The following is a 57,671-nucleotide window of genomic DNA, read 5'->3' on the forward strand; positions in this document are numbered from 1 at the left end:
GAGGCGTTCGCCCGCGAATACGAGGAGCGCCTGATCGTGACCGGGCGCATCCGCCGCCGCTAGCCGGTCCCGCCTGCCGCGGCATCTCGAGCTATTGTATGTTGAATCCGAGACGTAAGCTGTTGACCGGCAAGAATACGTAAACATCCGCCTTACCCCAAGTGCCCGGCGGAGATACCGGTCAGCAGCCCGCCGTGATTCGTAGCCGAGCGCCGAGCGGAGCCGGCGGGTGTTGTGGAAGCCCTCGATGAAGTTGAAGACTTCGCGGCTCGCCTCGGCTACCGTCGGAAATTGCCTCCGGTCGAGAAGCTCGCACTCGAGCTTCGCGGCGCACCGTCACCTGCGCGGGCGTCTTCCATCAGTCGGATCCCTTCCTCGGCACCTTGGTGTCGTGCATGGCCGCATTGTAGGCGAAGGCGGCCACGATGACCGCGTTCGTGACGAGTTCGTCAACAGGTAGGGTGTCGTAGAAATCGAGATTGGTGTGCCCGCCCGTGCCGCCCGCGCGCGCCTGCAGGAACTGGAAGGCGGGAAGACCGGCCCGGTCGAAGGGCACGTGGTCGGTACTGCCGACGCTCCGCGGCGAGATGGTGGTCATCCCGAGATCGTGAAACGGCTCCATCCAGTCGGTGAAGAGATCGCGGACGTTCTCGTTGCCCTGCAGCCAGATCCCGCGATAGAGGCCAGGTCCGTAGTCCTGGTTGAAGTAGACGGAGAAGTCGTCGTAGGCGGGCTTGGTGCCGTCCGGGCCGTCGGGGGTGCCGAAGTGGTCTTCGACGTAGGCGGACGATCCGAAGAGGCCCTGCTCCTCCCCGGACCAGAGCGCGATGCGGATCGTGCGACGCGGCCGGGCGCCGACCGCCTTGAGGATGCGCATCGCTTCGAGCATGACCGCCGATCCCGAAGTGTTGTCGCTGGCGTTGGGGCTGGCGTGCCAGGTGTCGAAGTGAGCGCCGATCATGACGACCTCGTTCGCCAGATCGCTTCCGGGGATCTCGCCGATCACGTTGCGGGCCTCGGTCGCTCCGGCGCCGTGGACATTGCGAACTTCCGCCTCGATGGTGACGGGCGTGCCGCGTTCCAGAATCCGGTACATGCGGTTGTAGTGCTCTGGCGTCACCGCGACGATCGGCACCGATGCGAGGGTGGCGTCCCGGTCCCACATGTCCACCTTCGCGCCCGGTCGCGCGAAACCGCGTACCGCCCCCGGCCAGCCGCTGTTCGATTCCAGGACGACTTCGACCCCCTCCTCGACGTAGAAGGCGAGGCGCTCGGCGGCGGCGAAGCCTTGCACAGGTCGAGTCGCGGCATCGGACGCGGACTGAGGTGGCTCGCGCGGTCGCGGCGGCGGCTCCGGCTCTTCCAGGGCGCGCATCTCTTGGTCGGTGCGGCGTGGAGTGCCCGCAGCGAACCGCCGGAGGTCGACGACGGGGGGCGGAGTGGACAGAACCGCCTTGCCACGAAGCTGTCCGCGCAGGGCTTCGAGGTCGCCGCCCGTTCGAATGTCCGCGATCACGACGTCGAGGGTGCGCTTGCCGTCGGTTCCCGGCGTGTGCGCAATCGGGTACGCGACCAGCGGCTGGTAGTCGGGTTCCAGCATGTGCACCGAGACGTACTCGTTGTCCCAGCTTGCTCCGTAATTCATAAAGGGCTCGCGGCGCGGGTTTTCGAGCCCGATCCGACGCATCTCCCCGAGAGCCCATTCCTGCGCGCGATCCATCGCGACCGAATTGGTCAGCCGCGCCCCGATGATGTCGGTCATGTACGACAGCGTGTTGGGGAGCTGGGAGCGGTTCAGCCCTTCGTCGCGGATGCGGGCGATCATGTCGTCACCCAGCGGGACTCCGTCGAACTCCCAGGCCGGGTCGATCTCGAATCCGAGGTGATCGAGGGCCGCGGCCGCGACATCGACGATGTTGGCGGGCCCTGGAGCCGGCCAGTCCGCGGTCGCCGGGCCGCTTCCCAGAATGAAGATGGTCATCTCCTCGGGCGAGTCGCCTCCGTGGCCGCCGTCGGCGCGCCGGCCGTGGTCGGTGCTCACGAGAACCAGCCAGTCTTCGTGCTCGTATCCGGGACGCTCGCGAATCGCATCGACCATCATGCCCACATGCCGGTCCGCCAGCGCGATCGCCTCCCGATATTCGCTGCCGATCGAACCGGTCCGGTGACTGGTCTCGTCGGGGTTGCCGAGATATACGAACATCGCGTCGGGGTCCGCCTCGCCGAGGTGTCGCGCCGCGCGGGCCGCGACCTCGCCGTCGGCCACGTCCCACCCCAGGTCGTAGCCGTCGAACACCTCGCGCACGTCGATCCCGACCGGAAGGGCCGGACCGGGGTCGCCCGGAAGCTCCGCCAGCGGCATCCAGTCGAGAGCGGTGAAGGTGGCCGTCTCGGGCCGGATCCCTTCGGCCCTGGCGAGGAACGAGGGAAAGGCCGCGTAGTCCCGTCCATCGAAGCTGTTGTCCGTGACGCCATGCTTGTCCGGCCATACGCCGGTCAGCATCGAGGACCACGACGGACCGCTGACGGAAGGGGTGGTGGTGAGCGCCCGGTCGGTGAACCATCCGGCTTCGGCGAGCGCGTCGAGGTTGGGGGTGGGGACCTCGGCAAGCACGTCCGGGCGGACCCCGTCGATGCCGATGAGCAGGACTTTCGGCGTGCCGCGCGATCCATCCGAGTACTGACACGTCCCCGTCGTGAGAGCCACCGCACCTACAAGAGCGATCCGGGTCAGTCCGACCCATATCGAGTCCATCGGGGCCGAAGCGATCATCGACGCTCTCTCCGCTTGCGCGGTGACCGCAGAAGGGACGGGTGTTTCGGCTGCCATGGGGAACGGGTCGCGGGGGTCCGACGGTTGCTCTCCCCAATCTGCCCACACTCAAGGACCGCCACAAGCCGCAGCAGCTCTCCCGTTCCGGCATCCCGCCCCGTCGGCACCGTCCCGAATCGATCGGCGGGCCTTCTCGGCGATCCGCTCGTCATCGGGAAAGGGCCGCCGCCACTCGAGTGCCCCGCCAGGGAATCGAACCCCGAACCTACTGATTAAGAGTCAGTTGCTCTGCCAATTGAGCTAGCGAGGCGGACAGGCGCCCAAGATAATGCCTGAACCCCCTGATCGGTCAAGGGGGTACGTCGCACCGGTCGTTGTCCGCCCGTTCGGGGCGCTCGTCCGGTCACCCCATCCAAACCATCGAACCTGTCAAATGCACGTCGCCAGACTCTTCTTCCGGCGGGCTCCGCTCCCATTTGGACGGGCGAGGCCGCACTCGCCTCGACCGGGAAGCCCGCCCGCTCGAGGCTCGTCCCGGCTCGGTCCGCGTACCGCTGTCCGAGGTTGCTCCTTCGCGGCGGTGACCGCTTTGGCCTGCACTCCGCCCGGTCCGCCCGAAGCCCTGGCGGCGCCGGACTTCGCACTGATCGGATCCGCCGTCCTCGAGCGTCTCCATCTGCAAGCCGGCGAGCGCATCCTTCTGGTCGGCGCCCCGGGACGCTGGGATCCGCTCCACGACGTCCTGACCGACGGAGCTCGGGCCGCCGGGGCCGAGGCTCTCGGTTCCTGGTCGGTGGCGGGAGCAGGGCCGCCCGAATGGTCGACCGAGTTCACGACACGGCTGACGGAGACGGAGGCCGACGGGCTCGTCGATGCGCTCTCCGTCGTCGACGTGGGCGTGATGCTGCCGGGCGCGACCCCGGCACATCCGGTCTACGCCGCCTATCAGGAGGTGCTGCGCGGCGGAATCGGCAGGGCGGTGCATTTCCACTGGCTCGGGGCGTACGACGGAAGCGGAGCGGAGCTGGAGGTGGACTCGGAAATCGACGCCCACTATCAGCGGGCTCTGCTGGAGACCGATTACGGATCCCTGGCCGAGCTACAGATGGCCTTCGAGGAGGCCGCGCGCGGAATGGCGGAGACCGACATCCGGGTGACGACGCCGATGGGCACGGACATCTCGTTCCGGATCGGCGATCGTCCCGTGACCCGCCAGGACGGCGACGCCTCCGCGGCGAGGGCTCTGCTCGCCAGAAACCTGATCGACCGCGAGATCGAGCTCCCCGCAGGCGCGATCCGGGTGGCTCCGGTCGAGGAGAGCGTGAACGGCCGCATCGCCTTTCCGGACGCGGTCTGGAGCGGTGAGTTCGTGCAGGGCCTGGTTCTCACCTTCGAGGGGGGAACGGTCGTTTCGGCAACCGCCGCCACCAATGTCGAGGCGGTCGAAGCTGAAATGGCCTCCGCGGCGCCGGCGAGCCGTTCGTTCCGAGAGCTCGCGTTGGGCTTCAACCCTCTGCTGGCTGTCACGGAAAACACGGCGGGCGCTCCATGGATACCCTACTACGGATACGGCGCGGGCGTGGTTCGTCTCTCCCTGGGAGACAACTCGGAGCTGGGGGGAGCGGTGACCGGCGGATACGTGCGCTGGAATTTCCTTACCGACGCGACGGTGACGGTCGGCGACGAAATCTGGGTCGACAACGGGAGGCTGGTACGCTGATGGCGCGTTTTCGGGGAATCGACTTCTACGACATCGGCTCCCTCCTCGGCGAGGAGGAGCGGATGGTCAGAGACACGATCCGTGACTGGGTGGAAGACCGGCTGATGCCCATCATCGGCCACGCCTACACCGAGCGGACGTTTCCGACCGAGATCATCCCCGAGCTCGGCGAACTGGGAGTGTTGGGCGCGAACCTTCCCGAAGAATACGGGTGTGCCGGTCTCGGCAACGTCGCTTACGGCCTCATCATGCAGGAGCTCGAGCGCGGGGACTCGGGGATACGCTCCTTCGCCTCGGTCCAGGGGGCGTTGGTCATGTATCCGATCCACGCCTTCGGCAGCGAAGAGCAGAAGCGCGAGTGGCTTCCTGGCATGGCGAGCGCCGAGAAGATCGGCTGCTTCGGCCTGACCGAACCCGACTACGGCTCGAACCCCGCCGGCATGGTGACCACCGCGAAGCGGACGGATTCGGGCTGGGTCCTGAACGGATCCAAGATGTGGATCACCAACGGTTCGATGGCCGACGTGGCGGTGGTGTGGGCGCAGACCGGCGAGATCGGAGACGTGCGCGGCATCCGGGGTTTCCTCGTACCCGCCGACGCTCCCGGCTTTACCGCTCGCGACCAGAAGGGCAAGCTGTCGCTGCTCGCCTCCGACACGAGCGAGCTGGCGCTCTCCGACGTGGAGCTCCCCGTCGACGCCATGCTGCCCGGAACCTCCGGAGGTCTCAAGCATCCCCTCATGTGCCTGACCCAGGCCCGTTACGGCATCGCCTGGGGAGCCGTGGGGGCCGCCATGGCCTGCTTCGACGAGGCGGTCTCCTACGCGAAGGAACGGGTCATGTTCGACACCCCCATTGCCGGAAAGCAGATACAGCAGGTGCGCATCGCCGACATGCTGACCGGAATCACGCAGGGTCAGCTGCTCGCCTACCGTCTCGGCCGGCTCAAGGACCAGGGACGCATGACGCCGCAGCAGGTCTCGCTCGCCAAGCGGGCCAACTGCTCCATGGCCACCGACGTGGCTCGGGAGGCGCGCAGGCTGCTGGGCGCGAACGGCATCCTCGTCGAGTACCACTCCATGCGTCACATGGCGAATCTGGAGTCGGTCTACACCTACGAAGGCACGCACGACGTGCACTCCCTGATCCTCGGCCAGACCGTGACCGGGCTGAGCGCGTTCTGACCGCTCCTGGACTAAACCTCCCGCAGGGCGGCGCCGCGCCGCCCTCGGTGCTCGTCGCGAGCTTCGTCCACGGTCTCCCGGGGCTGCTCGATGCCGGCGGTCGGCGGGCCCGAGCCTGCCTTGGACAACTCGCCCTCGACGGTGTATCTTTCCATTGCGAGCGTGCGCGGGGGGTCGCCGGCGGTGGCCGTATTGCACCGTCGGAGGAAAGTCCGAGCTGCGCAGGGCAGGGTGCCGGGTAACGCCCGGGCGCCGTGAGGCGACGGAAAGTGCAACAGAGAAGAGACCGCCGATGGCCGGAGGCGTAGCCTGCGGCACAGGCAAGGGTGAAACGGTGCGGTAAGAGCGCACCGGGCTGCCGGCAACGGTGAGCCGCTGGCAAACCCCACCTGCAGCAAGGCCAAGCAGGAGCGAGGGACGGCCCGTCCCGTTCGAGCTCCGGGTGGGCCGCACGAGGCCGTCGGCGACGGCGGTCCCAGATGAATGACTCTCGCCTCGCCCGCAGGCGAGGTACAGAACTCGGCTTACAGCGCGCGCTCGCCGCAGCTTCGACGCCGGGTACCGAACTTGAGCATCCGCAGGCTCCTTAGTGACCTGCGGCACAACCTAGTAAGTTACAGCTCGGCTACACCGCAGCCTGAAGCGTCACATAGCGCCCGTAGCTCAGTCGGATAGAGCGCATGCCTCCGGAGCATGAGGTCGCAGGTTCGAATCCTGCCGGGCGCATTTCTCCAAATGGAACGCAAGCCATGAGCAAGCTGCCCGCACTTCTGCTACCGGTTTTTCTTGTCGTCCCGGTTTCGGCCGCGGCGGTCCTCCAGGACTCGGAGGAAGACGAAGCCGGGCGGAGCCGGGTCGAAGACGTTCTGGGCGCCCTCGCTCTGAGGGAGATCGGACCCGCGGTCGCGGGGGGACGGATCGCCGACATCGCGGTGCATCCCGAAGATCGTTCGGTCTGGTATGTGGCCGTGGGGTCCGGCGGCGTGTGGAAGACGATTAACGCCGGTACGACCTGGACTCCGATATTCGACGACCAACCCAGCTACTCGATCGGCACGATCGCCATCGATCCCATCAACCCCGAGGTGGTCTGGGTCGGAACCGGCGAGAACGTGAGCGGACGTCACGTGGGCTGGGGTTCGGGCGTCTATCGGAGCCTGGACGGCGGAGCGAGCTGGCGCAACATGGGGCTCGAACGCAGCGAGCACATCGGCAGGATCCTGATTCATCCCGAGGACGGTCGGACCATTCTGGTGGCTGCGGAGGGACCGCTCTGGTCGGCGGGGGGCGACCGGGGAGTCTTCAAGTCCGTCGACGGCGGCGAGAGCTGGCGAAGGGTGCTTCGCGTCGACACCCACACGGGCGTCACGGATCTGGAGTTCGCACCCGACGACCCGGGCACGGTCTACGCCGCCACCTACCAGCGGCGCAGGCACGTGTGGGGCTTCCTGGGCGGCGGACCGGGCTCCGGCATCCACAAGTCCGTCGACGGCGGCGACAACTGGCGGGAAGTCACCACTGGCCTGCCCTCGGGCGACATGGGCAAGATCGGGCTCGCCACCACGCCGGCCGATCCCGCGCTCGTCTATGCGACCATCGAGGCCGATCCGAGCGAGCGCGGCTTCTACCGCTCGACCGACCGCGGCGAGAGCTGGGAACGACGCAACTCCTACATATCCGGCGGCACGGGTCCCCACTACTATCAGGAAATCGAGGCCTCGCCGCACGATCCCGATCTCGTGATCCAGATGGACGTCTTCTTCCAGATCACGCGGGACGGCGGGGCTAGTTTCGACCCCTTGGGCACCGGTCGCGAGAAGCACTCCGACAACCACGCGCTCTGGATCGATCCCGACGACCCCGAGCACATGCTGGCAGGTACCGACGCCGGGCTCTACGAGACCTTCGACCACGGGGACTCGTGGCGGCACTTCCCCAACATGCCCATTTCTCAGTTCTACAAGCTCGCGCTCTCCTCGCACGAGCCCTTCTACGCGATTCTGGGCGGCGCTCAGGACTTGGGAACGCTCTGGGGTCCCTCGCGCACGCTCAACGTCGAAGGCGTGCGCAACTCGGACTGGTACTTCCCGATGGGCGCGGACGGCTACGGCGTCCAGTTCGATCCGCTCGATCCCGACCTCTTCTACCTCATGACCCAGCAAGGCAACCTCTACCGGGTTCACCGCCGGGACGAGGAGGCGATCTCCATTCGGCCCCAGCCGGCGCCCGACGATCCGCCCGAACGCTGGAACTGGGACTCCCCGATTCTGGTGAGCCCGCACTCGCCGTCCAGAATCTACTTCGCCTCGCAGCGGCTTTGGCGAAGCGAAGACCGCGGGGACTCCTGGCGCGCCGTCAGCGGCGACCTCACCACCGGGACCAACCGCTACGAGCTGCCCTTCATGGGCCGGGTGTGGGAGCTGGACGCGCTCCACGACAACGGAGCCATGTCGAAGTACGCGACCGTCACAGCGATCTCGGAGAGCCCCCTCGCGGAAGGGGTCGTCTACGCGGGCACCGACGACGGTCTGATCCGGATGACCCCGGACGGCGGCACGAGCTGGCGGACGGCGTCTCCGCTTCCCGGAGTGCCCGAGCGTTCCTTCGTGAACGATGTCGAGGCCGCGCAGTCGGACACCGCGGTCGTCTTCGCCGTCGCCGACGCCCACAAGGTGGGGGACTACTCGCCTTACGTCTTCCGGAGCGACGACCGGGGCGAAAGCTGGGAGTCGATCGCCGGCGACCTGCCGCCGGACATGGTCGCCTGGGCCATCGAACAGGATCACGAAACGCCCGAACTTCTCTTCCTGGCCGCCGAGTGGGGGCTCTTCTTCTCGCCGAACGCCGGCGAGAACTGGCACCGGCTCAGGGGCGCACCCACCATCGCCTTCCGCGACCTCGAACTTCAGCGGCGCGACGGCGACCTCGTGGGCGCGACCTTCGGACGGGGCTTCTACGCGCTCGACGACTACTCGCCCCTCCGTGAGATCGCGCGGGGCGCGCTGGAAAACGAGGAAGGCGGCGTGTGGCCGGTGCGCGACGCGTGGTGGTACGTGCCCAACGTGCCGAACCAGGCGCAGGGACGCCCCACCCTGGGGAGCGCCGCCTACGTCGCGCCCAACCCGGAATTCGGCGCCACCTTCACTTACCACATGCCCGAACGGCCCGCTTCGGCGGCGGACGAACGCCGCGCACGAGAACGCGCCCTGCGTGACGACGGGCGCGACATCCCGTTCCCGGGCTACGACGCCCTGACCCTTGAAAGGATGGAAGGTGAGACGCTCGCCCTTCTCCGGGTCTCCGACGCCCGCGGCGTGCCGGTGAGGCTGATCGAAGGCTCCGTCCGGGCCGGACTGCACCGAGCGAGCTGGGACCTGCGCCATCCCGCTCCCAATCCGGTGAGCTTCGACACCCCCGACTTCACCCCGCCCTGGGTCACCGAGCCGGTAGGTCCGCTGGTGGCGCCGGGCGATTACTCGGTCCAGCTCCTTCGGGTGAGCGACGCCGGAGTGGAAGAGCTGGGCTCGCCGCGGAGCTTCACGCTCAAGCCGACTCCGGGGGCTCCGGGAACCGACTTCGTGGCCGTCGCCGAGTTTCAGCGCGAGACCGCCGGGCTCCAACGCCAGGTACAGGCGGCCGGGGCCGAGCTCGATCGGCAACGCGACCGTCTCAGATACATGCGGGCGGCGTTGCAGCGGACCCCGGGCGCCGACCTGACCCTCTACCAGCGCATCGACGCTCTGGATTCCGGTTTCGAAATACTCTCCAGACGACTGCGCGGCGATCCTGTTCGGGGCTCGCTCGACGAGTCGCGCGTGCCCGGCATTTCGGGTCGGGTGGGCAGCGTGGCCGGCGGTCACTGGAACACCCGGCAGCGCCCGACCGCGACCATGCGTTCCAACCTGGAGATCGCTCGCGGCGACTTTCAGGAGTTCGCCGTCGAACTGGCGGATTTGATTTCCGGCCCGCTCGCCGAGCTGGAAGAGGCTCTGGCCGCGGCCGGAGCCCCGTGGACTCCCGGCGGACCGATAGGCGGGATAGGCGATTGACTCGTCTACCGCCGTTTCGCCCCGCCGACGCACTATCTCCCCAACGCCCAACCGCATGACTCGCATCAAGCTCTCTCTCGTTCCCGTCGCGGCCGGTCTTCTGCTTGTGCCGGCCGCGCTTCCCGCAAACGCGCAGGAGCCCGCCGACCCCCGGGATCTCGGCGGCGGACGTTGCGCCGCCAACGTCTACAACTGCGCCGATACGCCCAATCCGCTCCCCGAGGCCACCACGGTGTGGATCGAGGAGATGACCTGGATGGATGTGCGCGACGCTCTGGCTGCAGGGAAACGGACCGCCCTCGTACCGACGGGAGGCGTCGAACCCAACGGTCCGTGGCTCGCGACCGGCAAGCACAACTACGTGCTGCGGGCCAACTGCGACGCCATCGCTCGCGAACTCGGCGACGCTCTGTGCGCACCGGTCCTGCCTTTCGTGCCCGAGGGCGGGATCGAACCGAGGAGCGGCCACATGACCAGCCCCGGCACGATCAGCGCCACGCAGGCGACCTACGAGGCCGTTCTCACCGACATCGCCCGTTCGCTCAGGGCTCACGGCTTCGAGAACATCATCTACTTCGGCGACTCGGGCGGCAACCAGACCGGGCAGCGGAACGTCGCCGAGAGGTTGACGGAGGAGTGGGGAGGCTCGCCGGTGGTGGCTCACGTCGGGGCTTACTACGACTACGCGAGCGTCCGCCGCCACCTGGAGGAAGAGCACGGCTTCCGGGCCGGCGAGGGAGACGGACTCCACGATGATCCCATCATCGCGCTCAACATGTTCGCGGACGACCCGAACTCGGTGCGCTGGGCGGAGCGGGTCGAGGCGGGTCTGGCCTCGATCGACGGCTTCTCGCTCGCCGACCGGGTGAGAAGCCTCGAGCACGCCCGCAGGATCGTGGCCTTCAGGGCGACGACCACGGCATCGGCCATCCGTGAAGCCGTCGCGCACGGCGGTACCGTTCCGCCGCCGGCTCCGGCAGCGAGCGACCCCGGCGCGGGAGGTGGCCGGACCCGTACGGGGCCACCGCCGCAGCGGCCCGACCCCGACCCGCGCGACATGGGAGGCGGGCGCTGCGCCGCGAACATCTACAACTGTTCGGACACGCCCAATCCCCTGCCGCCCGTCTCCACGCCGTGGATCGCCGAGATGACCTGGATGGACGTGCGCGACGCTCTGGCGGAAGGCAGAACCACGGCGATCATCCCGACCGGAGGCGTCGAGCCGAACGGCCCCTGGCTGGTGACGGGAAAGCACAACTACGTGCTCAGGACCAACTGCGCCAAGATCGCAGCCGCGCTGGGGAACGCCCTCTGCGCCCCCATCGTGAAATGGGTCCCGGAGGGCGGCCACGATCCGCAGACCGGACACATGCGCAGCCCCGGCACCATCTCGCTCACTCAGGATACCTACGACGCGCTGCTCACCGACATAGCGCGCTCGTTGAAGGCACACGGCTTCACCGACATCGTCCTCATCGGCGATTCGGGCGGCAATCAGGCCGGCCAGGAGCGAGTCGCGACCGCCCTCAGCTCCGAGTGGGGCGGATCGGCCCGGGCTTACCACATTCCGGAGTACTACCGCGCCCCCGACGCCCGGAACTTGCTCGTCGAACGAGGAATGGCGCCTTCGCCCGACGACAGCGACGGGCTCCACGACAATCCCACGATCACCCTCAACATGATGGTCGCGTCTCTGGCTTCCGTGCGCTGGCACGAACGCATGGCGGTGAGGCAGGCGAGCATCGACGGATTTTCGCTCGAGGATCTCAGGCAGTCGCTGACGCTTGGAAACGAGATAGCGCAGCTCCGAGCCCTACGAGCGGCGAGGGTGATCAGAGAACGCATCGAGGCCGACGACCGTCAGGCCGGCAAGACAGGTGGAAGACGATGAGCCCGAGAAGACCCGCCGCCCCGCGCACGCTCGGCGGAAGACCCGACATTGAAGCTGTCGCGAATGAGTGCGGCGAGCGGCTCCCGTCGAGCGAGGAGCCGATCCTGCGCAGCGTGATTCGCTACTTCGAACGCACCGGCACCGACATCGACGTGGCCCGTTCGGCCCGCGGGCACACCGTGGACCTGCTGCTCAGGCGTATCCGCGCCGAGTCCTTGAGGGCGTTTGCGAAACCGGGCGAGGGTCCCAGACCCAGCGAAGGGCAGAAGCGGAGCTACCAGCGTCGCCTGACCTATCTGTCCACGAAGGTCAAGAAGGTCTTCCTTTCGGAACAGGTCGAGACCAACGAGGTCCTTCTCGCCGCCGGTCTCGAACGGAACCGGCTGGGCAAGCTCGCCGAGATGCGTCCGACTCCCGGACTCTTCAGCCGGCTCCACAAGGACGCTCGCGCGGGGGCCGGGGACGGTCGTCGCAAGCGCGGCACGACAGCCAAGAAGGTCTCGCTCGACACCACCTTCGACGATCTCGCCACCTTGGTGAGCGTCGACGCCGACGGGCTCTGGGATCGGCTCGTTCCCTGGCTGCAGGAGCACAATTTCGAGGTGATCGATCTGGAGGCGGACGCCGACGCTGAGAGGGATAGCCGGGAAATCTGAAGCGGACGCGGTCGGGCTCCCGACCGCTCAGCTCACCGGTCGTTCCCGCAGGCGAGGCCTGAGCACGGTCCCGAGGGCGTAGCGGGCGAGGGTTTCGTTCAGCTCGTCGAGCCGCTCGCCCAGCAGCTCTTCCACGCGTGCCCGGTGCGCACCCCAGCGGACCCGCAGGTCGGTGAGCACGTCCCGCGAACCCCGGCTCACCCCGGCGTCGGCCGATTCGGCGTTGCCGTGCAACCACACATATTGGAATTTCAGGCGGGAAGGGAAGTTGATGACGGTCTGGCCGTCCACCACCCGGGCCTGATAGAGCGAGTCGGCCGCAGCTCCGAGATCCGCGGCGAGCGAATCCGCCAGCGGTTCGGCCTGGTCCGCGCCGGGCCTCCCGTCGATGAGTTCGACGACCTTCTCTATCTGGGCGCGCACGTCGTTCACGTCGGTGGCCGCGAAGTGCACCTGGGTCAGCTCGGCCGCCACCTCGGCCACGAATGCGTCCTGTTCGCGGTACTCGGCAATGGTCGCGTCGGAACGGGGATCGGCGAGTACCTCCAAGCGCTGCTCGTCGCTCCAATCGCCCAAACGGGCCCGTGCCAGATAGGTTCCCGGAACCACGCGCCTGCCGGCGAGCGAGCCGAAGACGTAGGCCTCCGGAATGTTGGGGATGCGCTCGTGGCGAAGGTCCCAGCTGTAGCGGTTGTGGCCGGATTTGAAGGGCAGGGGAGAGGCCTCCGGCGAGAGCTCGGGATCGGGGTGCGACGACAGGGTCCGCACCAGCTCGCCCGACTCGGTGAGGAATTCGAGAGTGAGGGTGTCGGTCTCCGCCACCCCGTCGGGGAGCACCACGTCGATGATCGCTCCCGTCGGCGGATTGCGGCCTACGTTTCCGCTGCCGCCGAAGCCGCCTCCTCCGCCCGCGATGCGGTAGGCGTGCCGGGGAGCGAGCAAGGCGATTTCGTCGAAGTCCTCCCCTCGGATTTCGTGGTCGGGGAGCTGCTGTACGGGTGACAGGTCGTCGAGTATCCAGAAGCCGCGTCCGCTCGTGGATGCGACGAGGTCGTTCTCTCGTATCTGGATCGCGAGATCGGTTATCGGCGTCACCGGCATGTCGAGCTGGAAGGGCTGCCAGCGCCGCCCTGCGTCCCAGGAGACGTAGAGGCCGAGTTCGGTGCCCAGGTAGAGAAGACCGGGTCGGATCGGGTCCTCCCTGACGACCCGAACCCAAGCTTCCTCGGCGACGCCTTCGGTCCGCTCGTTCCAGCTCTCACCGTAGTCGTCGGTGACGAAGACGCGCGGCGCGAAGTCGTTGAACTTGTATCGGGTGAAGGCGACGTAGGCGACGGCAGGATCGTGCGGTGACGGCTCGATGGCGTTCACCAGCCCCTCCTCCATCCCGTCCGGCGTCACGTTCGTCCAGCTCGCACCGTTGTCGCGGGTGATGTGGACCAGACCGTCGTCGCTGCCGGTCCAGATGAGACCGGCCTCGAGCGCGGACTCGGCGACGTAGCTGATGGTGCCGTAGATCTCGCCGCCGGCCCCTTCGTTGGTGATGGGCGCGCCGCCGTAGCCCTGCCTGGCGTCGTCGTCGCGGGTCAGGTCCGGGCTGACCTCCTCCCAGGTCATGCCTCGATCCCGGGTCCGCACGAGGTGATTGGCCGCGTGATAAATGGTGGAGGGGTCGTGGGGCGAAGCCGCGATAGGGGCGTTCCAGTTGTAGCGGTAGCGCATTTCCCGCCCTTGAAGGGCCGCCGGCAGCACGGGGTAGACGCCGATGTCGCGGGAACCGCCGGTTCGATGGTCGTATTCGCTGATGATGCCCATGTAGCAGCCGGCGTAGACCAGACGAGGATCGACGGGGTCGAACGCTGTGAAGGCGCTCTCGCAACCTCCCACGGCATACCAGTCCTTCCAGGTGATGCCGCCTCGGCCCCGGCTTGCGATGGCGACGGTGGAGTTGTCCTGTTGCCCTCCGTAGACGTGGTAGGGGAAGCGGTGGTCGACGGCCACCCGGTAGAACTGCGCGGTCGGCTGGTTCCGCTGGGTGGACCACGAGGCGCCGGTGTTGAAGGTGACGTTGGCGCCGCCGTCGTTGGCGTTGATCATGTTCGCGTTGTCGACGGGATTGATCCAGAGATCGTGCTGATCCCCGTGCGGAACCGAAACGTTGGCGAAGCTGCGTCCGCCGTCGATCGAACGCATGAAGGGCGCGTTCATGACGTAGACCGTCTCGCGGTCCACCGGATCGGCATAGACCTCGATGTAGTACCAGGCCCGGGCGCGAGCCGACCAGTTGTCGCTCACGCGGCTCCAGGTCTCGCCGGCGTCGTCGGAGCGGTAGAGGCCGCCGTCGGGATCGGCCTCGACGAGAGCGAAGACGCGGTCGGGATCGGCTCGCGACACGTCGATGGCGGTCTTGCCCAACGGTCTGGGCAGAGCCTCGTCGATCCGGTTCCAGGTGTCGCCGGCGTCGGTCGACTTCCAGAGACCGCTCCCCGGCCCCCCGCTTCGCACCTGCCAGGGGTAGCGCCGGTGATCCCAGAACGCCGCGTAGAGGATCCTGGGGTTGGTCATGTCCATGCTGAGGTCGGAGGCGCCGGCCTCGTCGCTCACGAAGAGGACGAGTTCCCAGGTGCCGCCGCCGTCGGTCGAGCGATAGACGCCGCGCTCGGGGTTGGCGCCGTAGGCCGCTCCCTGCGCCGCGACGTAGACGAGATCCGGGTCGTGGGGGTGGACGCGGATGCGCGAGATGTGCCGGGTGGCCTCGAGGCCGAGATGGGTCCACGTGCGTCCGGCGTCGGTCGAGCGGTAGAGGCCGTCGCCGTGAGAGGTCATGACGCCGCGGACGGCGTGCTCGCCCATACCTGCGTAGACGACGTTCGGATCGGACTCGGCAACCGCGAGCGCCCCGACCGAGGACGTGCCCAACTGACCGTCGGTGACGTTCGTCCAAGTGATGCCGGCGTCGCCGGTCTTCCAGATTCCTCCGCCGACCGTGCCCATGTAGTAGGTGGTCGGGTCGGACGGCACTCCGGTCACCGCCACCGAACGCCCGCCGCGGAAGGGTCCGATCTCTCGCCAGCTCATCGACTGGTAGAGCGCGGGGCTTACAGCGTGTTCGACCTCCTGGGCGGCGAGTGCGGCTTGCGGGGGTAGGGCTAGCGGGTTCGAAGGCGCGAGCGGTTCGCTTGCGGCCAGGGCCGGCACGGCGAGGGCGATGAGGAGGGTTCCGGTGCGCATGGCTGATGGTGTCGAGTGTGACTGTGGGTGGGACGGACGGGCCTGAAGCCCGGATCGGTGGCCGGCAGCCCGCTGACGACCTTCTGCAAGCGCCGAGCGCGATGTGGGGGCTGGGCGCGGCGCTGGCGGAACGGTCACGCGGGGCGTTCGAGCCGCCCCAGCACGCCCTCGGCGGCGACTGCGGCGGCCAAGAGCTCCACGTCGCGTTTCCGACGTCCGACGAGCTGAAGTCCGACCGGCATGCCGGCGTCGTCGAGCCCGCAGGGCAGGGTGATGGCGGGCAGGCCGAGCATGCTCGCCGGGCAGGTGGGCCGGAGAGCTGTCGAATTGACCGCCACATAGCGACCGAGGTCGGCCTCCACCTCGGCCAAGGTGGGCGGAGTCAGCATGGCGGTCGGCAACGCGATCAGGTCGACCTCCGTGAAGAGGGTGTCGGCCCGGCTTTGGAGTCGTCCGAGGCGGTGCAAGGTGGCGGTGTGGCGCTCCGAACCGAGAACGGGTGTGTCGCCGAATCGGGAGGCGACAAGCGGGTTCAGGCGGTCGCGTCGACCTGGTAGTCGCGTGTCGAGGAAGTGAACGAGCTCGGCGCCGGGGATCCCGCCGGTAAGGTAGAGGTCGGCGGCGTCGTCGAGGAGACCGCCGTCGGTCGCCCGCACGCCCCAGCCGGAGTGCGCGAGGCGGTCGACGGCACGGCGCAGCCCGCGGGCGATGTCGCCCTGGGTCTCCCGCCAGATACCGCACTCTGGCACCCCGACCCGTCGCCTTCTCGGGGCGTGGGCCAGACAGCGCATGAGGAAGCCGGAGCCGTCCCCCCATTCGGGATCGACGGAACCGAAGAAGTAGGCCTGATCGAGAACCGAACGCGTTAGACCGCCCGCGACGTCCAAGGTGGGCGAGAGGGGCACGATGCCTTCGGTGCTCCACCTTCCGGTCGAGGTGCGCATCCCGACCGCGCCGGTCATGCCGGCCGGGATCCTGATCGAGCCACCGGTATCCGATCCGAGAGCGACGAGCGCCGAGCCCTCGGCGAGGCTGACTCCCGCCCCCGACGAAGAGCCTCCGGGAACGCGCCGGCACGCGCGATCCCAAGGGTTGACCGGCGTATCGGTCTCGGGATTCACGCCGACCGCTCCGTAGGCGAACTCGACCGTGTGCGTCTTGCCCACAAACACGGCCCCCTGGTTGCGCAGACGAGCGACGAGCCAGGCGTCCCTGCTCCACGGTCCGTCCGGGAGGGGTTCGGAGCTTCCGGCCGCGATCGGCCAGCCCTCCACACCGTAGAGGTCCTTGACCGATACCGGGATGCCGCACATGGAGCCTGGATCGGCGCTCCCCGAGCGTCCGGCTGCCAGCAGTCGATCAGCGGCGGCGGCCGCCGCCAAGGCTGCGGCGGCGTCGAAATAGGCGTAGGCGCGGCGCTCGGGGCCGGTGAGTTCGTGCCTGCGCACGGCCTCGGTAGCGAGATCGAGCGCGCAACATGCTCCCGAGCGCAGCCCGGAGGCTATCTGCAACAGCGGCCACTCGAGGGGGTGCCCGTCTTCGGTCACGGCCGCCTCCTGTTGGGAATGAAGCGACCCTGCAAACCCAGGACTCTTGCTCCGTTGGACATCCCTCCTCCTCCGGTGGTTCCGGAACCGCGAAATGCGAAGGTCCCGTTCTTGGGACCGTGTTATCTTACCGTTCGATAACCTACCGCCTGCGTCCAGACCATGGCAGTATCGGCAAAAGACAAAATGGGGCTCCTCCTGCTCACGGCCACGACTGTCACCGTGGCTGTGCACGCAAAGCCCTGGCAGAGCGCCGCCGCTCCGGACGGCCTCGCCGTTCTGGCCAATACGGTCGTCGAGCGGACCGGAGTCTCGACCGTCGTCTTCAGGGACTTCAACGTGCTGCCCATGGACCGGGAGACCGTCCTGTACCGGCACGTCGTCGTGGTCGAAGACGGAGAGATCGTCGAGGTAGGCAGGCTAGGGGGCGTGCGCGTGCCGCCCGACGCGCAGGTCGTCGAAGGCCACGGCAGACGTTTCCTCATGCCCGGCCTGACCGACGCCCACGTCCATATCGACGACCGCGCGCACGAGTGGCTTCCGCAACTGTTGGCCCACGGAATCACCACCGTCTTCTCGGTCACCGATGCGCTGCCGAGCCGCGACGACGGGCGGGGGTTGCCCTCGCCCAACGTCTACCGTACCGGCCACGTCACCTTCGCCGGCAAGGAAGAGGAGGGCTCCGAGTCCTCCGGGTTGGCGGGGCTCTGCACCCACGGTCTGACTCCAGCCATGCTCGGGATTCACCTTCCGGAGGATCTCAGGTCGGTCGCCGTCGACTGGTCCCGTTCCGGCATCTGGCTCACTTCTCGCCTGGTCGCGTTCGACGCCGTGGCCCGGCAATGGGGCTCGCCCGAAGAGTTCGCCGCCGAGCTGCGTCGCCGGCCGTCGCGAGATCTCACGAGCGAGATGCGACGAGCCTGGACCGTCGACAATCCCTACACCGCCCTCGACCCGGCCCTGCGTTCCCGCGCGGCGGAGCTCAGCGACTTCAAGCACAGGCTGATCCGGGAGCTGAAGACGGCGGCCTCGCCGGTGCTCGCGGGCACCGACACGCCCATGCCGCTCGTCGCGCCCGGCGCATCCCTCCTCGATGAGTTGAGAGCCTTGGAGGACGCCGGGTTCTCGCGTTACGAGGCGCTGGCTGCGGCCACGACGGCTCCGGCCCGGTTCATCCGCACCTTCATCGATCCGTCCGCGAGCTTCGGCGTGATCCGGCCTGGAGGCCGCGCCGATCTCGTCATGCTCGAAGGTGACCCCTTGGAGGAGCTCGCCGTGCTCTCGCGCCCGCTCGGTCTTCTGGTGCGCGGGGAGTGGATACCCGGCGAATCGTTGGAGGCGTGGAGCGCGGCTCCCCGCAGGAACGCTCTCGACAGGAATCCGGTGGGGGGCTGAACGCGCCGGATCGTCGGAGCTTCTTTAGGGTAGCAGCGACATTCACTCGGACGATGAGCGAGGAACACCGATGAACACGGCAACCGAACAGACAGCGCCGGCGACGATTGAAGTGAAGATGAAGACGCTGGAGCTTGCCGGAGCGCTAAGCATCTGGATGCTTCTTGCCTCGATAGCTCTCCAGGCGGTATGGGTGCATAGTGTAGTGGGCCTTACGCAGTTGGCAATTGCGACTGGCGCTCTAGCCGTATTTCCCGCAGGAGCGGGTGTTCTCATGTGGTGCCATCTCAGGCGACGGAAGGCGAAGCGCACCATCGTGACCTCTGAAAAAACAATCCCCGAAACGTTTGAAGTGAAGACGTTGGCGGTGAAGTTCTTCGCCGTGTACGTAATCAGTTTGGGTTTTGCCTTGGTAACCTATGTGGCCGGATTGGTCTACTATGGTGTAGATTCCGTGTGGTTGGCAATAGCGGCAGGTGTTTGCGTTCTAGCCGTACTCGCCACAGGGGGTGTTCTCTTTCGGAAGCATGTTGGGTAGCGGACGGCAAAACGCACTGGAGTTGCCCCGCTAAGACGGACATGTTTCCTTTGGGTGCAACCAAGGAAGTGAGACATGGCGGGAAGAAGGCGAGGGCGGTATCCGCCCGAGTAAAGGGAGCGTATCGTCGAGCTGGTGAGGGCCGGGCGTAGTCGGGGGCTCTGGCCCGGGAGTTCGAGGGGCGTCCGCACTCGGATCCCCGCGGCCCTCCTGGCCGACGGAGAGCGTGCGTGCCGCAAGCGGGTGGCTCGGCTGATGAGGGAGCTGGGCATCGTGGGCCTGACGCGCCGGCGCTTCAAGACGGGTACGACGAAGAGGGACGCCAAAAACCAACCGTCCGTGAAAGCGGGGCAGGTCCACTCGTAAGAACCGGGTGCCGGAAGATCGAGTCGAGAGCCCGAATCGCATACCGTGAGTTGGTGACCTTCAGGACAAGGTCCTTCATCTCTTCGTAAGGAAGAACTCGCACCAGCCGCTCCAGTCGTCGTCGCGCGATACGGATCGCAGCTGCCGGTCACGCAGAGTGGCGCGGTCCTCTTCTTCCAGCTCGTCAACAGGCGCTACGGCCACGCCTCGACCGTGCCGACCTCGAACAAGGGCTTCGAGGAATGGGGCAGGATCCTCGGCGACGAGGTCATGGCCGCCGCCCTGTTGGACCGGCTGCTCCATCGGTGCCACATCGTCAACATCCGGGGCAACAGCTACCGGATGCGCCGTCACGCGGAGCTCTCGGCGAGATGCGCTTGGTCTCTTTCCACGATTCGGCTTCCGCTTCGGTAGCGGACGGGCGACGCCGTACAGGGCTCGCTAGCCCGGCCGCATCTCCCGAGCAAGGACGGACCGATCGACCTTGCCGCCCGCATTGAGCGGCAGACTGGCGCGGAGGTGCCAGAGTCGTGGACGGTGCGACGGCGCTAGGCGGGTCCGCGTCCACTCGTCGAGCTCCGCCAAGTCGAATTCGCCCTCGACCGGCACGACGCACGCGCACACCTTGTCGCCCCAAAGCTCGTCGGGCAGACCGATCACGCACGCCTCCGCGACCGCCGGATGCTCGGCCAGAACGTTTTCCACGTCGCCGGCCTCGATGGTGGCTCCTCCGGAAATGATGCGGTCGCTTCGTCTGCCGGTGATCCAGAGGTCGCCGTCTTCATCCAACCGACCTAGGTCGCCGGTCCGAAACCAGCCACCGGCGTCGGTCCGAGCGGCGAGGACGTCACCCTTCACCAGTATCTCGCCACCGGGGGAGATGGCGATCTCGACGCCGGCGATCGGCCTGCCCACGGCGCCCGGCTTCCTCCGTACCTCCTCCGGGGTCGCGGTCGCCGCCTGGGAGGTGGTCTCGGTCATTCCGTAGGTGAGGGCGATCGGCCATCCCCGTTCGATGCACCGATCGACGAGAGCCCCAGGGGTGCGCGCGCCGCCCACGAGCACTAGACGGAGCGCGGACGGCGGGTCGCCGCCGGACAGATCGAGCAGGCGAGAGAGCTGGGTCGGCACCAGCGAGAGATGCGTGACCGGCCCCGGATCTCCGTCGAGCGCCCGCCCTATCTCCGACACGGAAGGCGCCGCGCTCGAACCGGTCACCGCCAGCCGACAGCCCAGCAACCAGGCTCTGGCGACCACCATCAGCCCACCCACGTGCGCGGGGGAGAGGGAGGCGAGCCAAGTGTCCGAGGAGGTGAGGCCGAGTCTCTCGGAGCCGGCCTTCACGCTCGCCGTCACGTTTCTCCGGCTCAGGGACAGATAGCGGGGGATGCCCGAGGTGCCGGAGGTTCGGACCATCGCGACCGGAGGGCCGCCCGGCCACCGAGACGGTCCGGGGTCCTGCCCGGAATTTTCGGGCACGGCACCGAGGTGCGTTCGCGCCGCTTCCATCTCCCGGGCCGGAAGCAGCGGGTTGATCGGGGCGGGAACGGCTTCAAGCCGCCAGCAAGCGAGCAGATCCAGCACGCCTTCGACGTTCGCGGTGGAGAGCAAAGGGCAGAGGGAGCCGCGGCGCAGCCCGTTTCGGCGCAGCTCCTCCATTCGGGAGCCGACGCGGCCCTCGAGCTCCCTGCCGCCGAGCTCGCCCTCGCGGGTAACCAGCGTGAACGAACTTCCACCCCTGAGCAAGCGCCCTCCGATGCTAGCCTGCCGCCAAACCGAACGCCAGCAGCGCTCCGTAGACCGCGAGCGCGCCTGCGGTGGCGCCGAGTGCGGGTACGAGTGCGACGGGCTGTCGGGCCCGAAGAACGAGCTTGAGCGGGCGAACGGCGAACGCCATCGCAAAGAGCGCGCCGAGGCTCGCCGCCGGCCATCCGAAGCAGCTCCAGCCGACCACCGGAACCGCGACCGCCACGGACAGGCAGGCGACGTATTCCGCCCGAGCGGCGGCCGCTCCCCAGATAACGGCGAGCGTGCGCTTGCCCACTGCCCGGTCGGTGTGGCGATCGCGCAGGTTGTTGGTCACCAGAATGGCGGTCGAGAGCGCACCGACGCCGGCTCCCGCCAGAAACGCGTCGGTCCCAGGCCAACCCGACGGGTCCTGGAGATAGACTGTCCCGCCCACCGCGACCAGTCCGAAGAAGAGGAAGGCGAAGATGTCTCCCAGACCGTTGTAGCCCAAGGGGTAGGGCCCTCCGGTGTAGGCCACCGCGCAGACGAGCGACAGCGCCAGCACGACCGCCATCGGCCAGCCGCCGATGCTTGTCAGCCAGACACCGACGCAGGCGGCGCAGGCGAGTGCCACCAGCATGCCGTTCCGAACCGCTGCGGGCGTCAGGATGCCGGCCTGCGTCACCCGGGTCGGACCGACTCGGTCTTCGGTATCGGCTCCCTTGACGAAGTCATAGTAGTCATTCGCCAGGTTGGTCGCGATCTGGATCGTTCCGGTGAGCGCGAGCGCACCGAGCGTGGGAGCTGGAGCGAAGAACCCGTGGTGCTCCGCAAGTCCGCCGCCTACGGCGACCGGCGCGACCGCGGCCCAGAGCGTCCTGGGGCGGGCCGCCATCGTCCAGGCGCGGAGCCGCGAGATTCCGCTCACCAGGGCAACCAAGGGTAGTCCCGGAACTGGGGCTTGCGCTTCTCGACGTAGGCGCGCTTGCCTTCCTGGCCTTGCTCGGTCATGTAGAAGAGGAGGGTCGCGTTGCCCGCGAGCTCCTGAAGTCCGGCCTGTCCGTCCAGGTCGGCGTTGAAGGCGCTCTTTAGAAGCCGGATCGCCAGCGGACTCTTGTCGAGTATCTCCTGGGCCCAGCGCCAGCCTTCGTCGTCCAGCTCGTCCAGGGGGACGACCGTGTTGACGAGCCCCATCTCCAAAGCCTCTTCCGCCGAGTACTGCCGGCAGAGATACCAGATTTCGCGGGCCTTCTTCTGGCCGACGCTCCGTGCCAGGAAGGACGAGCCGAAGCCTCCGTCGAACGAGCCCACGATGGGGCCGGTCTGGCCGAAGACGGCGTTGTCCGCCGCGATGGTGAGGTCGCACACCACGTGAAGGACGTGGCCGCCGCCGATGGCGTAGCCCGCCACCAGCGCGATCACCGGCTTGGGCATCGAGCGCATGTAGCGCTGGAGTTCGAGGACGTTGAGACGCGGCACGCCGTCGGAGCCGACGTAGCCGGCCTCGCCGCGCACCTTCTGATCGCCCCCTGCCGAGAAGGCCCACTTGCCGTCCTTGGCCGGCCCGTTGCCGGTGAAGAGCACGACGCCGATCCCGATATCCTCGCCGGCATCCACGAAGGCCGCCTGCAGCTCCGCCAGCGTCCGGGGTCGGAAGGCGTTGCGCACCTCCGGACGGTTGAAGGCGATGCGGGCGACGCCGTCCGCCTTGTGGTAGGTGATGTCCTGGTACTCGGCGACCTGTCGCCAGACCGGCTTCTCCATGTCGTCCCGCTCCTCTTCTTAGAAGGCTAAGTTGTCTTCGGCGGCCGGAGACGGCAGGCCGCCAGCGCGGCGGTGACTCTTTGCGAGACCGCTTTCGCAGAATCTCCTCGCAACCGGTGATCCCGGCTCCTATCGAGCTTCACCCTGACGATGGTCGTCTTCCCCGCCTCGAGTGCTTCGGCTGCGGCCCGGCCGACCTCGGCGATTTCGACGGTTGTGGTCGCGGCCCCGTGCGTCGCCCCCGCATCGGAAAGATCGCTCCCGTGAGGAGTGGCGAAGAAACGCGTGAACTCGGGCTCGCGGTCGGCTATGGGCAGCGCGTGAAATATCCCGCATCCGTCGTTGTCGGCAAGTACGAAGATCACCGGGATACCGTCTCCGCTCCACAGTAGACCGTTCCGGTCGTGCAGGAACGCCACGTCTCCGATCAGGCAGAGGGTCGGTCCGACCGTCGCGGCGCTCACCCCGAAGGCGGTCGAGACCACTCCATCGATACCGCTGGCGCCCCGATTTCCGTAGACCGCAAGCGGCTCCGAACGCGCACCGCCGAACGCGTCGAGATCGCGCACCGGCATGGAACTCGACACGACCAGGCTCGATCCCGTGGGCATTGCATCGACGAGCTGGGCTGCGATGTAGCCCTCGTGAGGCTCGGACCGGTTCTCTGCGAGCGCCGAACGCGCGGCGGTCTCCGCAGTGAACCAGGCTTCCCGCCAGGAGGGGTCCGTCCTCGCGCGGTTCTTCGGTTCGCCACCGCTTACGGCCAGTTCGGCGAGCACGCCCGCCGGGTCCGCCACGAGGTAGTGGCTCGCGCTGGCGAGGTGGTCCTTCCAGCTCGCTCCCCCGTCGATCACGACCTGATGGACGTCCCGGTGGCGATCGATCCAGTCCAGAAGCGCCGAGGATGTGGGGGAGGGCCCGACACGGATGACGATCTCCGGCTCGAGCGACGCCGCAACTTGGGGATCGCGGAGGAAGAGATCGTAGGCGGCGACGGCTTGGGCGGCATCTCCGCCGTAACGTCCGCCGGAGAGAGGATCCGCCAGAAGCGGGTAGCCGCTCGACCGGGCGAAGGCGCGCAGACGAGGTCCCAGGCGTTTGGGATCGGAAGCGGGACCGGCGATGATCACGCCTCGGGCTCGAGCCTCGACCATTTCCCGAAGCTCGGTCAGCGTTTCGGACGAGAGGGCGCGGCGCCCGCGCTCGACCCGCAGCGGCGGCGGACCGGACAATACGGTCTCCACACCCCGCCTCGGGTCGGCTTCCTCCGCAGGTTCGAGCGGCTTGTCGAAGGGGAAGTTCACGTGCACCGGTCCTGCGGGCGCACCCTTCGCCTCCGCGACCGCCCGATGCGCCAGCGCCCGGAGGTGACGGAGCGCAGCCGGATCGGACCCGGGAGGAGCCGCCTCCCAGGAAGCGAGCGGATAGCGGCCGAAAGGACGGATCTGGTCGATCGCCTGGTTCGCGTCGGAGTCCCGCAGGTGGTGCGGCCGGTCCGCCGTCAGCGCGATGAGGGGAACCTCCGCTTTCGCGGCCTCGACGATGGCCGGATAGAGGTTGGCGACCGCCGTGCCCGATGTGGTCAGAACCGCAGCCGGGGTCCGACTCGCCTTCCCCACTCCGAGGGCGAAGAAGCCGCACGAGCGCTCGTCCAGATGGACCCGGCAACGGATGCGTTCCTCCCGGGCGAAGGCCATTACCAGCGGGGTCGAGCGGGAGCCCGGAGCCAGCGCCAGTTCCCGGAGTCCGGCATCCGCGAGCGCGGTCACGAAGCTTCTTGCCCACAGGGTTGTCGCGGCCCGCCCGCCGTCGGCGCTCAAAATCCGGCCTCCGACGCCGTCGAAGGCAGATCGAGTCCGCCTGCGGCAAGTGCCCGGAGCATGGGAGTGAACTTCAGGCTCGTCTCCCGCCACTCGGAGTCGGCGTCGGAACCCGCGACTATCCCGGCCCCCGCGAAGAGCCGCCACCCGCCGGAGTTAGTCACTCCGGTGCGCAACGCGGGCACGAAGGAGCCGTTCCCGGCCGTGTCGAACCAGCCCACCGGACCCGCATACCATCCGCGATAAAAAGGCTCTTCAGCCTCCAGCGCGGCTTCCGCCGCCTGTCGGGGGACCCCGCAGACGGCCGGCGTGGGGTGGAGAGAGCCCAGGAGGTCGAGCACGCCTGTGCCCCTGGGCACCCGCGCCCGTATGCGCGTTTCGAGGTGTTGCAGGTTGGCGAGACGAAGCACGTGCGGCTCCGGGTCGAAGTCCACCTCGCGGCAGAGGCTCCGCAGCCGGGCGACCATGTCTCGCACGACCATTCGCTGCTCACCCCTGTCCTTGGCGCTGGCGAGAAGCGTCCGGCCCAGCGACGCGTCCTCGTCAGCCGTCCTCCCGCGCCCGACGGAGCCGGCGACCGCAGTCGCATGGAATGATTCGCGGCGGACCGCGGCGACCGTTTCCGGCGCCGCTCCCACCAGCGCGACACCCGCTTTCGGTTCGATGAGGAAGATGTGGCTCTCGTCTCCCACGTGCCAGAGCCGGTCGACGACATCGACCGGATCCACGACCCGCTCGCCTCGGACATCGAGGGTGCGGGCCAGCACCACCTTGCGCACCTGGCCGGAGCGCACCCGCCGGAGAACGCTCTCGACTCCGCTCCTCCATGCGGGAAACCGGGTCCCGCAGAGCCGGGCGGGCGCCGGGTCCGCCCCGGAGCCCGCGCGTTCCAGACCGAACGGCCCGACCAGGCGGTCCGAGTAAGCCTTCGCCGCCTCGAACATGCGATCCGTGACAGCCCGGGTCACCTTTCCCTCGGTCAGCTCGTTGACCTTCAGGAGAGCTCCCGCGCCATCCCCCTCCAGCTCGTAGCGCGGCAGGTGGAAGAGGGCGTCGGGGAAGCCGTCCCAACATTCCCTTCCGTCGCCGGAGCCCGCGACCTCGCCCGCCGCTCTGAAGGTGAAGCCGCCGTAGAAGCGAGCGGGCACGGGTTTGGGGCCGTTCGACCCCGAGCCGGCCAGATGGAGTTCGCGAACGGGAACCAGACGCTCGGCCATCGCCTTCGCCTTCCGGAAACGGTCGTCTTCGCCGCCTTCGATCTTCAGGACCGCGGCGATACCTGCACACGCCACCCACTCGTTTCCCCGGGCCGCGAATCCGCGAGCTTCTCCCGCCGCCGCGCGCATGAATGGACCCGGACGCGCTCCGGATACAGGTGCCGCGACCGTGACCAGCCGACGCTCGTCCATCCGCTATCGGGGTCGAATCATCGCGGCCAGGGCGCAGCCGGCCCGCACGGGAAGACCCCGAATCCAGTTGGCCGGAGCGCTCAGACGGGTGCGCCGCACCGCCGGTCGATACGCGTTGGAAGCCTCCAGGTCGGGTTCGAGCACCAGACGGCGGAAGGCGTCGACCACTTCGGGATGACGAATTACGGAGATCTGCTCCGCCAGAAATCCGTGGTAGCTCATCAGATCGAAGTTCGACGAACCGCCGACCAGGACCCGCCCGTCGATCAGCATGAATTTCAGGTGCAGCATGCCCGGCTCGTAGAGTCGCACGTCGAGCCCCAGACCGGCCGCCTCGGCCAGAAGATAGTCCTGCAGGTACCCCTTGTTGTTGTGGCCGGGAGTAACCACCCGCACGTGCACGCCCCGCCTCGCGGCCGCGGAGAGATGGTCTGTGAAGGGCGGGCTCACGTAAGGCGAGATGACGTCGATGCTCTTTTCGGCCTCCTCCATGAGACGGATAATGGGGATCATCGCCTCGCGGTTGCCCGGGCCGGCCAGCAAATGGATCTCGGTGTCGATGTGAGGGAAGTCGCGGACGGCGGGGACGGAATCGCCTCGCCACGAACTCTCGAAGTCGTCGCGCAGGAAGGCGGCGAGCTCCTCGTCCTCGTAGCGAATCATTACTTCGTGCCACCTGAAGTTGTGTTCGGTGAAGTTGAGCCCTCCCAGGTAGACGACGTGATCGTCGAAGAGCACGAGCTTCTTGTGGTCGCGATCAAAGAAGCGGCGGCCGAGAAATCCGAACGGACGACCGAGCCGAACTCCGACGCCCTCAGCGGCGAGCTCGCGCATGAGCCGGCGCCGGTTCCGCGCCTCCGCCCTAGCGCGGGTGTCGAAGAGGGACCCGGGGGTGACCAGCCAGCGATCGCTCTGGTTGACCCTCGAGTATGAATCGACCAGAAGGCGCCTGTCCCGAGCGGTCGAGCTGGCAAGGACCGATGCGAGACTTTCGCCCACGCCGTCTCCGTCGAAGGCGTAGGTCTGCACCAGCGCCCTTCGCCGGGCTCGACTCAGGTCGCGCTTGACCGCGCTCCATATGACGTCCGAGTCGACGAGAACCTGCGGATTCGACCGTGCCGCCCCGAGTTCGCCGGGACCGACCGGCGAGCCGCCACCGGTCAAGGCGAACGGATCCGTCCCGGAAGCGGGCCTCCCGATCTCAGCCGCGAAGCTCTCGGGTCCCAACCTGAGACGACCCGATCACCGGTGCCCGAACGAAGCGAGCGATTGGCCCATCTTAGGGGCGAGAAGAACGACGCTCGTCGCAACCAGGAGGATGATCACGAGCGCCGTCTTCCAGTTGCGTCCGGCACTCCGTCGGATGTTGTCCGCGACCGCTCTATCTGATTTCGTCATGATCCCAAAAATAACGCCGCCGGTAGAAAAGGTTACGTTATCCGACAAGTCGAAGACGAACCGATCCCCGCAGACCGAGCACGATGACGACGAGAACGATTTCGAGAACGGCCGCGCCTCTTCTGGCCTTCGCCGCAACCCTTCACGGCGCCGAAGTCGCCCCGCAGGCGCCTGAGAGCGATGTCTGGCTCGTGCCCTATGCCACGGGTCCCGACGGCTCTTTGGAATTCGGAGATCCGGTCAACGTCACTCAGCGTCCCGGCTACGACAATCAGCCGCACTTCACCCGGGACGGTCGGTCGTTCTGGTACACCATCTACGATGGACACACCATGCAGTCCGACATCTGGCGCTACGACATCGGCCCGGAAACCGTCGCGCAGATCGTGGCCAGCAACCCGGAGAGCGAGTACTCGGCGACTCCGCTTCCAGACGGTTCCGGCATCTCGGTGGTGAGAGTGGAGGCCGACTCCACGCAACGTCTCTGGCGCTTCGACATGCGCGGCTACGGCGGAGAGGTTCTGCTGCCGGGGGTCGCCCCGGTGGGTTACCACGTCTGGGTCGACGAGAGCACCGTGGCGCTCTTCGTACTCGGCAGCCCGCCCACCTTGCAAATGGCGGACCTCGCCGAAGGCACGTCCCGCGTGGTAGCGTCGAACATCGGTCGGTCCCTCCAGCGGATACCCGGGTCCGGCCTGGTCAGCTTCGTGCAAGTGGCCGACGACGGGAGCCGGGCCGTCTCGACTCTCGATCCGGTCGACGGCGCGGTCAAGCACCTGGCGCCGACGCTGGAGGGCGGGGGCGACGACCACGCATGGACCCCGGACGGCCGCCTGCTGCAAGGGCGGGGAGGCGAGCTCCATGTCTGGGACGAAGGCGTTCGCAGTTGGACCCAGGTGGCCGACTTCGGGACCGGCGGACCTCGCAACATCACCAGGATCGCGGTGAGCCCGATGGGAGACGCGATCACCGTGGTCGACGTCCTGACCATGCCTGGATCGGGGCTGGCGGACGAGTCGGACGAAGGGGCGGAAGATCCGGACGAGGGCGTGCCGACGCTGAGGGCCGAGCCCCCGGCCGTCGAACTTCGTGCGGGCGAGTCCGCCCCCATCTCGGTGCGCGCCGTCGATGCCCGAGGCAACGAGGTGGAGGGGATGGCGGTGCGGATCGTCGCGCCGCGAGCAGCCGGGACCGTCGAGGACGGTATGATTCGCGCGACCGCGCCGGGAAACTGGGTTATTGTCGCAAGCGCCGTTCCACCAGCCCCGGGCGTCAACCCCGAGGCGACCCCCATGCCCGAGCCCGTGCGCATCCCGCTGACCGTCCTGCGTTCTCGGGCACGGTCGATCACGCTTTCGACTCCCTTCGCTCCTTACGTCGGTACGGAAGTGAGGCTGGGGGCGACGGTCGAGCTCGAGGACGGAAGCATGCATCCCGAAGCGGAGCTGGCGTGGCGGAGCTCGAACGAAGCGGTCGCCGAGGTCGACGCCTTCGGCACGGTGACGGCGGTCACGCCCGGCACTGCGGAGATCGGCGCCGAGCTCGACGGCGTGCAAGGCGCCCTGTCGGTGGAGGTGCAGGCGTTTCCGGGAGTCGAACTGACGCTCGAAGGCGCTCCCGAAGAGGTGATCCGCACCGGTGACGTCGTCCATTTCGCCGCTACGGTGAGGGACGCCCAGGGCGACGAGGTCGAAGACGCGCGAGTGGCGCTCACCCATTCGTACCGCGCACCGGAGCAACTGCCGGGAGCTTCGGCCGCCGCCCAGATGCGCGGCTCCAGCTTCGTGGCCGACCTGCCGGGCATCCACACGGTGCGGGCTCAAGCGGGTCCGCTCACGGCCAGCGCTTCGTTCCGGGTCGCCGAACGCGATGTGGTGGAGGAGCTTGCCGTCGTCGGGCGGGTCGGGGAGAGCCGCTACCGGACCACGGACATCTGGGTTTTCGAAGGGGTGGACGGACGCGACTACGCCATCACCGGCTCCAAGCTCTCCGGCGGCTACGCCTTCTTCCACGACGTCACCGACCCGGCCGGGATGGTCAAGTACGACTCGATCCTCGTGGACGCCCGCACGGTGAACGACGTCAAGGCGTCGCCCGACGGACGTTACGCCGTCCTCTCGCGGGAAGGGGCGACCAATCGCCGCGACGGCCTGGTCATCATCGACATGGCCCAGCCGCAGGAGCCCCGCATCGCCGCGTTCTACGACGAGGGCATCACCGGAGGCGTGCACAACATCTTCGCAACCGACCGCTACCTCTACGCGCTCGCGGGAGGAGACAAGTACGTCATCATCGACATGGCCGACATCTACGAGCCCCGGTACGTGAGCGAATACAACCACCCCGACTCGCGGCTCCACGACGTCTGGGTTCATGACGGTCTCGCCTACTCCTCGGAATGGCAGACCGGAGTGGTGGTCGTCGATGTCGGGAACGGACGCTGGGGCGGTTCTCCCGAGAACCCGGTTCCGGTCACCACCTTCCCGACTCCGTCCGGAGCGACTCACGCCGCCTTCCCCTATTTTCAGGAGTCCACCGGCAAGACCTACCTCTTTCTCGGTGACGAGATCATGAGCCGTCAGGGTCTGGCATGGGCCGGCTATCCCCGTTCCATGGGCTCCTACTCGCAACGCTACGACCCCGAGAGCGGTAGCGGCGGCATTCCGCTGGCGACCCGCGGCTACATCCAGATAGTCGATTTCACCGACCCCGAAAATCCGGAGATGGTCGCTCGCTACGAGGTCCCCGAGTTCGGGACCCACAACATGTGGGTGGAGGACGACCGGCTCTACCAGGCCTACTACGAAGGCGGGGTGAGAGTTGTGGACGTCAGCGGCGAGCTCATGGGCAACCTTTACACGCAGGGCCGCGAGATTGCCGTGTTCAAATCGGCCTCGCCCGCCGGCTACACGGCCAACTCCACCATGGTGTGGGGCACCATGCCGCACAAGGGCCATCTCTTCTTCTCGGACACCAACTCGGGACTCTGGTCGGTCCGGTTGGTGCCGAAGAGGCGACCGGTGAGCTAGCCGCGCTTCACTTTCGGAGCCCGGGTCCGACAACCGTGTCCCGGTCGGCTCACAGCCGCTCCGCCACCTCGCGCAGCCTTCCACCTATCTGACGCACCATCACCGCAGGCACGTCGGCGGCTCGAGCCTCCCGCTCCCACCCCGCCACCGCCTCCGTCACCTCTTCAACAATCAGCCGACCACCCTGCGGAACGTCGAAGATATCGCCCACTTCGAGCAGATCACGGAGGGTGATCTCGCGGAATTTACGGTTCACCGAAAGCTGATGCCAGCGGGTCCACCCTTCGTTCTCGGCGTAGGTCACGTCGTACGCCGGCGCCAGACGCCACCTGCCCGACGGGTTCATCAGGAAGCCGAAGTTCTTGACGTGGTCGTCGCAATTGACGGTGGCTACGGTGAAGACCATGCGCCGAAACGCCTCGTTCACAGAGTTCTGGCCGAGCCCAATAGCGCGAATGGTGTCGAACCATCCTTCGTAGCTGAAGACGTACTGGTCGTTGAAGTCGACATGCTGGAGCCCACCCAGGCTGTGGAAATGGAGCCGCCGAAGGTTTCCGGAGGCCGAGTCCGATGTGCGATCGAAACGCCGGACCATGAAATGTGCGAGGTTTCCGTCACGGAGAAGGTAGGTCTCGGGCATGTCGATTCCCGCGTTCCTCGCCATGATGGAGTATGCGTATTCGATTCGTCCCCAAGGCCCTGGGCGACCGCCGGCGCGCATGTCCTTTGCTCCCGGGTCGTGCGTCACCCCGTCGAACTTGATCAGCCACGACTCCTCGCGGAGCTGGGCGCTCGCAAATCCCGATCGTACCCGGTTGGCCCCGCGATCCCACAGGATGAGCGCCTTCGGCCGGGCTCCGCCCGCACTGCCGCCTACCTGCATGATTTCCGGTACGGCAACGGACACGTCTCCCTCGATCACGCGACGGGCCTGGTCGACCAGTTCCCTAACCTCCAATGCCTCATCGGTGTCTGGGCCGCGATCCAGGGGAGGACGGAACTCGAGAGCGCCCATAGCGCGGTCGCCGACGTACAGGAGCCGTTGCAGGGGAGACATGGCGTCGCTCGCCCGTCCTTGCTGCTCGAAATAGCGACGGATGACGGCGTTGCCGAATTGGTCCGGCAGGGCGTCGGCGAAGACCCCCGGAAGCCCGCGAAAGGCCGGCTTGCGTGCCAGCTCCGGGAACGAGGCGGGTCCACCGCGAGCCGTGGGCAGGTGTATGGGTGAGATTTCGATGCCGGACGCCACGAAGGCGCGGTCGTATTCGAAAGTGATCCGCCCTTCCGCTCCCTCCCGGAGCATCCCGACGTCGCGCCCCCAGATGCCCACTCGGACTCTCACCTCACCATTCATCTCGGCTCCGTGACGCACGGCGCCTCACCTTTCCCCTCAGTCTCTCGACGTCGTACGGCGACACCTCGGGTACGGGGACGAACACCTCGAAGGCCTGCAACCGCCCCAACGCGCGCATGACCCGTACCAGGTTGTCCGTCCCGACGCTGCTTCCCGCCTCGAGCCGATTGATCGTGCGCTGACTCACCCCGGAGGCGGCCGCGAGGTCGCTCACCCGTCGGTTCTGCTGGAGGCGAAGCGCTTTCAGCCGCGCACCCAATTCCCTAAGCACGTCCGGGGTCCGGCTGGTGGCGACGATGGCTCTCATCGATCGGTACGCTCCTTGCGGCATCTGGGTAACCTGGAGGTCAATCGTGCTATACCGCCATATCTGGCAGTTTGTTCCGCCATAGAGGTTTGGTACGGCAGATGTGACGTGTTGCAACGTGCAGGCCGGTCGGTCCCGGTCGCCCGATATGGATCGGCCGAAGCTGTTCGACGAGCTGATCCGGCTGCTTCGACACGCGCCCCGACGAGAACGTCTTCCGGGTCGGCAGCATGGCGCGGGACGGGACCGGAGGCTGGACGGTGCACACCGTCCGTCTTATCTTCCCCATAACTTGCATAACTTGCGGTATCATAGAGCGATTGCCGCTGGACCTACCGCCACTCAACGAGAACGGGAGATAGGAAGCTGAGCAAGAAGCCCTACCATTTCAGGCTCTCCGGTCTCGACGAGTCCGAGGGACGCATCGCGGCCAACACTCTGATCCGCGCCCTTGGTGCTCTCGTGAAGACCGCCGAGAGCGCCACGCGGCTGGCTGCTACCGGTCAGAGTGGTACGGTCGGTGCCAAGCCGCGCTGGCTCAAGGAGGCCCTGGACGTTACCGTCACGAAGTTGCTGCCGGGATCGACTATTCTTGAAATGGAGGTTCCCCGTTTGGGCGACGTACCGGCTCTCGACTTGTCTCAGCAAGACTTGTGGCTCCAGCAGCCGCGAGCCCAGGACACTGCACTTGATCTGGCCGCTCTGGCGACGGCCGAGGTGCAAGATTCGGACGCATCCGGGGATTACTACGACGACAACGTCCTCAAGGCGATTCTCAAATTCGGTCGCGCATCGAGATCCAAGAGTGCGCGGTTCGAATTGGCTCCGGCGAATGGGTCTCGGCCCGGGTTCAGCCTCGCGGCGGCGTCCTGCAAGGAAATCGCGGAACGCCTCCCTCTCATTCCTGCTCCGCAGGCATGCGTCGTCAGTGGTCGCCTCGACGAAATCGGGCACGGGTTACGACGGTTTCGGCTCCAGATTGGCGATAAGGTCCTGCAGGGCCGGTTGGACGAAGGGATTGTCGACGTGGAACTCCTGCGGCCGCTCTGGGGCAGGCAGGTCACGGTACAAGGAATGGTTCGCTTCAAGTCCAATGGCTGGCCGAGAGTAATTCAGGCTCGTCGGATCGATGAACGGGCTGATGGAGATCGCTTTTTCGAGAAGATGCCTCAAGCCGAGTTGCCGGGTCGCGGGCCCATTGACCAGTTCAAGGCGCGGGATGGGCCCGCAGGACGTGCTGGACCGACGGGTCGATTGTGGGGTCAGGTCGATCCGATGATCCTTTGGGGTGCGTGGCCCGGCGACGAGCCGATCGAAGAGCTGTTGGCGGCGCTGGATTGACGAAGCGGTTGGTGCGACGTTTCCTGCTTGACACGAACATTATCCTTGGCATCACGAGGGGAGCCTCGTGGGCCCGGAGGGCGAGCAACCAATTCGGATTTGGCAGGCGGGAAGTAGTGTGTGCCACTTCGGTCGTGTGCGTGGGCGAGATCCGGGCGCTTGCTGAGAAGTCGGGGTGGGGCAGTAAACGGAGAATCCGGCTGGAGAGTCTTCTCGAGAAATTCCTTGTGCTGCCAATTAAGAATCACGAGATTCTGACTGCATACGCTCTGATTGACGCCTGGACATCCGGGAAGCCGGTTGAAGCTCCTTTGGGGACACCTCCTCTCAGACCAGCTAGGAAAATGGGGAAGAACGACTTGTGGATCGCGGCGACGGCGCACGTGACGAGGGCCGCTCTGTTGTCGACCGACCGCGACTTCGAGCACCTGGGTGACGTATGGTTCGTGTATCATTTCGTAGATCAGGCGGAAGAGCCGACTTGATGGGCAGGCACAGCCGCAAGATGTGACGCGGGTGAGGCGCTGGCGGCCGCAGGCTCGGTGGAGACCGGCGCCTCCCTCTCTCCCTTCAGCCGTCCCCGCGTTAGATTGCCCCCCATGACATCAACCGACCCGGCGGACCTCCAGGGCAGGGTCGCCATCATCACCGGCGCGACCGCCGGCATAGGCGCGGCGGTCTCCGAGGGAGCCGCCGTGGTCCTCGCCGCCAGACGCGAAGACCGCCTCGAGGCCGAGACCCGCAGGCTGACCGATCAAGGCTGTCGCGCGCTTGCGGTCAGGGCCGACGTCACCGACATGGCCGACATGCGGGCTCTGGCCGACACGACCCTTGCCGAGTTCGACCGCATCGACATTCTCGTAAACAACGCGGGCGTCCTTCTGGCGTCTCCCTTCACCGACGCCAACGTGGAGGAGTGGACGCGCATGGTCCAGGTCAACGTCAACGGCGTCCTTCACGGCGTCGGCGCGGTACTTCCCGCCATGCTCGAACAGGGCGGCGGCCACATCGTCAACCTCGGTTCGGTGGCCGGACGCAGACCCTTCACCGGGGCGTCCGTCTACGCTGCGACCAAGTTCGCGGTGCGGGCCCTCTCCTGGGGCATGCACCTCGATCTCGGCCAGGCTCATGGCATCCGCGTCACCGACATCCAGCCCGGCTTCGTCTCCACCGAGATTCTAGGCTCGCTTCCCGGCGAGGCCCGGACGGAGTGGGAGCGAAGCTGGGAGGGGCTGCGCCCGCTGAAGGTCGAGGACATCGCAAGGGCCGTGGTGTTCGCGGTCACGGCCCCCGAGCACGTTTCGGTCAGCGAAGTCCTCATCCGCCCTCTCGATCAGCCGGCCTGAATCCGGGCAAGGAGGCCGCTCCGCACATGAGACACCACTTCCTTCCGCGCACCCGGAACGGACGTATCGCCTTCGTCGCCTTCGTTCTGCTCTTCGGGCTCGTGATACCGCCGTTCACCCACACCGTCCTCAACCGCGTCGATCTGAGTTTCGCCGGGATTCCCTTCCTCTACATCGCCCTCTTCGCCGTCTACTCCGCTCTGATCGCGGTGCTGATCTGGGCGTACCGCAAGGGGGTATAGCAGCATGGCGACCTGGGTAGTGGCCACAAGCCTGATCGTGATCTACCTGCTGGTGACGCTGGGCTTGGCCGTGGTGGCGAACCGTCGCCTCACCGTCGACATGGAGGACTTCCTCCTCTGCGGCAGAAAGACGGGCTTCATCGTCCTCTACCTTACGGTGTGCGCCACATTTCACTCGGCCTTCGCCTTCCTGGGCTCGGGCGGATTCTTCTACACCCACGGCGTCGGCTTCTGGGCGGCGGGCGCGTGGACGGTCCTCGTCGGCGCCTGCACCTACGTGATCGGGACGCGCATCTGGGCTCTGGGCAAGACCTTCGGCTACATAACGCCGGCGGACATGCTGGCCGACTTCTATCAGTCGGAGAGCGTGCGGATCGTGGTGGCGCTGGTCTCGGTGCTATTCACCATCCTCTACATCCAGGTCCAGGCGGTGGCTCTGGGCTACATCGTCGAGGTCGCCACCGACGGGAATGTGAGCCGCAGGGTCGGGATCCTGGTCATGCTCACCGTAGCGGCAATTCACCTGATGATCGGAGGGCTGCGCGCCGTCTACTGGACCGACGTCTTCCAGGGCATCTGGATGTACGTGGCGATCTGGGTGGGCGCTCTCGTGCTCTCCTTCGAGCTCTTCGGGGGTCCGCTCGAACTCTGGCGCCAGGTCGCGGCCTCACGCCCGGACATGCTCTCGCTGCCGGGTCCGCAAGGTTTTTTCACCCCGGGGATGTGGGTCGGGATGGTGATCACGCTCTCGTTCGGGATCATCCTCCAGCCCCACATGATGATCCGCTACTACACCGCCGTCGACGGTAAGACCCTGAAGCTGTTGGGAGCGACCACGCCCATCTACCTGATGACCCTTTTCATTCCCGCGGCTTTGGTGGGGATGGGGGGCGCGGTGGCGATGCCCGGTATCGAGAATCCGGATCGAATCTTCCCCCAGCTCCTCTTCGCGCATGCCCCGGCGTGGCTGACCGGCCTCATCCTGGCGGGCGCGGCGGCGGCGGCGATGTCCACGCTCGACTCGATCCTGCACGCCAACATGACCGTCCTCACACGCGACGTCTACCAGCGCTACCTCGGCAAGGAGAAGAGCCAGAGCCACTACGTGCTCGTGGGGCGCATGATCGTGGTGCTGCTGCTGGTGGTGGGCTACTTGATTTCCGTCCAGGAAGAAAATGATCTCCTGGTCGCCATAGTTTCGCTTTCCGGCGCCGGGGCGCTCCAGTTCCTTCCGGCCGTGATCGGCGTGTGCTTTCCGGGCGGCCGCTCGCTCAGCCGTGCCGGGGTCGTGGCGGGCATCCTCGCCGGAGTCGCTACGCTCGTTCTGACTCTGGGAATTTCAGGTTCGTTCGGCGTCGAGCTCCCTTGGGGAACACACCCGCTCGGCGTTCACGGCGGAGTATGGGGCTTGGTCGCCAACTTCGCGGTCGCGATCCTGGTTTCCTCGCTGACCGAACCGCCTCCTGCGAAAACGGTCGCGCGGGTCCATGGAGCGGTCGAGGAGTTCGTCTACGGAGAAAGGAAAACCGACTGATTCGGGAGAAGACCATGAAGAGAGGATCAAGGAGATCGGTGATCGCGGGCGCTGTTCTGCTCGCGGCCGCGCTTGGGCCCGGCGCCGTCGCGGGCCAGGAAGGCGGCCCGCAGGTGGGCCCGGAGAGGGGAGCGCTGGTGATCGTGGGCGGAGCGATGCGGTCTCCCGAGATCTACCGGCGTTTCATCGAGCTTGCCGGAGGTCCCGACGCTCCGCTCGTGATGATTCCGACGGCGGGCGGTGGCGAGGAGTACGACGATTTCTACCAGGGGCTGAACAGCTGGCGAGCCAACGGTGCGCACAACCTCACCGTCCTTCATACCAACGATCCGGCGGAGGCCGATACCGAGGAGTTCGTCCAGCCTCTCCTCGATGCCGCCGGCGTCTACTTCTTCGGGGGACGCCAATGGCGGTTGGTGGACGCCTACGGAGGAACACGAACCGAGCGCGAGATCAGGGCCGTGCTCGACCGGGGCGGCGTGATCGGAGGGTCTTCCGCAGGAGCGACCATCCAGGGCTCGTACCTGGTCCGGGGCGACACGCGCACCAACACCGTCATGATGGGCGACCACACCGAAGGCTTCGGGTACCTGAGAAACGTCGCCATCGACCAGCACGTCCTACGCCGCAACCGTCACTTCGACCTCATCGAGGTGATCGAGACCCACCCGCATCTGCTCGGCATCGGAGTCGACGAAAACACCGCTCTCGTGGTGCGGGGCGACGCCGCCGAAGTGATCGGCGAATCCTACGTTCTGGTCTACGACAATCGAACGACCACGGGACCGTCCGGAGAATTCTATTTCCTCGCACCTGGCGACCGCTTCAACCTCGCCACCAGGGAGGCCACCCGTCCCGCGAGGACGGAACGTCCGCTCGACAACCTCAGCAGACGCCCGTGGGGCCGGTCCCGGTGAGTTCCGGCTACTGGCGGAAGAACCTCCGCCTGCTCGGCGTCCTGCTCTCGATCTGGTTCGTCGTCTCGTTCGGGCTCGGCATCCTGCTCGCCGAACCTCTCAATGCGGTCCACCTTCCCGGAACCGGCTTCCCGTTGGGCTTCTGGTTCGCGCAGCAAGGAGCGATCTACGTCTTCGTCGTCATCATCTTCGTCTACGTGCGACTGATGAACCGGCTCGAGGCTTCGTCCGGGTCCGGGAACGGCTCGGGGGAATGAACGTCCAGGAGTGGACTCTGGCGCTGGTGATCGCCACGTTCGCGCTCTACGTGGGGATCGCGATCTGGTCGAGGGTCGCTTCAACAAAGGACTTCTACGTGGCCGGAACCGGCGTCTCGCCGCTGACGAACGGCATGGCCACCGCCGCCGACTGGATGAGCGCGGCTTCGTTCATCTCCATGGCGGGGCTCATCTCGTCCATGGGGTACGACGGCTCGGTGTATCTGATGGGGTGGACCGGCGGATACGTGCTCCTGGCCCTTCTGCTCGCGCCCTACCTGCGCAAGTTCGGCGCCTTCACGGTCCCGGACTTCGTCGGCGACCGCTACTATTCGCAGACGGCTCGGATAGTCGCCCTCGTCTGCGCCATCTTCGTCTCGTTCACCTACGTCGCAGGCCAGATGCGGGGCGTGGGCATAGTCTTTTCGCGCTTCCTCGAAGTGGAAGTGAACGTCGGGGTGTTGATCGGAATGGCCGTGGTCTTCTTCTACGCCGTGATGGGTGGTATGAAGGGGATAACCTACACGCAGGTCGCGCAGTACTGCGTCCTCATCTTCGCATACATGGTGCCGGCCATCTTCCTCTCACTGATGGTGACGGGAAATCCGATCCCGCAATTGGGCTTCGGGGGAGAGTACGGCGACTCGGGCACGACCCTGCTCGAGCGCCTTAACGGACTGCACGAGGAGCTGGGCTTCGCGGAATACACCTCCGGCACGAAATCCCTGCGCGACGTCTTCTTCATCACCGCCGCGCTCATGGCGGGGACGGCCGGGCTTCCCCACGTCATCATCCGCTTCTACACGGTCTCCAAAGTGCGGCACGCGCGCAGCTCGGTCGGCTGGGCTCTTCTCTTCATCGCCCTGCTGTACACCACTGCTCCAGCGGTCGCGGTCTTCGCCCGCACCAATCTGATCGAGAGCGTCTCGGGGCGGCCATACGCCGAGGTTCCGGAGTGGTTCACCAACTGGGAAGCGACCGGCCTGCTCGAATTCGACGATCTCAACGGCGACGAGCTGATCCAGTTCACCGGACCCGACTCGGAGATCCCCAACGAGCTCACCGTGAACCCCGACATCATGGTGCTCGCGAATCCGGAGATCGCCGCCCTGCCCGACTGGGTGGTCGGACTAGTGGCCGCAGGGGGGCTGGCCGCAGCGCTCTCGACCGCCGCCGGACTCCTGCTCGTGGTCTCGTCCGCAGTGAGCCACGACCTGCTCAAACGCTCTCTGCACCCCAACATCAGCGAACGCGGAGAGCTGATCGCGGCGCGCGTCGCCGTGGGCGGCGCGGTCCTCGTCGCCGGCTACCTGGGAATCAACCCGCCGGGATTCGTGGGCGAGGTGGTCGCGTTCGCCTTCGGGCTCGCCGCGTCATCCTTCTTCCCCGCGCTCTTCCTAGGGATATTCTGGAAGCGGGCGACTCGAGAAGGCGCGATCGCCGGGATGGTCTCGGGGATAACGCTGACCGCGGGCTACATCGCCTGGTTCACACTTCTCAGGCCGGAGCTCGACAGCGCCGAGCACTGGTTGCTGGGCATCAGCCCGGAAGGAATCGGCACCGTGGGTATGGCGATCAACTTCGCGGTAACGGTGATCGTGTCGCGCCTGACTCCGCCGCCGCCCGCCGAGGTGGAAGCGCTGGTCGACAGGGTCAGGGCGCCGGAGAGGTAGAGGGCCGCCGGCCTTCCGCAGGTGTGCGCCACATGGTTTCCGACAGCGCCGCGCTCGAAGCGGCGAGGCCGTTGCGGTGAGGTAGCACGCCATGGTTCGTCGGAGTAGTTTGTGGTTGCCGGACCGTGCAACCGCCCGATCAAGCGGCCGCGTCGAACGAATCGGATCCAACCCGCCCGCCGAGTTCGGTCACATGAAGCCACGAGACCCCATGAAGCCACGAGACCTGCCGATCCCACGACCCGAAAAGCGGGGCGACCTCCGGAAGTTCTCCGTACTCGCGACCGTCCTCGTTCTGGGCGCCTTCGCTTGCGGCGAGGACGAGGGTCCGGCCGGCGCATGGACTCCGGGCGGGGATCCGATTCCGCTGGGCGAACCGGAGGCCGTCTTCCCGGAGGATTTCGGTTTCTTCAGCAGCGTCCGGGAGCTGGCAGACGGAAGCGTCCTGCTCGCGGACCCGCTCGGAAGCGCTCTCTTCCGGGTGGACATGGAAGCCGGTGCGCGGGAGCGGATAGGGACGCGGGGAGAGGGACCGGGAGAGTATCTCCAGCCGGACGCCACCTGGCCGCTTCCCGGCGATTCAACTCTTGTCGTCGATCTGGGCAACACCCGCATGGTACGGATCGGCCCGGACCTGGCCTTCGGCGAGACCCACTCCCTCATGCTCGGTACCGGAGGAGCCATGGTCATGGCCCTCCCGTCGGCCATTGACGGAACGGGACGGATCTACACGGCGGGAATGTCGTTCGGCTTACCTGAGGAGGACTCCGCCGCCATCGTCCGCATCGACCTCACCGAGTCCACAGCCGATACCGCGGGTACCTACGTACCGGAGAAGTTCAACGTCACCCGGGAGGCCGTTCAAGGCGGCGAGAGCGTGAACGTCTCGCGAATTCCTTACGCACCTGCGGACGGCTGGGGCGTGGCGCCCGACGGCAGCCTGGTCATCGCGCGCTGGGCGGACTACGCGGTCGAATGGAGAAGCCCGACCGGAGAGACCGTGTTCGGCGAACCTGTACAGCACGCTCCCGTAGCGATCGGCGACGCGGAGAAGGAGGAATACTTCGAGGCCAATCGGCGCGGCGGCGGACTCCAGGTCGCCAGGACCGACAACAACGGCGTCGTGACGACCACAATGCGTCGCGGCGGCTTCGTCAGCCGAGGTGGCGATAACGAACCGGACTACGGCCAGTACGAATGGCCGTCGCACAAGCCGCCGTTCTACCGGGGCACGATTCCGGTGGACTCGCGAGACCGCGCCTGGGTCCGTCGTCACGTTTCTCCCGGTAAGGGGACGCGCTACGACGTCTTCGACCGGCAGGCCCGCCAAATCGGCTCCTATTCCCTGGAGGGCGTCCGGGAGATCGTGGGCTTCGGTTCCGAGTCGGTGTACGTGGTGGCTTTCGACGAGTTCGATCTGGCGTATCTTGAGAAATACGCTCTGCCAGGGACCTAACAGCCCGTTCATGATCCGTTTCGGCCTGCTCTTGCCGCTAGCGCTCGTCGCGGCTTCGTCTCCCGGTTCGCAGGTTCGGCAGGAGGTCACCGTGAACGAGGGCACCAACATGGCGGCGGCGCTCTCGCCCGACGGCTCCACCATCGCTCTCGATCTGCTGGGCCGGATATGGGTGGTGCCGGCCGAAGGCGGCGTCGCGGAGCCGCTGACCGACGAACTCGGCGATGCCCGGCAACCCTCCTGGTCGCCCGACGGCGAACGGATCGTTTTCCAGGCGTACTGGGCCGGAGACTACGACATCTGGACGGTGGGCGCCGACGGAAGCGGACTCAGTCAACTGACCGCAGGTCCCTTCGACGACCGCGAGCCGGCATGGCACCCTTCCGGCGACCGTGTGGCCTTTTCCTCCGATCGGGGCGGGAGCTACGACATCTGGGAGCTCGACCTGGCGAATGGAGGGCTCACTCGGATCACCGAGGGCGCGGACAACGAGTACGGACCGGCGTGGCGCCCGGAGTCCGGCGCCGACTCCCTCTCCGGCGCCCTGGTCTACTCGACGGATGGGGAGACGGCCGGGATCTGGATGTTCGGAGACGGAGCTTCCGTAAGGCTCGCCCACGATCCCGAAGGGGCGGACCGCGGCTTCTTCGCCCCAGCCTGGATTCCGGGTCCGACGGGTTACGACGTCGCCTACACGCTCCAAACCCACGGATCCAGCGAGCTCTATCTGGCAGAGGTTGGCGGGTCGGGCGGGTCGGACGGCCGAGGCCGCCTGTTGAGCGACGAAGACGAGGATGTGTTTCCGTTCCGCGCCTCTTGGTGGGGCGGTTCGTTCGTCTACACGGCGGATGGGCGGCTGCGCTCGCGCGAGGTGGGAGGTGGACCGACGGCCGACATCCCGTTCACCGCCACGGTCACTTTGGAACGTGCTCCCTACCGCAGGGCCCGACGCGACTTCGACGACACCGATCCCAGATCGGTCAAGGGTATCGTCTCGCCGTCTCTCTCGCCCGATGGCGAACGGGTGGCCTTTTCCGCGCTCGGCGATCTCTGGGTCATGCCTGTCGGCGGGACGCCCGAGAGGCTGACCGACGACCACTGGATCGAGGCCGATCCCTCCTGGTCGCCCGACGGCCGAAGCCTCGCCTTCGGCTCCGACCGGTCCGGTCAGCTCCAGGTCTGGGTGCGCGATCTCGTGACCGGCACCGATCGACAAGTCACGAGCCAGGGCGGCTCTCTCCCGGTCTGGTCGCCCGACGGAGAACGACTGGCCTTCAAGCTGCCGGGACGGGGGCTCCAAGGCGGTATCGGCGTGATCGAGCTGTCCGGCGACCGGGCCGGCGAGGTGCGAACCCTCCGGCAAGGGCTGAATTCACCGGGTCGGGTTACCTGGAGTCCGGACGGCGCCTCGGTCGCCGTTTCCGCTCACAGGCCCTACTCGACACGCTTCCGCGAGGGAGTGAACGGCATCATGGTCGTACCGGTCGGTCCGGGGCCGGCGGCCGAAGAGCCGATGTGTCTCGTACCCGCCGCCTCGGCGGCTCAGGAGCCGACGGACCGCTGGCTCGACATGCCTCCCCACCACTCGGCAGGGACGCGGGCGACCGACGGCCCGGTGTGGTCGCCGGACGGTCGGCGCATGGTCTACGTCGCCGAAGGCGTGCTCTGGAGCTTGCCGATCTCCAGCGGAGAGGTGGCCGGACCTCCGGTGCGCCTCACCAACGAGATCAGCGACGATCCCACTTGGAGCGGGGATTCGAGGTCTATCCTCTTCCTCGGGTCCGGCGGGCTGCGCCTGTTGGACGTGGATGACGGCGGCGTGACTTCCTTACCCGTTCCGTTGGAGTGGCGGCGGTCCCTTCCGACAGGCCGCACCGTGGTCTACGCCGGCACCCTTTTCGACGGCGTCGACCCTGCGCCTCGAGGCGACATGGAGATCGTGATCAGGAGCAACCGCATCGAGGCGGTCGCACCCCGCGGCACGACCACCCCCGAACCCTCGGACCGGATAGTTGACGCCTCCGACGCCTTCGTCGGCCCCGGGCTCATCGAGATGCACACGCACGGCGGTCTCGCTGGCGGCGAGTGGCTGGGACGAGCCTGGCTCTCATATGGGATCACCAGCGTGCGCATACCTGCCGGCGACGGCTACGACCTTGCGGAGGCCAGGGAGTCCGTGGCGTCGAGTCGCCGGCCCGGACCTCGTACCTTCGGCACCGGTGGCACCGTCGACGGCTCCCGCGTATACTATTCGGGTGCACCGGCGCTCTCGTCCAGATCACAGATCGCTCTCGAACTGACGCGAGCTCGGGCCCTCCCGTACGATCTCGTGAAGACATACGTCAGACTTCCCGACGTAGTCCAGCGGCGCGTGATCCATGAAGCTCACGCCATAGGTCTTCCCGTAACCTCGCACGAACTCTACCCGGCGGTCGCCTTCGGAGCCGACGGGGTGGAACACGTTCGGGGCACCTCGCGCCGCGGCTATTCGACCAAGGTGACCGAGCTCAACCGGAGCTACGGCGACGTGGTCTCGCTGCTCACCGCCTCGGGGATGGCGTTGACCCCCACAGTAGGCATCTACGGCGCATACGGTCTGCTCGCTCGCGACGACCCCGCGTTGCTGGACGACCCCAGGGTGCGGACTTTCTTTCCGTGGGCGCCGCTCGCCGTTCCGCAGCCCGGCGATCCCGCGACCGGCATGAATGCCGCGGACGAGGCCGCGTCTCGGCGACTCGTGAGCGACATGAGCTCGCTCGCACGTCGGGTGGCGGAAGGCGGCGGCGTTGTGGTGATGGGCACCGACTCGCCCATAATCCCGCAAGGACTCTCCTACGTCGCGGAGATGGAAGCGCTGGTTCGCTACGGCGGTCTCGCCCCGGTCGACGCCCTGCGGGCCTCGACCTCGACCGCCGCCGCCGTTCTCGGCTACGAGGGCGAGCTGGGCGTCATCGCGCCGGGAGCCCTCGCCGACCTGGCGATCTTCGAGGCCAGCCCCCTCGACGAGATCTCGAACGTCAGGCAGCTCCGCATCACGATAGCCGATGGTCGGGTCTATTCGGTGAACGAGCTTCTGGAGCCGCCGCCGGAAGGTTAGGTGCAGCTTGTTCAGCATGTCGACGACCCTTTGGCTGAACGCTTCAGACAGCTAGGTGCGCTCGGTCATCCGGGCCGCTTGGATCGCAGGATCGATCGATCAGGTGGACTAAGAGCGGGCCTGCGCCGCCCTCCCCGCCGTCGAGGGTTCCACGGTAGGGGCCGAAGAGCTCACGATCACCAGACAAGCAAGCTGTTCGGCGTCGCGGGGCTTACGGCCCTCACGTTACGGCCCTCACGTTACGGCCCTCACGTGGGGCCTGCGGCTCGTCACGGGCTAGTCATAAACGAGCGATCCTCCACCTGGTAATTCGCAGGTAAGTGGACTAGCCAGTTCTCGCCTCAACCCTCCGGCGCTGCCTACTACCTCGGTCGCCAGCGTCCCGCTCAAAGACTCGCAGTAGGCAATAAACTTTTGATAGTCATTCCAGAATCCCAAGCAGTGCTCGTCGTCGAAAAGGCAGCCCACAACGATACCGGTGACAAACCCGACCAACCAACGACCGGCCTGCGCCGTAGCAGTCACGGTATCCGGGGGAGCAACGGTTTGGGCTTGGAGCTCCTGCTAGTCCGAAGAATGGGAGGGGGGGGCAGAAAACGGGATCAGGCAGGTATCTCGCAATGCACGTGGGCGGCCATTGCCACGCGGGTTTTGCCAGCCCCTTCGTATTCGTAATCCGTATCGCACAATTTCCTGGTGTAGTGCGTATCCCAGCAATCGTCGAATTGAGCTTCCTCTTCTAGATATTCCTCGGTGAAATTGCCCTCTTCGTCACGCATCGGGATCGTCAAATCGAGGGAGCACGTTGGATCGGGGTCGTAACCTTGGGTTTGGAGTCGTAGCACGAATTGTCTGAAACGCTTTCGGTCTCCGGTTTCCATCGCCGCTATTAGCTCCGCCTCTTCACCGGGGGGGAGAGGCGCGGACTTCACCACGCCAGCGGTAAAGGTACCCGGAGGGAGTCCGAGACGTTCGTTGATGTAAGCCGTTCGGTCGGCTTCGGTCGGAAAAGTCATGTCCTGGTGGGCGGCGACGATTACGCGAGCTACGGATCGCGGCTCCGGCGTCTCTTCGGTTACGGGCGGCAGGGTGCCAGCATCGCCGCACGCCACCAGCACCAGCAACGGGAGCGCCGAGAAGGTGCGGATGGGTTGCTTCGGGGCGGTTCGAGGCATCTGTTTCGGTCCGTTAAAGGTGAATGTGACTGGCAAAATAACGGCATGTTAAGGACATGCAAGAGCCGGGTTGCAGCCACGTCCTCGGGGCCGGCAGAGAGGCGCAACGCCTCCCAGAATCCGAGAATGCGCCGCGTCTTTTCCAAGGCGTTCTCCCGATACGCCCTCGCCTCTTCGGGCTTGCGGTCGATCCCGTGCGGCTCCGATGGCTGCTCTGGGCGTACTATTGGCGGAAATCGGCGGCGAGGCTAGCTGCGGATGGCAGCTAGGACTCCCTCAGCGGACTGGTATCAGTCCCAGTTTGAACACTAGGAAGGCCCGGCCGTTCTGGTGGGGATTCGCTATGAGCGAGACGCTGGCCGGCGGCGCGTACGAATCGGTGATCCTGAGGAATCGGCGCGCCGTGACCGCAACGCTGACGAGGGCGCCCGTCTCGGTCCCATAGAACGCGCTCTTTCCGGCCACGGCGCCCGCGTGGACATCGAGTTCGACCTCGGTGCCCGCGAGTATGGGCACGCCGGCCTCCACGTAGACCGAGTTGTCCAAGTCGAACATGAGGCCGCCGAACAGGGTGAAGCTAAGAGATTCCGGACCCAGCAGCGCCGCAAAGAGCTCCAGATTGTGGGCGTCGGCTTCCCGGAGCCCCAGGCCGCCCGGGGAGGGGAAGTAGTAGTCGGTGATGCCGGCCGACACGCCCGCACCTCCGTCCGTCCGGAGGGTGTAACTGGCGGTGAGGTCGATCTCGTTCGCTCCGGCCCCCGAGGCGCTGATCGAATAAGACCCCCATGCCGCGACCTCGAGTCCCACCGCCTCGAACGATACGGACGGCTGGACGGCCATGGATTCGCCGAAGTCGTACCCCCGCCACACATAGCGGCTGACGATATCGGCCCCGGTGGACACCGTCTGGGCGGAGAGGCCTCCCGCTACCAACATTCCGGCCGCGACAAGTCGCGCGGTCCTCATCATTTCGGTGACCTTTTCAGAAAAAAGACTCCCTGCTGCATCGATGTGACGGCGATGACTCCGCTCTCGAAGTACGGGTAGTTGCTCCAAGCCCCCAGGTAGTCCGGGGTCGAGAGATTCGGTTCGGTGTCGAAGTACAGCACCTCTCTGGGATACGCTCGGTTGGAGATGTCGAGGACCCGGAGGCCGCTCGTGTAGTTCGACTGGTACATGTAGTCGTCCCGGACGTACAGGTTGTGGTCCGTCGAGGTGGTCTGCGCCCGGTACTCGTTCACCACCACCGGGTCGTCCAGCTCCGCGACGTCCCACACCACCGTGCGGGTGCGCCGCACGCCGCTGTTCTCGTCCGCCTCGTCGTTCAGATAGAAGTACTCGTGGTCCTCGTCGAGCCACCCCTGGTGGGTGTAAGCGGCGAACGGGTAGGTGGCGGCCGCCAGCGACATGGGCCGGTTCTTGTCCGTGACATCGACGATACTCAGGTGGGTCTCGTTCGCACCGAAACAGATCTCTCTGCCTCGGTGTTCGGCATCGGGTCCGCGGTAGATCACGCATTGCACGTCGTGCGTGTACCCGCGCACGAGCCGCCCGGTCGCGGGATCCGTGAAACAGCCGGCGTACATCGGGTTCGACGGGTTGCGGATGTCCACCATGTGGAGGCCCGCGAGGCAGGCGCTCTCGCCACCGTTGGCCCCCACGATGTACGCGAAACCCGATGCCTCGTTGATGGCGATGTTGTGGGCGCTCGGCACTTGGTCGTAGCGGGCGGTCTCCCGGAAGGTGACGGGTGGGTCGCGTGCGTCGCGTAGCCGGGTCAGGTCAAAGACCTGCATTCCATGGCTCCACGCCGCGTCCGCAACGATGAAGGCGTGGTTTCGGTACACCTTGATGTCGCGCCAGATGCTCGCCCTCGATCCCTCTGTCATGGGCAAGATACCCGCGTATAACGGGTTCCCGGGGTCGGAAAGGTCGATGAAGCTGGTTCCGGTTGCGTGGGCGACCAAGGCCCACTCGGTGCCGGTGGCGGGATCGGTCCAGCCCCACAGGTCGTTCACCACGCCGGCCGAGTGCAAGCCGGTTAGGCCTGGGCCGAGTTTGCCTACCCCCATCTCCTCCAGCGGCAGGAAGGCGAGGAGATCGAGACCTCGGCAGGCGTATTGCCCCGCTCGACCGTATTCGCACGGCACCACGCCATCCGTGACGCTCGGCGCGTCCTCGACCTCGACGGCCGACGGCTCGACACACGCCGAAAGTACGAGCAGCGCAACAACGACGCACCATCGAGCGATTATCATGGTTCCATCTCTCCTTGGTCGTCGAAGCTCTCCACGATGGACGTACCGCTACCCCTCGCCGTCCTCTTCCTCCAGAACCGGCCTGCCGCCGACGTAGACCTGTTCCAAGGTCTTGGTGTTGGTGATGTCGCGGAAAGGACTGGCGCCCAGCACCAAAAAGTCGGCTCGCTTGCCGGGTTCCAGCGTTCCCACATTGTCGAGCCCGAGGCACTCCGCTGCGGTGCCGGTAGCCGTCCTCAGGGCTTCGGTCGGAGTCAGACCGGCGCCGCCGACCATCAGCGCGAGCTCCATGTGCTCGAAGAAGCCGGGGAAGCGGCCCGGAGGTCCGGCGTCGGTCCCGAACGCGATCCGTACTCCCGCTTCGTTTAGGGCGGTGAGGTTGGAGAGAGCCTGGACGAGCGCGACCCGATAGCGCGCCGCCGTCTCGCTGGTCCGCACCTGCTCCATGTAGGTGGAGTCGCTCAGCCGTTCGACCTCGGAAGCCATGGCCCGAGCGGTGAAGAACTCCTCGTCGAAGAAGCCGGGACGCCGGCCGTAGACGAAAGTGCTCACCTCGCGGGTCAGCGTGGGAACGTAGCACACGCCGCTCTCGGTCAGGCCGGTTGTGAACTCGTCGTCCACGTCCGCGTCGCGGACCGAGTGGGCGATCAGCCCGGCCCCCATCTCGAGAGCTCGGCGAGCGTCCTCCAGGTAAAAGATGTGCGTCGCCACCGGCACGCCCGCCTCCCGACCGACGTTCACCACGGCCTCGACCGCTTGCCAGGGCATCTTCTCGCTGGTGCCGAGGTTGTCGTCGATGCGCAGCTTGAGCCAGTCCGCCCCGGCGGCCACGACCTCGCGCGCTGATGCGGCCGCCTCGGAGGGCTCCCGGGCGGTGATGACCGGCCCGGAGGCCAGCAGGGCGGCCAGGCCGGCTGCGTCGGCGATCTCGTCCCGCGCCTCGATCACCTCGACGGCGTCGCCGAGCGAGTTCACAGTCGTGACGCCGTAGGCCGCGAAGAGACCTAGATCGGCCTTCACCCTCTCGACGATGTCGTCCTCGCCGTTTTCCATCCAGCGTCCCGACACGTGCGCGTGGGTGTCGATGAGTCCCGGAATGACATACTTGCCTTCGAGCAGGACGATCTCCGCGTCGGCGGGGATGCCGCCGGTGGTGGAGACCGAGACGATCGTTCCGTCGGTGACGACGATGGTCGCACCCGATGTCGGTTCGGAGCCGGTGCCGTCCCAGACCGTCGCGCCCACGAATGCGACCGTGGTGGCGGCCGTGCTCTGCTGAACGCCGGAGGACGCGCTCCCGATGTCCGGGGTGAGGCTTGCGAAGGCCGGCGACGGCGTCACCGCGAAGAGGGTTGGAATCGCCGTGATAGCTTGAAGGCGGACTGGTATTTTCATTTCCGCATATCCGGTTGGTACCGTCTCCGCACGGCGGTGATTCCCTCTTCGGAGCCGATCACCGTCAGGCGGTCGCCGGCGCGGAGAAGTGTCTTGGAGTCGGGTATGATAAGCTCTTCACCCCTGACCACCATAGTGGGTAGAGTCCTCGGAGGAAAGGCAATCTCGCCCAGAGTCCTGTTCACCAGGCCGGCGTCGTCCACGTTGAGCTGCGCCACGAGCTCGTCCTGCAGCAGGGTCGTACGCAGTTGGTCGTTCCCTTCCGCAGCGACCCAGGCGTCCATGAACTCCACATGGTCCGCTCGGCGGGCGATATGGGCCAAGGTCCGGAGGTGGCGCCCGGGTGCGCTCTTGGGCGAGACCAGGAAGAACACGGCCCGGACCGGCTCGGCCTTGGGGGGCGCAGTCGGGGGAGGCGGAGTCGCTTCGGACCTTGCGATATCGGTGACTCGCGGCGCTCGGGCTATCGCCAGGTAGGGTCGATCGATGGAATCCAGGGTGAGGTGCGGGAGCGCTACCCCGTGTGAAACCGGGGTGGCTCCGCTGCGTCTGCCCTCCATGAAGGCCGCGTTGAGGCTGGCGGCGTCGGCGGTTTCGCTTACCGCGCCGGGGGCGATCAGTTCGGCTAGACGCCGAGACGCCAGTTCGGCCAGTTCGGCGAAGGCGACCGGGCGGGCGTAGTCGAGAACCGGAGCCTTGGTCACCAGCGCGAAGAAGGGATCGGCCTCGCTGGCGGAGTGCTCCTTCATGATCTCGCGGAGCTCGCGGTCGAGCCCGGTGTGACGTTTTCGTCCCAGTCTTTCGAAGACGTGGAGAATAGCTCCGCCGCGGTCCACGCGGTGCTGGGCGTAGTAGCTGTACCAGCTCGCTCCCAAAACCACCAGACCGCCCGCGAAGAGAGACGGCAGCGTACCCAGCGTCACGATCATCCAGCCCGAGGCCAGGATGCCGCCGATGTGAAGCGCCGGATACAGGGGAGACCTGAAGCCGGGGTCGTACGAAGCGAGCCCGCTTTCTCGCATCACGATCACTCCCAGGCAGGCGAGCGAGAAGGTCAGGAGCAGGAAGGCGCTCGCCAGCTTGGCGATGTTGCTTGGACCCAGCGAGACGAATGCGATGACGAGCGCCACCGTCACCACGATGCCCACCGTAGGAGTGCCTTGTCGGCTTATGCGCCCGAACAGCGGCGGAAGGATGCCGTCGCGGGCCATCGCCAAAGGGTAGCGCGAAGAGTAGAGTATGCCCGCGTTCGCCACCGCAAAGAAGGCGAGCAGAGCCGCGACGGCCGCGAGCGTCGGCCCCAGCGTCGAGCCCCATCCGGTGGCGAGTACCTCGGCGGTGGTGGCGACGGGAGTCAGATCGCCGCCGTCGGCCGCGAGACGGTCCGCGCCGACAACTCCGACCATGACGGTTGTACCGCCGATGTAGACGAGCAGCACCGTGCCGAACGCGAGAAAGATGCCGGTCGGAAAGCTCCGGGCGGGATCGCGGACCTCTTCCGCGACACTGGCGACGTTCGATAGTCCCATGTAGCTGACGATGACCAGCCCGGCGGTCGCGACGAGGCCGGAATCGAGATTACGTCCGATTCCTGCGAAGCCGCCAGGGTCGACCTGAAACGAGCCGGCTCCGATGAAGAGAGCGAGCAGTGGCAGCAGGCCGACGATCAGGATCGCCTGAAACCGTCCCGTGATCCTCGCGCCCAGGGCGTTCACGGCACCGAAGACGATAGCTAGCGCCCATGCGATGGGCGTCGCCGGCAGGTCGTCGAAGAAGATGCCCAGGTAGGCGCTGATGCCCACCAGGGCGAAGGCGGCCTTGAGCATCAGCGAGATCCAGATGCCGAAGCCCGCGATCGTCCCCACGAGTGGCCCCATGGCTCGGTCGGCGAAATAGTAGACGCCGCCCGCCTTGGGCATGGCGGTGGTCAGTTCCGCGACGCTCAGCAGCCCCGGCGCCAGGACGAGCCCCGCCAGCGCATAGGCAAGCGGGACTGCGGGACCGACCTCATTGGCCGCCAGTCCGGGCAGCAGGAAGAAACCCGAGCTGAGTGTCGCCCCTACCGCGAGGGCGTAGACATCTCTGGTGCCGAGGGATTTCGGGAGCCCCTTGCCGAGACTCATTTCCAGATGTGGTTCGTTAGCCGGAGGCCTCTACGATCCGATCCAGATACTCGTCGATCTTCGCGACGGCCGCGAGCGTCTCGGACTGAGAGTCGGCCCCGGCGATGGCCATCGCGAACTTCATCATTTCCCGCCGGGCGGCGTCGCGATCGAAGGTCGAGGCCTTGTGGGCGGCGGTGACCGGGGCCGCCTTGGGAGCCGAGGCGCGTCCGCGCGGCTGCTTGCGCGGAGTCTCGGTCGCGGCGGAAACGATCTTCCACGGCATCTCCTGACCCTTGGCGGCGGGGGTCGGCGGTACGGGTTCGGGAGCCGCGTCGGCGACGGCGCCCGGAGCGGGAGCGATCGGCTGGGGCTTCTTCTTCCGGCGTCCGTTCTTCGGCACCCTCTTGGGCGCCGGCGGCAACTTGCCTTCGTCCCGCAGCTCGCGGTAGGCCGGCAGTCGGTACTTGCCCTGGAACTGTCTGATCGACAGGTCCGCCACGGAAGAACTGATCTCCGTAGCCCGACGCTGGAGATCTTCGTTCCGGGTCTTGGGATCCTTGAGTACCTCGGTCTTTACGAACGCCAGGACGCGGGCGTACTCGGTGGTTGCCTCATTCATGCTCGATAAGGGGTGTGAGGAGGGGGCCGCCGGACAAGCTTCCAAGTAAGATACCGCACTATCACACAGACAACAAGTAGGAAGGCGTTATCTTTCCGCCATGAGCGACCTATCCCGGGAACTGAAATGGCGCGGCCTTCAGCAGGACGCGACGCAAGGGGCCGAGCCGCACCTGGCCGAGGCTCCCCGCTCCATCTACATCGGTTTCGATCCGACCGCGCGCTCGCTGCACGTGGGCAGCCTGCTCGTCATCTCCACTCTCGCCCTGGCTCAGCGTTGCGGCCACACGCCGATCGCCCTGGTCGGCGGCGGTACCGGACTCATCGGCGATCCTTCGGGGAAGAGCGACGAGCGCAATCTGCTCTCCGAGGAGACCGCAATGGAGAACAGCGAGGCGATCGGCGCGCAGTTGGCCGCCTTTCTCGATTTTTCGCCTTCGCTCTCGAACCGGGCCCTGGTATGCAACAATCTCGACTGGTTGGGCGGGCTCGGTCTGGTACCCTTCCTCAGAGACATCGGCAAGCACTTCTCAGTGAATCGCATGGTTGCGCGCGAGTCGGTGAAGCGTCGGGTGGAGACTAGCGAATCCGGCATCTCCTTCACGGAGTTCTCCTACTCCCTCCTCCAGGCCTACGACTTCCTGGAACTCTACCGACGCCACGGCTGCACGGTTCAGATGGGCGGCAGCGATCAGTGGGGCAACATCACGGCAGGCACCGAGCTGGTCCGCAAGGTCGAGGGCGTTCGGGCCTTCGGCGTCGTCTCGCCGTTGGTCACGAATTCTTCGGGGACCAAATTCGGCAAGACCGAGTCCGGCAACGTCTGGCTCGATCCCGAACTGACCTCTCCCTACGAGTTCTATCAGTTCTGGCTGAATACCGCGGACGCCGACGTGGTGCGACATCTGAAGGCGTTCACGCTCCTGGGCCGGGAGGAGATAGACGGAATGGCGGCGGAAATCGATAGCGCACCTCACCGACGGGTGGCTCAGCGAGCCCTCGCGGCGGAGGTCACGCGGCGGGTCCACGGGGACGTGGGCCTTGCAGGAGCCGAGCGAGCGACGCGGGCGTTCTTCGGCGGCGAGCTCCGGGAGCTGAGCGAAAAGGAGCTCGGCTGGGTGTTCGCAGACGCTCAGGCGGTCGAAATGGAAAGGGAAAGATTGGCTGCCGGGGTGCCGGTGACGCACTTCGCGGTCGCCAGCGGGGTAGCCGGTTCTCTCAGCGACGCCCGCCGCAGGCTCGCGGAAGGAAGCTTCTACCTCAACAACGTCAGGGTGACCGATCCCGAGCACGTGGTCGCGACCGAGCATGTCATCGGGTCCCGGTATATTGTCGCTCGCCGAGGCAAGAAACGTTACGTACTCGTCAGGGTGGTCGGGTGACCGGCTCGCCGTCCAACAATGGAGAACCAGGAAAAGTGTCAGTAAGAAATCCCCTCGTCGGAGTGGTCATGGGCTCTAGCTCCGACTGGGGCACGATGGAGCATTGCGTTAAAACGCTCGACGCCCTCGGCGTCGCCAACGAGGTCAAGGTGCTTTCGGCGCACCGCACGCCTCACGAGGCCGCCGAGTACTCGGAGACCGCAGCGGACCGCGGATTGAAGACCATCATCGCCGCAGCCGGCGGGGCCGCGCATCTGGCCGGGGTCCTGGCGTCCCTCACGCACCTGCCTGTGCTGGGCGTTCCAATGAAGGCCTGGTCGCTCGACGGTCTCGACTCGCTGCTCTCGACGGTGCAGATGCCGCGTGGAGTTCCGGTTGCCACCTTCGCCATCGGCAAGGCCGGCGCCGTGAACGCCGCCATCTTTGCCGCCCAACTGATCGGGCTCTCCGATTCGGAAACCGCCGCGTCGGTCGCGCGGGACCGTCGGGAGAGGCGCGACGCGGTTCTCGTCGAGACCCTCGGGTAGGCCGGCCGATGCTCGACGAGATCAAGGGACGGCTGGAGGGGGAGATCTCCCGGCTCAAGCGCGAGCTGAACATCGATCTGCCCAAGAGAATCGAGGCGGCGTTGGAGCTCGGCGACCTGCGCGAGAACTCGGAATACAAGGCCGCCAAGGAACGGCAGGCGTTCGTCGAAGCCAGGCTCGGCCAGCTCAGCTCGCGGGTCTCCGGGCTGGCGAAGATCAACCTCGACGAGATGGAGCTTGACCGAGTGGCGATCGGCTCCGAGGTTAAGGTGCTCGACTTCGCATCCGGGCAGGAGTTCACCTTCACAATCACCCCCGGCGACTTCATAGACCTCGACGCCGGCCAGGTGTCGATGGCCTCGCCCATCGGTCAGGCTCTGATGGGATCATCGGAGGGGGACGAGGTGGATGTGCGCCTCCCTGGCGGGGTGCGACGTTATCGCGTCGAAAAACTCACGGCCCTCGGGGGTTGAAGGTCCGGTAGGCCGGACCGGCCGTGACTTTCGATCCCGGGGCGGTCGGGCGCCACGGAACCGACGCAGAACATCTTCCCGCAGGAGGTCCGACCGTGCCGAGCAAACCGAACCGACGAGAATTCGCCCGCCTTTTCGCCGCAGGCGGATCGGCGGCTCTCCTCGGCCATCCCGCCCTCGAGGGCCTGCTCTCAGGCAGGTCCGCCGCAGCCGCTTCCCCGCCCGCTCTCGGGCCCGGTGGCGTCCGTCCACGGGCCGGAGCCGATGTCGACTGGAAGGCGGTGCGGGCAGCCTTCCTCATGCCCGAGGAGCTCTCGGTTCTGAACGCGGCGAATCTCTGCCCTGCGCCCTCCCACGTCATCGCCTCGGTTCGTGAGGATACCGAACGGCTCGACCGGGAGCCGGTGCCGTCGTTCCGGGCCGAGATGCACGGGGTGCGGGAGCCGGTGCGGGATCTGCTCGCGGATTTTCTCGGAGTGACGCCTGAAGAGATCATCATCGTCCGCAACACCAGCGAGGCGAACAACTGGGTCTCCGCCGGTCTCGATCTCGGTAGCGGCGACGAGGTGGTGATCGTGGCCGACAACCACCCGAGCAGCAACCGGGCCTGGAAGGGGCGCGCCGAGCGTTTCGGTTTCACGGTCAGGGAGATCGTCCCGCCTTCGCCTCATCCGGGGCCGGACTACTACGTCGACGCCTTTCGTCGGGAGATCACGTCTTCCACACGGCTGATCGCCTTCACCCATCTCACCAACACGGCCGGAGACCTCTTTCCGGCGGCGGAGCTCTGCGCCCTGGCGCGGGAACGCGGAGTGCTGTCGCATGTGGACGGTGCGCAGTCCTTCGGCCTCTTCGACGTGAATCTGCGAGAGATGGGGGCGGATTTCTACAGCGGAAGCGCGCACAAATGGCCCTGCGGTCCGAAGGAGGCGGGAGTCCTCTACGTCCGCGCGGAGGTCGCCGATCGACTCTGGCCCTCGGTTTACTCGGCCTACCCCGGGAGGCGGGGACTGTCGCGCACCCACGAGGGCATGGGCCAGCGGGACGAACCCGCTCTCCGCGCCTTCGGACGGCAGATCGAGTTCCTGAACGGAATCGGGATGGTCGAGATCGAAGAACGCTCGCGCTACCTGGCGAGCCTGCTGCACGATGCGCTCGTCGAACTGCCGGGGATCCGCATGTGGACCTCGCCCCATGCCGAGCGCAGAGCGGCGGTGGTGACCTTCCGACCGGCTTCGCTCGACCCGGCCGAGGTGATCGCCGCACTGGAGGAAGACGGAATAGTCGCCGCGGCTCGGACCGGGAGCGACCGGCCGGGCGTGCGCTTCTCGCCGCACTTCTACAACTCGGAGACCGACGTGGAACGGGCGGTGGCGGCGATCTCGCGTTATCTGGTCTGACACTCGGTTCACGCAAGAACACCGAGCTCGTGAACCCTGCTCCGGCGGCAGCGCCGGGGGAGGGTGAAGGACTCCTACCAGCCGCCGAGGCTCGGACCGAAGACGAGCACTCGAGGTTCGCCCAGGCCGTCGAACGCGCGAGCCAGGGACTCCGGCGTCACAGCTGAAATTTCGGAGCCGAGACGCCGGACTCGACCTTCCCTGAGCAGGTCGCCGCTGATCCGGAGGCCGGCGTCGGAGCCGTTAGCGTCGGCAAGCAGGCTTCGTGCCCGGAAGGCCCTGCGGGCCAGCAGGAAAAGCGTGCCGTCGGGAGGGGAACCTCGCAGTTCCCGTACCGTTGCCAGAGCGTCGTCGATCCACCGGGCGGCGCGGTCGGGATGGAATGCGGCGCGTACCAGCACGACGGTTCCGTCCGGCACCTCGGCGATCGCCACGTCGACGCCGTAGGTGGAGGGCCGGGGCGGATCGGGCATGAGTTCGGCGCGCACGAGGTCCGCCGCGAACTCGAGCTCGGTTCGCGGGACGTCGGACTGCACCGGATAGGCCAGACCGATCCATGAAGCGGTCACGTTGCGCCGGAGGTCCGACCGTCGGCCGGTCGCCCACGGGGCTCCGACCGCCGCGATCCCGGTGTTGGCACCCATCTCGGCGACCGCCGCCGAGTCGACCGTTCCCGACGCCTCGGCCCGGCCAGGCGCTTCGAGGCCGGCGGAAGGCAGCGCCCAACCGGGGCCGGTGACGACGGTCAGGGCGCGGGAAGACCGGTAACCGGAGCGGTGAAGGGCGTCGACGTCGGCGAACGAGACCGACGCAGGGTCGCCTGCCCGGGCCTGCCGTGCCGCCCGCCCCGTCAGAAGCGCGGTCAGCTCCGCCTCGAATTCCTCTACCGGGGATCCGTCCGAAAAGGCCGCAGCTGCGACGGCGCGCGACCTGACTTCCTCGAACCGGGCCGCGGGAGGGGACGAGAATATTGCTGCCGAGGCAAGCTCCCACGCCGCGTCCCACCCCGTCGGAGACGAGACCAGTTGGAAGCGTGTGGAGACCCGGCCGACCGACGCCTCGACCCTTGCGGTGCGGCCCGCCAGACGGCGGTTCGCCTCGGCGACCAGGGCCTCAGCGAGGAGCGACGCCGTGCCCGATGACACGTTCGAGCCGGAAAGAGAGCCGACCGGCACGGTGAGCGTGACTACCACCGCCCCTGTTGCCCTAGCTTCGACGTACCGCGGAACCCCCTGGCCGGCCGCAGTGCCGGGCTGGGCCAACAGGGCGAGAGCGAGGACCGCCAGCGCCCGTCCGCGGAATCCTTTGATGGCCGCCGGCACCGGAAACGCCCTAGTCGTCATCGCCCGAGGTCGGCGTAGCGAGGTCCGTCGAGGGTCTCGACGTATTCCAACATCTCGGCGAGCCCCAGGCTCTCCAGCTGCCGGAGACGTTCGGATGCGGCGGCGAGCTCGCCTGTGGTTCCGTAGGCATCGGTGATCGCCCTCAGAACCGCAGCCGGTCGGTCCAGTCTCGTCCAGCGCTCGAGGGCCGCCTCGCGGGCGGCCTCGCGAACCTCCTGCTCGGTGAGCGTCTCGCGCACTCGGTCTACGATGCCTCTCAGCAGCTCGCGAACCGTGTTGGCGCCGCGTGGGTAGGCGGCGCCGGTCACTACTATCGCGGAGCGGTCCGCGAGGGTGAGAAGCCTCACGGCCATGACCGACTCGTCGGGCCCCGAGTTCATGCGGGCGGCGATCAGCCTGACCAGCACCTCGGCTCGCGGATCCGCAGGTGATCGGTCCGCCCAGACCGACCCGTGCCAGCGCCTGATGGTCGACGGCCGTCCGGATGCCGCTATGGACGGATGGGGCAGATCGTCGAGTCCGGCGGGAGGCGGATCCCGGTTGCCGAGGATGCCCAGAGCGGCAAGCACGACTGCCGGTTCCGCCGAAGTGTGCACGAAGACCGCCATCGAGCCCGGAACGTGGGTGCGAGCCCAGAGTTCACGGATTCCGGCGAAGCGCAGTTCGCCCGCGGCCGAGGCGGTCGTGACGCCCAGTTCGGTGAGCAGGCGCGCTACGAGGTACTCCTCCGGCGACTCCTCCCGGCGGGACGCCTCTTCTCGCGAGAGCACGAGAATTTCGGGGAGGTTGCCGTCGCCGGGCGAGGGTGCGGCGACCCCGGTCCGGATCAGGAAGCCGAGAAAATCGAGATCGATCTCGGCCCCCTCGACCGAGTAGCTGATCCCCCAGGGCGAGCGGGTCGCGGAGACGTCGGCTCCCGTCGAGCCTACTGCGCCCCTCATGCGCCGTTCGGCGAGCTCCGCGACGACCGCTC

Annotated in this window: 45 protein-coding genes, 2 tRNA genes and 1 other RNA gene (1 of these 48 running past the window's edge); 26 read left to right on the plus strand and 22 right to left on the minus strand. The window is 66.9% G+C overall.

Annotated elements, in window-relative coordinates; genetic code table 11:
* Positions 1 to 358: 358 nt before the first annotated feature.
* Together J4G12_04770 and J4G12_04775 are read right to left on the minus strand one after the other, a co-directional pair.
* Positions 359 to 2,773 carry a M20/M25/M40 family metallo-hydrolase gene (locus tag J4G12_04770; GenBank protein MCE2455119.1) on the minus strand — a complete coding sequence of 805 codons (2,415 nt, stop codon included), beginning with the start codon at positions 2,771 to 2,773 and terminating at the stop codon, positions 359 to 361.
* Between the two features lie 237 nt (positions 2,774 to 3,010).
* Positions 3,011 to 3,083 (minus strand) — tRNA-Lys (locus tag J4G12_04775).
* Between the two features lie 279 nt (positions 3,084 to 3,362).
* On the opposite strand from J4G12_04775, the gene J4G12_04780 reads away from it, so the two are divergent.
* Together J4G12_04780 and J4G12_04785 are read left to right on the plus strand one after the other, a co-directional pair.
* Positions 3,363 to 4,493: an aminopeptidase gene (locus J4G12_04780; protein MCE2455120.1), complete on the plus strand. Its 1,131-nt coding sequence runs from the start codon at positions 3,363 to 3,365 to the stop codon at positions 4,491 to 4,493.
* On the plus strand, positions 4,493 to 5,677 hold the full coding sequence (locus J4G12_04785; protein ID MCE2455121.1) for an acyl-CoA dehydrogenase family protein: 1,185 nt from the start codon (positions 4,493 to 4,495) through the stop codon (positions 5,675 to 5,677). Before J4G12_04780 ends, J4G12_04785 begins: the two co-directional genes overlap by 1 nt.
* A gap of 11 nt (positions 5,678 to 5,688) precedes the next feature.
* On the opposite strand, the gene J4G12_04790 is transcribed toward J4G12_04785, so the two are convergent.
* Positions 5,689 to 5,832, minus strand: coding sequence for a hypothetical protein (locus J4G12_04790; GenBank protein MCE2455122.1), 144 nt, complete (start codon positions 5,830 to 5,832; stop codon positions 5,689 to 5,691).
* A gap of 3 nt (positions 5,833 to 5,835) precedes the next feature.
* On the opposite strand from J4G12_04790, the gene rnpB reads away from it, so the two are divergent.
* The 5 genes from rnpB to J4G12_04815 all read left to right on the plus strand — a co-directional run bounded on the left by rnpB (position 5,836) and on the right by J4G12_04815 (position 12,273).
* An RNA gene (gene rnpB / locus J4G12_04795) (RNase P RNA component class A) lies at positions 5,836 to 6,220 on the plus strand.
* A gap of 109 nt (positions 6,221 to 6,329) precedes the next feature.
* Positions 6,330 to 6,403 (plus strand) — tRNA-Arg (locus tag J4G12_04800).
* Between the two features lie 23 nt (positions 6,404 to 6,426).
* A complete protein-coding gene (locus J4G12_04805; protein MCE2455123.1) occupies positions 6,427 to 9,726 on the plus strand; it encodes a glycosyl hydrolase in 3,300 nt (1,099 codons plus the stop codon).
* A gap of 55 nt (positions 9,727 to 9,781) precedes the next feature.
* Positions 9,782 to 11,617: a creatininase family protein gene (locus tag J4G12_04810; protein ID MCE2455124.1), complete on the plus strand. Its 1,836-nt coding sequence runs from the start codon at positions 9,782 to 9,784 to the stop codon at positions 11,615 to 11,617.
* Positions 11,614 to 12,273 carry a hypothetical protein gene (locus J4G12_04815; GenBank protein MCE2455125.1) on the plus strand — a complete coding sequence of 220 codons (660 nt, stop codon included), beginning with the start codon at positions 11,614 to 11,616 and terminating at the stop codon, positions 12,271 to 12,273. The genes J4G12_04810 and J4G12_04815 overlap by 4 nt, the downstream gene beginning before the upstream one ends.
* A 27-nt stretch (positions 12,274 to 12,300) precedes the next feature.
* Here J4G12_04815 and J4G12_04820 read toward each other — a convergent pair whose 3' ends face one another.
* Together J4G12_04820 and J4G12_04825 are read right to left on the minus strand one after the other, a co-directional pair.
* A complete protein-coding gene (locus J4G12_04820; GenBank protein MCE2455126.1) occupies positions 12,301 to 15,504 on the minus strand; it encodes a glycosyl hydrolase in 3,204 nt (1,067 codons plus the stop codon).
* Between the two features lie 134 nt (positions 15,505 to 15,638).
* On the minus strand, positions 15,639 to 17,051 hold the full coding sequence (locus J4G12_04825) for an amidase (GenBank protein ID MCE2455127.1): 1,413 nt from the start codon (positions 17,049 to 17,051) through the stop codon (positions 15,639 to 15,641).
* Positions 17,052 to 17,273: 222 nt separating this feature from the next.
* Here J4G12_04825 and J4G12_04830 point away from each other — a divergent pair, with 222 nt between their 5' ends.
* The 4 genes from J4G12_04830 (at position 17,274) to J4G12_04845 (ending at position 19,764) form a co-directional block, all read left to right on the plus strand.
* A complete protein-coding gene (locus J4G12_04830) occupies positions 17,274 to 18,446 on the plus strand; it encodes an amidohydrolase family protein (protein MCE2455128.1) in 1,173 nt (390 codons plus the stop codon).
* 70 nt (positions 18,447 to 18,516) lie between these two features.
* Positions 18,517 to 18,984, plus strand: a complete 468-nt coding sequence (locus tag J4G12_04835) for a hypothetical protein (GenBank protein MCE2455129.1) — start codon at positions 18,517 to 18,519, stop codon at positions 18,982 to 18,984.
* 135 nt (positions 18,985 to 19,119) lie between these two features.
* On the plus strand, positions 19,120 to 19,350 hold the full coding sequence (locus tag J4G12_04840) for a transposase (protein MCE2455130.1): 231 nt from the start codon (positions 19,120 to 19,122) through the stop codon (positions 19,348 to 19,350).
* Positions 19,351 to 19,491: 141 nt separating this feature from the next.
* Positions 19,492 to 19,764, plus strand: a complete 273-nt coding sequence (locus J4G12_04845) for an ATP-binding protein (GenBank protein ID MCE2455131.1) — start codon at positions 19,492 to 19,494, stop codon at positions 19,762 to 19,764.
* Positions 19,765 to 19,791: 27 nt separating this feature from the next.
* Here J4G12_04845 and J4G12_04850 read toward each other — a convergent pair whose 3' ends face one another.
* From J4G12_04850 to J4G12_04880, 7 genes are all read right to left on the minus strand, one after another.
* Positions 19,792 to 21,096 (minus strand): AMP-binding protein, encoded by a 1,305-nt coding sequence (locus J4G12_04850; GenBank protein MCE2455132.1) that lies wholly within the window; start codon positions 21,094 to 21,096, stop codon positions 19,792 to 19,794.
* A 13-nt stretch (positions 21,097 to 21,109) separates the two neighbouring features.
* Complete coding sequence (locus tag J4G12_04855) at positions 21,110 to 21,973, minus strand: 1,4-dihydroxy-2-naphthoate polyprenyltransferase (protein MCE2455133.1); 864 nt, start codon at positions 21,971 to 21,973, stop codon at positions 21,110 to 21,112.
* 29 nt (positions 21,974 to 22,002) lie between these two features.
* Positions 22,003 to 22,842, minus strand: coding sequence for a 1,4-dihydroxy-2-naphthoyl-CoA synthase (menB, locus tag J4G12_04860; GenBank protein MCE2455134.1), 840 nt, complete (start codon positions 22,840 to 22,842; stop codon positions 22,003 to 22,005).
* A 26-nt stretch (positions 22,843 to 22,868) separates the two neighbouring features.
* A complete protein-coding gene (gene menD / locus J4G12_04865; GenBank protein ID MCE2455135.1) occupies positions 22,869 to 24,662 on the minus strand; it encodes a 2-succinyl-5-enolpyruvyl-6-hydroxy-3-cyclohexene-1-carboxylic-acid synthase in 1,794 nt (597 codons plus the stop codon).
* On the minus strand, positions 24,659 to 26,071 hold the full coding sequence (locus tag J4G12_04870; GenBank protein MCE2455136.1) for an isochorismate synthase: 1,413 nt from the start codon (positions 26,069 to 26,071) through the stop codon (positions 24,659 to 24,661). Before J4G12_04870 ends, menD begins: the two co-directional genes overlap by 4 nt.
* A 3-nt stretch (positions 26,072 to 26,074) precedes the next feature.
* Positions 26,075 to 27,235: a phosphatidylserine/phosphatidylglycerophosphate/cardiolipin synthase family protein gene (locus J4G12_04875; GenBank protein MCE2455137.1), complete on the minus strand. Its 1,161-nt coding sequence runs from the start codon at positions 27,233 to 27,235 to the stop codon at positions 26,075 to 26,077.
* Between the two features lie 78 nt (positions 27,236 to 27,313).
* Positions 27,314 to 27,469, minus strand: a complete 156-nt coding sequence (locus J4G12_04880; protein MCE2455138.1) for a hypothetical protein — start codon at positions 27,467 to 27,469, stop codon at positions 27,314 to 27,316.
* 83 nt (positions 27,470 to 27,552) lie between these two features.
* On the opposite strand from J4G12_04880, the gene J4G12_04885 reads away from it, so the two are divergent.
* A complete protein-coding gene (locus J4G12_04885) occupies positions 27,553 to 30,498 on the plus strand; it encodes an Ig-like domain-containing protein (protein ID MCE2455139.1) in 2,946 nt (981 codons plus the stop codon).
* 49 nt (positions 30,499 to 30,547) lie between these two features.
* Here J4G12_04885 and J4G12_04890 read toward each other — a convergent pair whose 3' ends face one another.
* Positions 30,548 to 31,852, minus strand: a complete 1,305-nt coding sequence (locus J4G12_04890; protein ID MCE2455140.1) for a type II toxin-antitoxin system HipA family toxin — start codon at positions 31,850 to 31,852, stop codon at positions 30,548 to 30,550.
* A complete protein-coding gene (locus J4G12_04895; GenBank protein ID MCE2455141.1) occupies positions 31,842 to 32,159 on the minus strand; it encodes a helix-turn-helix transcriptional regulator in 318 nt (105 codons plus the stop codon). The genes J4G12_04890 and J4G12_04895 overlap by 11 nt, the downstream gene beginning before the upstream one ends.
* Before the next feature lie 462 nt (positions 32,160 to 32,621).
* Here J4G12_04895 and J4G12_04900 point away from each other — a divergent pair, with 462 nt between their 5' ends.
* The 10 genes from J4G12_04900 (at position 32,622) to J4G12_04945 (ending at position 44,022) form a co-directional block, all read left to right on the plus strand.
* Positions 32,622 to 33,500 carry a hypothetical protein gene (locus J4G12_04900; GenBank protein ID MCE2455142.1) on the plus strand — a complete coding sequence of 293 codons (879 nt, stop codon included), beginning with the start codon at positions 32,622 to 32,624 and terminating at the stop codon, positions 33,498 to 33,500.
* Positions 33,501 to 33,511: 11 nt separating this feature from the next.
* Positions 33,512 to 33,985: a type II toxin-antitoxin system VapC family toxin gene (locus J4G12_04905; protein ID MCE2455143.1), complete on the plus strand. Its 474-nt coding sequence runs from the start codon at positions 33,512 to 33,514 to the stop codon at positions 33,983 to 33,985.
* Between the two features lie 114 nt (positions 33,986 to 34,099).
* Positions 34,100 to 34,846, plus strand: coding sequence for an SDR family oxidoreductase (locus J4G12_04910; protein ID MCE2455144.1), 747 nt, complete (start codon positions 34,100 to 34,102; stop codon positions 34,844 to 34,846).
* 26 nt (positions 34,847 to 34,872) lie between these two features.
* On the plus strand, positions 34,873 to 35,088 hold the full coding sequence (locus J4G12_04915; GenBank protein ID MCE2455145.1) for a hypothetical protein: 216 nt from the start codon (positions 34,873 to 34,875) through the stop codon (positions 35,086 to 35,088).
* 4 nt (positions 35,089 to 35,092) lie between these two features.
* On the plus strand, positions 35,093 to 36,622 hold the full coding sequence (locus tag J4G12_04920) for a sodium:solute symporter family protein (protein ID MCE2455146.1): 1,530 nt from the start codon (positions 35,093 to 35,095) through the stop codon (positions 36,620 to 36,622).
* A 14-nt stretch (positions 36,623 to 36,636) separates the two neighbouring features.
* Positions 36,637 to 37,539, plus strand: coding sequence for a cyanophycinase (locus J4G12_04925; protein ID MCE2455147.1), 903 nt, complete (start codon positions 36,637 to 36,639; stop codon positions 37,537 to 37,539).
* Positions 37,521 to 37,796 carry a DUF4212 domain-containing protein gene (locus tag J4G12_04930; GenBank protein ID MCE2455148.1) on the plus strand — a complete coding sequence of 92 codons (276 nt, stop codon included), beginning with the start codon at positions 37,521 to 37,523 and terminating at the stop codon, positions 37,794 to 37,796. Before J4G12_04925 ends, J4G12_04930 begins: the two co-directional genes overlap by 19 nt.
* Complete coding sequence (locus J4G12_04935) at positions 37,793 to 39,469, plus strand: cation acetate symporter (GenBank protein ID MCE2455149.1); 1,677 nt, start codon at positions 37,793 to 37,795, stop codon at positions 39,467 to 39,469. The genes J4G12_04930 and J4G12_04935 overlap by 4 nt, the downstream gene beginning before the upstream one ends.
* Before the next feature lie 211 nt (positions 39,470 to 39,680).
* Positions 39,681 to 40,925 (plus strand): hypothetical protein, encoded by a 1,245-nt coding sequence (locus J4G12_04940; GenBank protein MCE2455150.1) that lies wholly within the window; start codon positions 39,681 to 39,683, stop codon positions 40,923 to 40,925.
* Positions 40,926 to 40,935: 10 nt separating this feature from the next.
* A complete protein-coding gene (locus J4G12_04945) occupies positions 40,936 to 44,022 on the plus strand; it encodes a PD40 domain-containing protein (GenBank protein ID MCE2455151.1) in 3,087 nt (1,028 codons plus the stop codon).
* A gap of 602 nt (positions 44,023 to 44,624) precedes the next feature.
* Here J4G12_04945 and J4G12_04950 read toward each other — a convergent pair.
* From J4G12_04950 to J4G12_04975, 6 genes are all read right to left on the minus strand, one after another.
* Positions 44,625 to 45,197, minus strand: coding sequence for a hypothetical protein (locus tag J4G12_04950; GenBank protein MCE2455152.1), 573 nt, complete (start codon positions 45,195 to 45,197; stop codon positions 44,625 to 44,627).
* Positions 45,198 to 45,473: 276 nt separating this feature from the next.
* A complete protein-coding gene (locus J4G12_04955) occupies positions 45,474 to 46,166 on the minus strand; it encodes a hypothetical protein (GenBank protein MCE2455153.1) in 693 nt (230 codons plus the stop codon).
* Positions 46,163 to 47,455 (minus strand): choice-of-anchor B family protein, encoded by a 1,293-nt coding sequence (locus J4G12_04960; GenBank protein MCE2455154.1) that lies wholly within the window; start codon positions 47,453 to 47,455, stop codon positions 46,163 to 46,165. The genes J4G12_04955 and J4G12_04960 overlap by 4 nt, the downstream gene beginning before the upstream one ends.
* A 48-nt stretch (positions 47,456 to 47,503) precedes the next feature.
* On the minus strand, positions 47,504 to 48,850 hold the full coding sequence (locus J4G12_04965; protein ID MCE2455155.1) for an amidohydrolase family protein: 1,347 nt from the start codon (positions 48,848 to 48,850) through the stop codon (positions 47,504 to 47,506).
* Positions 48,847 to 50,973, minus strand: coding sequence for an amino acid permease (locus J4G12_04970; GenBank protein ID MCE2455156.1), 2,127 nt, complete (start codon positions 50,971 to 50,973; stop codon positions 48,847 to 48,849). Before J4G12_04970 ends, J4G12_04965 begins: the two co-directional genes overlap by 4 nt.
* Before the next feature lie 16 nt (positions 50,974 to 50,989).
* Complete coding sequence (locus tag J4G12_04975) at positions 50,990 to 51,574, minus strand: hypothetical protein (protein ID MCE2455157.1); 585 nt, start codon at positions 51,572 to 51,574, stop codon at positions 50,990 to 50,992.
* Between the two features lie 100 nt (positions 51,575 to 51,674).
* Between J4G12_04975 and J4G12_04980 the strand changes: the two genes are divergently transcribed.
* The 4 genes from J4G12_04980 to J4G12_04995 all read left to right on the plus strand — a co-directional run bounded on the left by J4G12_04980 (position 51,675) and on the right by J4G12_04995 (position 55,355).
* Positions 51,675 to 52,955 (plus strand): tyrosine--tRNA ligase, encoded by a 1,281-nt coding sequence (locus J4G12_04980; protein MCE2455158.1) that lies wholly within the window; start codon positions 51,675 to 51,677, stop codon positions 52,953 to 52,955.
* Between the two features lie 68 nt (positions 52,956 to 53,023).
* Positions 53,024 to 53,482 carry a 5-(carboxyamino)imidazole ribonucleotide mutase gene (gene purE, locus J4G12_04985; protein ID MCE2455159.1) on the plus strand — a complete coding sequence of 153 codons (459 nt, stop codon included), beginning with the start codon at positions 53,024 to 53,026 and terminating at the stop codon, positions 53,480 to 53,482.
* A gap of 8 nt (positions 53,483 to 53,490) precedes the next feature.
* Positions 53,491 to 53,955, plus strand: a complete 465-nt coding sequence (locus tag J4G12_04990; protein ID MCE2455160.1) for a GreA/GreB family elongation factor — start codon at positions 53,491 to 53,493, stop codon at positions 53,953 to 53,955.
* Positions 53,956 to 54,050: 95 nt separating this feature from the next.
* A complete protein-coding gene (locus J4G12_04995) occupies positions 54,051 to 55,355 on the plus strand; it encodes an aminotransferase class V-fold PLP-dependent enzyme (protein MCE2455161.1) in 1,305 nt (434 codons plus the stop codon).
* Positions 55,356 to 55,429: 74 nt separating this feature from the next.
* On the opposite strand, the gene J4G12_05000 is transcribed toward J4G12_04995, so the two are convergent.
* Together J4G12_05000 and J4G12_05005 are read right to left on the minus strand one after the other, a co-directional pair.
* Complete coding sequence (locus J4G12_05000) at positions 55,430 to 56,698, minus strand: hypothetical protein (protein MCE2455162.1); 1,269 nt, start codon at positions 56,696 to 56,698, stop codon at positions 55,430 to 55,432.
* Positions 56,695 to 57,671: the 3' portion of a hypothetical protein gene (locus J4G12_05005; GenBank protein ID MCE2455163.1), read on the minus strand. The gene runs 103 nt beyond the window's last position; 977 of the gene's 1,080 nt are visible here — the last part of the coding sequence; the start codon falls outside the window, past its right edge — the gene reads right to left on this strand; the stop codon is at positions 56,695 to 56,697. Before J4G12_05005 ends, J4G12_05000 begins: the two co-directional genes overlap by 4 nt.

It is taken from the genome of Gemmatimonadota bacterium, from assembly GCA_021295815.1.
GTDB lineage: Bacteria > Gemmatimonadota > Gemmatimonadetes > Longimicrobiales > Gaopeijiaceae > JAGWBQ01.

Coding starts and splice junctions, on each gene's coding strand:
- J4G12_04770 (MCE2455119.1), bottom strand. CDS start 2,773: ATGATCGCTTCGGCCCCGATGGACTCGATATGGGTCGGACTGACCCGG.
- J4G12_04785 (MCE2455121.1), top strand. CDS start 4,493: ATGGCGCGTTTTCGGGGAATCGACTTCTACGACATCGGCTCCCTCCTC.
- J4G12_04790 (MCE2455122.1), bottom strand. CDS start 5,832: ATGGAAAGATACACCGTCGAGGGCGAGTTGTCCAAGGCAGGCTCGGGC.
- J4G12_04805 (MCE2455123.1), top strand. CDS start 6,427: ATGAGCAAGCTGCCCGCACTTCTGCTACCGGTTTTTCTTGTCGTCCCG.
- J4G12_04810 (MCE2455124.1), top strand. CDS start 9,782: ATGACTCGCATCAAGCTCTCTCTCGTTCCCGTCGCGGCCGGTCTTCTG.
- J4G12_04815 (MCE2455125.1), top strand. CDS start 11,614: ATGAGCCCGAGAAGACCCGCCGCCCCGCGCACGCTCGGCGGAAGACCC.
- J4G12_04820 (MCE2455126.1), bottom strand. CDS start 15,504: ATGCGCACCGGAACCCTCCTCATCGCCCTCGCCGTGCCGGCCCTGGCC.
- J4G12_04835 (MCE2455129.1), top strand. CDS start 18,517: ATGAACACGGCAACCGAACAGACAGCGCCGGCGACGATTGAAGTGAAG.
- J4G12_04855 (MCE2455133.1), bottom strand. CDS start 21,973: ATGGCGGCCCGCCCCAGGACGCTCTGGGCCGCGGTCGCGCCGGTCGCC.
- menB (MCE2455134.1), bottom strand. CDS start 22,842: ATGGAGAAGCCGGTCTGGCGACAGGTCGCCGAGTACCAGGACATCACC.
- J4G12_04870 (MCE2455136.1), bottom strand. CDS start 26,071: ATGGACGAGCGTCGGCTGGTCACGGTCGCGGCACCTGTATCCGGAGCG.
- J4G12_04880 (MCE2455138.1), bottom strand. CDS start 27,469: ATGACGAAATCAGATAGAGCGGTCGCGGACAACATCCGACGGAGTGCC.
- J4G12_04885 (MCE2455139.1), top strand. CDS start 27,553: ATGACGACGAGAACGATTTCGAGAACGGCCGCGCCTCTTCTGGCCTTC.
- J4G12_04890 (MCE2455140.1), bottom strand. CDS start 31,852: ATGAATGGTGAGGTGAGAGTCCGAGTGGGCATCTGGGGGCGCGACGTC.
- J4G12_04895 (MCE2455141.1), bottom strand. CDS start 32,159: ATGAGAGCCATCGTCGCCACCAGCCGGACCCCGGACGTGCTTAGGGAA.
- J4G12_04910 (MCE2455144.1), top strand. CDS start 34,100: ATGACATCAACCGACCCGGCGGACCTCCAGGGCAGGGTCGCCATCATC.
- J4G12_04915 (MCE2455145.1), top strand. CDS start 34,873: ATGAGACACCACTTCCTTCCGCGCACCCGGAACGGACGTATCGCCTTC.
- J4G12_04920 (MCE2455146.1), top strand. CDS start 35,093: ATGGCGACCTGGGTAGTGGCCACAAGCCTGATCGTGATCTACCTGCTG.
- J4G12_04925 (MCE2455147.1), top strand. CDS start 36,637: ATGAAGAGAGGATCAAGGAGATCGGTGATCGCGGGCGCTGTTCTGCTC.
- J4G12_04935 (MCE2455149.1), top strand. CDS start 37,793: ATGAACGTCCAGGAGTGGACTCTGGCGCTGGTGATCGCCACGTTCGCG.
- J4G12_04940 (MCE2455150.1), top strand. CDS start 39,681: ATGAAGCCACGAGACCTGCCGATCCCACGACCCGAAAAGCGGGGCGAC.
- J4G12_04945 (MCE2455151.1), top strand. CDS start 40,936: ATGATCCGTTTCGGCCTGCTCTTGCCGCTAGCGCTCGTCGCGGCTTCG.
- J4G12_04950 (MCE2455152.1), bottom strand. CDS start 45,197: ATGCCTCGAACCGCCCCGAAGCAACCCATCCGCACCTTCTCGGCGCTC.
- J4G12_04955 (MCE2455153.1), bottom strand. CDS start 46,166: ATGATGAGGACCGCGCGACTTGTCGCGGCCGGAATGTTGGTAGCGGGA.
- J4G12_04960 (MCE2455154.1), bottom strand. CDS start 47,455: ATGATAATCGCTCGATGGTGCGTCGTTGTTGCGCTGCTCGTACTTTCG.
- J4G12_04965 (MCE2455155.1), bottom strand. CDS start 48,850: ATGAAAATACCAGTCCGCCTTCAAGCTATCACGGCGATTCCAACCCTC.
- J4G12_04970 (MCE2455156.1), bottom strand. CDS start 50,973: ATGAGTCTCGGCAAGGGGCTCCCGAAATCCCTCGGCACCAGAGATGTC.
- J4G12_04975 (MCE2455157.1), bottom strand. CDS start 51,574: ATGAATGAGGCAACCACCGAGTACGCCCGCGTCCTGGCGTTCGTAAAG.
- J4G12_04980 (MCE2455158.1), top strand. CDS start 51,675: ATGAGCGACCTATCCCGGGAACTGAAATGGCGCGGCCTTCAGCAGGAC.
- purE (MCE2455159.1), top strand. CDS start 53,024: ATGGGCTCTAGCTCCGACTGGGGCACGATGGAGCATTGCGTTAAAACG.
- J4G12_04990 (MCE2455160.1), top strand. CDS start 53,491: ATGCTCGACGAGATCAAGGGACGGCTGGAGGGGGAGATCTCCCGGCTC.
- J4G12_05000 (MCE2455162.1), bottom strand. CDS start 56,698: ATGACGACTAGGGCGTTTCCGGTGCCGGCGGCCATCAAAGGATTCCGC.